52 protein-coding genes and 1 pseudogene (1 of these 53 only partly in view) are annotated in these 55,839 nt (G+C 69.9%); 20 read left to right on the top strand and 33 right to left on the bottom strand.

Translation table 11 applies throughout. From position 1 onward, the window contains the following. The 8 genes from HXX10_RS09695 to HXX10_RS09660 all read right to left on the bottom strand — a co-directional run. Positions 1–472, bottom strand: the 5' portion of a protein-coding gene (locus HXX10_RS09695) for a helix-turn-helix transcriptional regulator (protein WP_296521971.1). The gene continues 158 nt to the left of window position 1, outside the view; 472 of the gene's 630 nt are visible here — the first part of the coding sequence; it begins with the start codon at positions 470–472; its stop codon lies off the left edge, out of view. 160 nt (positions 473–632) lie between these two features. Further along, a complete protein-coding gene (locus HXX10_RS09690; protein ID WP_296522054.1) occupies positions 633–911 on the bottom strand; it encodes a DUF6460 domain-containing protein in 279 nt (92 codons plus the stop codon). A 328-nt stretch (positions 912–1,239) separates the two neighbouring features. After that, entirely contained in the window at positions 1,240–2,340 is a 1,101-nt protein-coding gene (locus tag HXX10_RS09685) for a sialidase family protein (RefSeq protein ID WP_296521970.1), read from the bottom strand. Position 2,341: 1 nt separating this feature from the next. Beyond that, entirely contained in the window at positions 2,342–2,611 is a 270-nt protein-coding gene (locus HXX10_RS09680) for a MoaD/ThiS family protein (protein ID WP_296521969.1), read from the bottom strand. Then, entirely contained in the window at positions 2,611–3,195 is a 585-nt protein-coding gene (locus HXX10_RS09675; RefSeq protein WP_296521968.1) for an SRPBCC family protein, read from the bottom strand. The genes HXX10_RS09680 and HXX10_RS09675 overlap by 1 nt, the downstream gene beginning before the upstream one ends. A gap of 73 nt (positions 3,196–3,268) precedes the next feature. Continuing rightward, positions 3,269–4,579, bottom strand: coding sequence for an RNA polymerase sigma factor (locus tag HXX10_RS09670; protein WP_296521967.1), 1,311 nt, complete (start codon positions 4,577–4,579; stop codon positions 3,269–3,271). Further along, entirely contained in the window at positions 4,576–4,968 is a 393-nt protein-coding gene (locus HXX10_RS09665) for a YciI family protein (protein ID WP_296521966.1), read from the bottom strand. The genes HXX10_RS09670 and HXX10_RS09665 overlap by 4 nt, the downstream gene beginning before the upstream one ends. A gap of 110 nt (positions 4,969–5,078) precedes the next feature. Next, positions 5,079–5,477: a hypothetical protein gene (locus tag HXX10_RS09660; protein ID WP_296521965.1), complete on the bottom strand. Its 399-nt coding sequence runs from the start codon at positions 5,475–5,477 to the stop codon at positions 5,079–5,081. Positions 5,478–5,646: 169 nt separating this feature from the next. Here HXX10_RS09660 and HXX10_RS09655 point away from each other — a divergent pair, with 169 nt between their 5' ends. Next, complete coding sequence (locus HXX10_RS09655; protein ID WP_367141953.1) at positions 5,647–7,275, top strand: AAA family ATPase; 1,629 nt, start codon at positions 5,647–5,649, stop codon at positions 7,273–7,275. Positions 7,276–7,306: 31 nt separating this feature from the next. After that, complete coding sequence (locus HXX10_RS09650) at positions 7,307–8,464, top strand: MFS transporter (RefSeq protein ID WP_296521964.1); 1,158 nt, start codon at positions 7,307–7,309, stop codon at positions 8,462–8,464. Positions 8,465–8,617: 153 nt separating this feature from the next. On the opposite strand, the gene map is transcribed toward HXX10_RS09650, so the two are convergent. After that, a complete protein-coding gene (gene map, locus HXX10_RS09645) occupies positions 8,618–9,451 on the bottom strand; it encodes a type I methionyl aminopeptidase (protein WP_296521963.1) in 834 nt (277 codons plus the stop codon). A 98-nt stretch (positions 9,452–9,549) separates the two neighbouring features. After that, positions 9,550–10,215 carry a TetR/AcrR family transcriptional regulator gene (locus tag HXX10_RS09640; protein WP_296521962.1) on the bottom strand — a complete coding sequence of 222 codons (666 nt, stop codon included), beginning with the start codon at positions 10,213–10,215 and terminating at the stop codon, positions 9,550–9,552. A 149-nt stretch (positions 10,216–10,364) separates the two neighbouring features. Here HXX10_RS09640 and HXX10_RS09635 point away from each other — a divergent pair, with 149 nt between their 5' ends. Next, the gene (locus tag HXX10_RS09635; protein WP_296521961.1) at positions 10,365–10,589 is read left to right on the top strand and encodes a hypothetical protein; all 225 of its coding nucleotides are present in this window, start codon (positions 10,365–10,367) and stop codon (positions 10,587–10,589) included. Here HXX10_RS09635 and sfsA read toward each other — a convergent pair. Both sfsA and denD read right to left on the bottom strand, forming a co-directional pair. Beyond that, a complete protein-coding gene (gene sfsA / locus HXX10_RS09630; protein ID WP_296521960.1) occupies positions 10,561–11,334 on the bottom strand; it encodes a DNA/RNA nuclease SfsA in 774 nt (257 codons plus the stop codon). The two genes, HXX10_RS09635 and sfsA, sit on opposite strands and share 29 nt — an antisense overlap. Positions 11,335–11,364: 30 nt before the next feature. Next, complete coding sequence (gene denD / locus HXX10_RS09625) at positions 11,365–12,348, bottom strand: D-erythronate dehydrogenase (protein WP_296521959.1); 984 nt, start codon at positions 12,346–12,348, stop codon at positions 11,365–11,367. 252 nt (positions 12,349–12,600) lie between these two features. Here denD and HXX10_RS09620 point away from each other — a divergent pair, with 252 nt between their 5' ends. Continuing rightward, positions 12,601–13,395 carry a transporter substrate-binding domain-containing protein gene (locus tag HXX10_RS09620; RefSeq protein ID WP_296521958.1) on the top strand — a complete coding sequence of 265 codons (795 nt, stop codon included), beginning with the start codon at positions 12,601–12,603 and terminating at the stop codon, positions 13,393–13,395. A 16-nt stretch (positions 13,396–13,411) separates the two neighbouring features. On the opposite strand, the gene HXX10_RS09615 is transcribed toward HXX10_RS09620, so the two are convergent. Further along, positions 13,412–14,428 carry a WD40 repeat domain-containing protein gene (locus HXX10_RS09615; RefSeq protein WP_296521957.1) on the bottom strand — a complete coding sequence of 339 codons (1,017 nt, stop codon included), beginning with the start codon at positions 14,426–14,428 and terminating at the stop codon, positions 13,412–13,414. After that, on the bottom strand, positions 14,425–15,504 hold the full coding sequence (locus tag HXX10_RS09610; RefSeq protein ID WP_296521956.1) for a GTP-binding protein: 1,080 nt from the start codon (positions 15,502–15,504) through the stop codon (positions 14,425–14,427). Before HXX10_RS09610 ends, HXX10_RS09615 begins: the two co-directional genes overlap by 4 nt. Before the next feature lie 258 nt (positions 15,505–15,762). On the opposite strand from HXX10_RS09610, the gene HXX10_RS09605 reads away from it, so the two are divergent. The 3 genes from HXX10_RS09605 to HXX10_RS09595 all read left to right on the top strand — a co-directional run bounded on the left by HXX10_RS09605 (position 15,763) and on the right by HXX10_RS09595 (position 20,516). Further along, a complete protein-coding gene (locus tag HXX10_RS09605; RefSeq protein ID WP_296521955.1) occupies positions 15,763–16,341 on the top strand; it encodes a TRAP transporter small permease subunit in 579 nt (192 codons plus the stop codon). A gap of 3 nt (positions 16,342–16,344) precedes the next feature. Then, positions 16,345–17,913, top strand: a complete 1,569-nt coding sequence (locus HXX10_RS09600; RefSeq protein WP_296521954.1) for a TRAP transporter large permease subunit — start codon at positions 16,345–16,347, stop codon at positions 17,911–17,913. A gap of 194 nt (positions 17,914–18,107) precedes the next feature. Further along, a complete protein-coding gene (locus HXX10_RS09595; RefSeq protein WP_296521953.1) occupies positions 18,108–20,516 on the top strand; it encodes a phosphoketolase in 2,409 nt (802 codons plus the stop codon). A 146-nt stretch (positions 20,517–20,662) separates the two neighbouring features. Here the strand turns inward: HXX10_RS09595 and HXX10_RS09590 are convergent, their stop codons facing one another. The 6 genes from HXX10_RS09590 to HXX10_RS09565 form a co-directional block, all read right to left on the bottom strand. Next, entirely contained in the window at positions 20,663–21,364 is a 702-nt protein-coding gene (locus tag HXX10_RS09590; protein ID WP_296521952.1) for a DUF4167 domain-containing protein, read from the bottom strand. Between the two features lie 470 nt (positions 21,365–21,834). Next, positions 21,835–22,722: a peptide chain release factor N(5)-glutamine methyltransferase gene (prmC, locus tag HXX10_RS09585; RefSeq protein ID WP_296521951.1), complete on the bottom strand. Its 888-nt coding sequence runs from the start codon at positions 22,720–22,722 to the stop codon at positions 21,835–21,837. Then, complete coding sequence (locus HXX10_RS09580) at positions 22,710–22,889, bottom strand: hypothetical protein (protein ID WP_296521950.1); 180 nt, start codon at positions 22,887–22,889, stop codon at positions 22,710–22,712. The genes prmC and HXX10_RS09580 overlap by 13 nt, the downstream gene beginning before the upstream one ends. Positions 22,890–22,940: 51 nt before the next feature. Beyond that, positions 22,941–24,020: a peptide chain release factor 1 gene (prfA, locus tag HXX10_RS09575; protein ID WP_296521949.1), complete on the bottom strand. Its 1,080-nt coding sequence runs from the start codon at positions 24,018–24,020 to the stop codon at positions 22,941–22,943. Positions 24,021–24,032: 12 nt separating this feature from the next. After that, positions 24,033–26,300, bottom strand: coding sequence for a phosphoenolpyruvate--protein phosphotransferase (ptsP, locus tag HXX10_RS09570; RefSeq protein WP_296521948.1), 2,268 nt, complete (start codon positions 26,298–26,300; stop codon positions 24,033–24,035). Between the two features lie 279 nt (positions 26,301–26,579). Beyond that, positions 26,580–27,830 (bottom strand): aspartate kinase, encoded by a 1,251-nt coding sequence (locus HXX10_RS09565; RefSeq protein WP_296521947.1) that lies wholly within the window; start codon positions 27,828–27,830, stop codon positions 26,580–26,582. A 160-nt stretch (positions 27,831–27,990) separates the two neighbouring features. Here HXX10_RS09565 and ubiG point away from each other — a divergent pair, with 160 nt between their 5' ends. Then, entirely contained in the window at positions 27,991–28,743 is a 753-nt protein-coding gene (gene ubiG, locus HXX10_RS09560; protein WP_296521946.1) for a bifunctional 2-polyprenyl-6-hydroxyphenol methylase/3-demethylubiquinol 3-O-methyltransferase UbiG, read from the top strand. A 270-nt stretch (positions 28,744–29,013) separates the two neighbouring features. Here ubiG and HXX10_RS09555 read toward each other — a convergent pair whose 3' ends face one another. Together HXX10_RS09555 and petA are read right to left on the bottom strand one after the other, a co-directional pair. Then, positions 29,014–31,125, bottom strand: coding sequence for a cytochrome c1 (locus HXX10_RS09555; RefSeq protein WP_296521945.1), 2,112 nt, complete (start codon positions 31,123–31,125; stop codon positions 29,014–29,016). Positions 31,126–31,167: 42 nt separating this feature from the next. Continuing rightward, complete coding sequence (gene petA / locus HXX10_RS09550; protein WP_296521944.1) at positions 31,168–31,698, bottom strand: ubiquinol-cytochrome c reductase iron-sulfur subunit; 531 nt, start codon at positions 31,696–31,698, stop codon at positions 31,168–31,170. Positions 31,699–32,062: 364 nt separating this feature from the next. Here petA and HXX10_RS09545 point away from each other — a divergent pair, with 364 nt between their 5' ends. From HXX10_RS09545 to HXX10_RS09525, 5 genes and pseudogenes are all read left to right on the top strand, one after another. Next, the gene (locus HXX10_RS09545; RefSeq protein ID WP_296521943.1) at positions 32,063–32,533 is read left to right on the top strand and encodes a tRNA (cytidine(34)-2'-O)-methyltransferase; all 471 of its coding nucleotides are present in this window, start codon (positions 32,063–32,065) and stop codon (positions 32,531–32,533) included. Positions 32,534–32,659: 126 nt separating this feature from the next. Then, positions 32,660–33,583: an oxygen-dependent coproporphyrinogen oxidase gene (gene hemF, locus HXX10_RS09540; protein ID WP_296521942.1), complete on the top strand. Its 924-nt coding sequence runs from the start codon at positions 32,660–32,662 to the stop codon at positions 33,581–33,583. Between the two features lie 34 nt (positions 33,584–33,617). Beyond that, positions 33,618–34,799 (top strand): annotated as a pseudogene (locus tag HXX10_RS09535) (AAA family ATPase). Between the two features lie 91 nt (positions 34,800–34,890). Further along, on the top strand, positions 34,891–35,136 hold the full coding sequence (locus HXX10_RS09530; protein ID WP_296521941.1) for a hypothetical protein: 246 nt from the start codon (positions 34,891–34,893) through the stop codon (positions 35,134–35,136). Continuing rightward, positions 35,133–35,573, top strand: a complete 441-nt coding sequence (locus HXX10_RS09525) for a TA system VapC family ribonuclease toxin (protein WP_296521940.1) — start codon at positions 35,133–35,135, stop codon at positions 35,571–35,573. The genes HXX10_RS09530 and HXX10_RS09525 overlap by 4 nt, the downstream gene beginning before the upstream one ends. A 51-nt stretch (positions 35,574–35,624) precedes the next feature. On the opposite strand, the gene HXX10_RS09520 is transcribed toward HXX10_RS09525, so the two are convergent. The 5 genes from HXX10_RS09520 to HXX10_RS09500 are packed head-to-tail and all read right to left on the bottom strand — an operon-like array spanning position 35,625 to position 39,194. Continuing rightward, a complete protein-coding gene (locus tag HXX10_RS09520) occupies positions 35,625–36,368 on the bottom strand; it encodes a sulfite exporter TauE/SafE family protein (protein WP_296521939.1) in 744 nt (247 codons plus the stop codon). Positions 36,369–36,373: 5 nt separating this feature from the next. Further along, complete coding sequence (locus tag HXX10_RS09515) at positions 36,374–37,633, bottom strand: CCA tRNA nucleotidyltransferase (protein ID WP_296521938.1); 1,260 nt, start codon at positions 37,631–37,633, stop codon at positions 36,374–36,376. Between the two features lie 13 nt (positions 37,634–37,646). After that, positions 37,647–37,910 (bottom strand): DUF6111 family protein, encoded by a 264-nt coding sequence (locus tag HXX10_RS09510; protein WP_296521937.1) that lies wholly within the window; start codon positions 37,908–37,910, stop codon positions 37,647–37,649. A 40-nt stretch (positions 37,911–37,950) separates the two neighbouring features. Then, a complete protein-coding gene (locus HXX10_RS09505) occupies positions 37,951–38,616 on the bottom strand; it encodes a CoA pyrophosphatase (RefSeq protein ID WP_296521936.1) in 666 nt (221 codons plus the stop codon). Beyond that, the gene (locus HXX10_RS09500; RefSeq protein WP_296522052.1) at positions 38,613–39,194 is read right to left on the bottom strand and encodes a DUF1285 domain-containing protein; all 582 of its coding nucleotides are present in this window, start codon (positions 39,192–39,194) and stop codon (positions 38,613–38,615) included. Before HXX10_RS09500 ends, HXX10_RS09505 begins: the two co-directional genes overlap by 4 nt. 281 nt (positions 39,195–39,475) lie before the next feature. On the opposite strand from HXX10_RS09500, the gene HXX10_RS09495 reads away from it, so the two are divergent. From HXX10_RS09495 to HXX10_RS09480, 4 genes are all read left to right on the top strand, one after another. Further along, complete coding sequence (locus tag HXX10_RS09495) at positions 39,476–40,480, top strand: MoxR family ATPase (RefSeq protein WP_296521935.1); 1,005 nt, start codon at positions 39,476–39,478, stop codon at positions 40,478–40,480. A 5-nt stretch (positions 40,481–40,485) separates the two neighbouring features. Further along, a complete protein-coding gene (locus HXX10_RS09490; protein ID WP_296521934.1) occupies positions 40,486–41,508 on the top strand; it encodes a DUF58 domain-containing protein in 1,023 nt (340 codons plus the stop codon). Continuing rightward, complete coding sequence (locus HXX10_RS09485) at positions 41,508–44,333, top strand: DUF4159 domain-containing protein (protein ID WP_296522051.1); 2,826 nt, start codon at positions 41,508–41,510, stop codon at positions 44,331–44,333. Before HXX10_RS09490 ends, HXX10_RS09485 begins: the two co-directional genes overlap by 1 nt. Before the next feature lie 178 nt (positions 44,334–44,511). After that, the gene (locus HXX10_RS09480; RefSeq protein WP_296521933.1) at positions 44,512–46,584 is read left to right on the top strand and encodes a hypothetical protein; all 2,073 of its coding nucleotides are present in this window, start codon (positions 44,512–44,514) and stop codon (positions 46,582–46,584) included. 95 nt (positions 46,585–46,679) lie between these two features. On the opposite strand, the gene HXX10_RS09475 is transcribed toward HXX10_RS09480, so the two are convergent. Then, complete coding sequence (locus HXX10_RS09475) at positions 46,680–47,432, bottom strand: outer membrane protein (RefSeq protein WP_367141951.1); 753 nt, start codon at positions 47,430–47,432, stop codon at positions 46,680–46,682. 315 nt (positions 47,433–47,747) lie between these two features. After that, entirely contained in the window at positions 47,748–48,047 is a 300-nt protein-coding gene (locus tag HXX10_RS09470; RefSeq protein ID WP_296521931.1) for an HdeA/HdeB family chaperone, read from the bottom strand. Between the two features lie 241 nt (positions 48,048–48,288). On the opposite strand from HXX10_RS09470, the gene HXX10_RS09465 reads away from it, so the two are divergent. Beyond that, the gene (locus tag HXX10_RS09465) at positions 48,289–49,506 is read left to right on the top strand and encodes a hypothetical protein (RefSeq protein ID WP_296521930.1); all 1,218 of its coding nucleotides are present in this window, start codon (positions 48,289–48,291) and stop codon (positions 49,504–49,506) included. 144 nt (positions 49,507–49,650) lie between these two features. Here HXX10_RS09465 and HXX10_RS09460 read toward each other — a convergent pair whose 3' ends face one another. Beyond that, positions 49,651–50,631 (bottom strand): tripartite tricarboxylate transporter substrate binding protein, encoded by a 981-nt coding sequence (locus HXX10_RS09460; RefSeq protein WP_296521929.1) that lies wholly within the window; start codon positions 50,629–50,631, stop codon positions 49,651–49,653. 86 nt (positions 50,632–50,717) lie between these two features. Further along, positions 50,718–51,224, bottom strand: a complete 507-nt coding sequence (locus tag HXX10_RS09455) for a GNAT family N-acetyltransferase (protein WP_296521928.1) — start codon at positions 51,222–51,224, stop codon at positions 50,718–50,720. Positions 51,225–51,337: 113 nt separating this feature from the next. Between HXX10_RS09455 and HXX10_RS09450 the strand changes: the two genes are divergently transcribed. Further along, complete coding sequence (locus HXX10_RS09450; RefSeq protein ID WP_296521927.1) at positions 51,338–52,324, top strand: glutathione S-transferase family protein; 987 nt, start codon at positions 51,338–51,340, stop codon at positions 52,322–52,324. Between the two features lie 17 nt (positions 52,325–52,341). On the opposite strand, the gene HXX10_RS09445 is transcribed toward HXX10_RS09450, so the two are convergent. Together HXX10_RS09445 and HXX10_RS09440 are read right to left on the bottom strand one after the other, a co-directional pair. Further along, a complete protein-coding gene (locus HXX10_RS09445; protein ID WP_296521926.1) occupies positions 52,342–52,872 on the bottom strand; it encodes an NUDIX domain-containing protein in 531 nt (176 codons plus the stop codon). 57 nt (positions 52,873–52,929) lie between these two features. Continuing rightward, entirely contained in the window at positions 52,930–54,180 is a 1,251-nt protein-coding gene (locus tag HXX10_RS09440; protein ID WP_296521925.1) for an NAD(P)/FAD-dependent oxidoreductase, read from the bottom strand. Positions 54,181–54,810: 630 nt separating this feature from the next. On the opposite strand from HXX10_RS09440, the gene HXX10_RS09435 reads away from it, so the two are divergent. Further along, positions 54,811–55,626: a response regulator transcription factor gene (locus tag HXX10_RS09435; RefSeq protein ID WP_296521924.1), complete on the top strand. Its 816-nt coding sequence runs from the start codon at positions 54,811–54,813 to the stop codon at positions 55,624–55,626. The last annotated feature ends 213 nt before the right edge of the window (positions 55,627–55,839 follow it).

Genomic DNA, 55,839 nt, shown 5'->3' with positions numbered 1-55,839 from the left:
CGACGCGGTCGCCGCGCCGGATCGGCGCCGACGGCGACACGATGATCACGGTGCCGTCCCGGTAGGCCGGCTGCATCGACTCGCCGGAGATCTCCAGCGCATAGGCGTGCTCGTCGCCGACCGCCGGGAAGGCGATCTCGTCCCAGCCCTTGCCGACCGGAAAGCCGCCGTCGTCGAAATAGCCGCCGGTGCCGGCCTCGGCGAAGCCGATCAGCGGCACGGCCTGCTCGGACGGGGCGCCGTCCTCGGTGATCAGCCGGACGAACTCGTCGATGGTGGTGTTGGTCGCCGCCAGCGATTTGGCTACCGACTCGGTCGACGGCCAGCGGGCCCGCCCGTCCGGCGTGATGCGCTTCGACTTGTTGAAGGTGGTCGGGTCGAGGCCGGCCCGCTTGGCGAGCCCGGACGCCGACAGCTTCGCACGCGCGGCGAGCCGGTCGAGCGCCGTCCAGATTTGGGCATGGGTCAGCATGGGACCTCCTGCGAAGCGCCGGAGCCGTGACGAGCGAGTCGCGCCAGTATAGGAATTTTAGCCTGGAAATGCCAAGCGGATCGCACTCCGCTCCCAGCCGGGTCGGCGGGGGGATCGAGGCTAGCCGGGACGGGTCAGGGCAGGTCGGCCGCCGGGCGGCTCAGCGGCCGCCCTTGGTGAGGCGCACGATCAGCCAGATCGGGATCACCAGCACGGCGCCGAGCAGGAAATACCGCCACAGCCACAGCACGGCGTCGAAGCCCATGTCCCAGACGCTGCGGATCAGCCGCTCGATGCTGTGCCAGATGTTCAGCGGATCGAGGCCGATGGCCGACAGGATGACGCCGACCAGGACCGACAGAAGGACCAGCCGCACCAAGACGGCGCCGGGCGAGCCGCCGAGCAGCCGGTTGAGGTCCATGGTCGATCGCTGCGGCATGCCGTCCCCGTACTGAATCGGCCGCCGCTCCGGATCCTGCATCGTCATCTGTGCCTGTCCCCGGGCTGGTGCCGCGTTGTTCGACGGCATCTTAGCACAGCCGAAAGCGGCGGCGGGAAGGGGCGGTGTCAGGCAAGGGCCGCGAGGCGGAGGGAGGCAAAAGGTGGGAGCCGCGGCGCCGACTCTCCCTCCCCCCCTTGTGGGGGAGAGTTGGGGAGGGGGGTAGCCCCAACCGAAAGCGCGCGCGGCTCACCCCCCTCCCTGTCGCTCCCCCACAAGGGGGGAGGGAACCACGAAGGCTGCTCTGCGTGCCGGGGCTGACCTGGGGTCAGCCGAACCGCACCGCGTAGACGGGCGGCAGCGTGTGGGTGACGCAGGTCCAGGCGTCGCCCTGGTTCTCGCTCACCCACAGGCCGCCCGTGGTGGAGCCGAAGGCGAGGCGCTCGCCGGCCGGGTCGAGCGCCAGCGCGTGGCGGTAGACGACGTCGTAGGCGTGGCGATCCGGCAGGCCACGGGTCAGCACCTCGAAGCTCTTGCCGCCATCGCGCGTGCGGGTGACCACCAGCCGGCCGTCGCAGGGGATGCGCTTCTCGTCCTTGATCTCCGGCACGAACCACGCCGTGTCGGGCTCCTCCGGATGCACGGCGACCGGAAACCCGAAGGTCGACGGGCCGGCGGACGGAATCTCCGTGAAGCTGCGGCCGGCGTCGGAGGAGACGAAGATGCCGTTGTGGTGCTGCACCCACATGCGCTCCGGCGCGGCCTGGCACTGGACGAGACAGTGGACGTCCTGGGCGATCGGATCGTGCGTCAGCTCGGGCGGCACGTGGTCGGCCCGCATGCCCTCGCCGCGCTGGCTCCAGGTCTCGCCGCCGTCGGCGGTGTGCCACACGCCGCCGGTCGACACGGCGATGCTGACATGGCGCGAGTTGCGCGGATCGACGCAGACCGAATGCAGGCCCGGGAGATCGGCACCGCCGCCCATCCACTGCGGCCGCTTGGGATGGTCCCACAGCGCGCGCACGAGCGACCAGCTCTCGCCGTGGTCGGTCGATTTGAACAGGCCACCCGGCAGCGTGCCGCACCAGATGGTGCCGGGCTCCTCGGTGCCGCCCGGCGTGAGCGCCCAGATCCGCACCGTGCTCCACGGCAGCGGCCGGCCCCACATGTCGTTCTCCTCGAGGCCGGCCGGTTTCTCCGGATAGGCCGGCGTCGCGATCTCCTCCCAGCCGGTCGCCGTCGAGCGGTGCAGCTTGACGCCGAAATGGCCGTGGTCGAGCGCGGCGTAGCGCCGGCCGTCGCGCGGGTCCATCACGGTCAGCGTGACGTTGTCGCCGAGGAAGTCGGCCTTGGCGATGTCCCACCGGGTGCCGTCGCGCAGAACCGTGAACAGCCCCTTGCGGGTCGAGACGAGCAGCGTGTCGCTCATGTCATCCTCCGGAGAGTGCCTGGAAAACATGGATGGTGCTGGCCGGCGCCACCGGCTCGGCCAATGTCGTGCGGTCGCGCACCAAAATGCCGTCGACGAACACGGCCATGTGGCGGCGCAGTGCGCCCTGGTCGTCGAGCACATAGCCGCGCGCCTGCGGGTTTTCTGAAAACACCGCCTCCAGCGCCTCGCGCACCGTGCTGCCGGCGACCATGGTCTCCGGGCAGGCGACGTGGCGCTGGATGTTCTGGGTGAAGATGACGCGCGGCATCACGTTCCGCCCGCGGTCCGGCCCGGGCCGAGGGGCGCGGACCCTTCGGCGAGCGCCTTGAGCGAGGCGAGGCCGGCCTCGAAGTCCGGTCCGACCATCGTCTCGCAGTCGAGCACCAGCGACACCAGCTTGCCGACGAATGGCACCGCGCCTTCCATGGCCCAGGTGACGCGTGTCGCGATGCGCGTCGCGTCGCCCTGCGGCTCCAGCGTGAAGGCGATGCGGTTGTCGGCTGCCATCGGCCTGGTCATCAGGAGGCGCATGATTACGGCGGCATCGGGTTTCGTGTCGACCACATCGATGCGTCCGGTGCCGGACTTGGAGCCGTCGAACACGTAGCCGGCGCCGACGCCGTTCGGGGGACCCTCGTAATGGCCCTTGGCGTACGGATCCTTCAGGGCGAAAGGATTCCAAGTGTTGAAGCGGTGCAGGTCGGCGATCAGTGGATAGATGGCGGCCGATGGCGCCGCGATGGTGGTCGAGCGCGCGATCTTGAAGTGATCAGGCCTGGTCGAAGCAAAGGCCGCGACCACGACCATGACGCCTGCCAGCACGGCCGCCGTGATGATGATGCCTTCGAGCATGGGGTTCCTCCTTGCCTCGATCGTCCTGAAGACGGACGGGCAGCGGTGGCTCCGACAGTGACTCGGAAAATTTTCAGCGAGTGGTATCGGAGGCGGCGGGGGCATCGGCCGCAGCGGTGCGCGCGGCCACCTCGGCGCCTGGTCCCGGCGCCGTCAGCCGGTCGATCTGGCGGCGGATATGCGCCGCCTCGGCGGGCGAATGGGCGAGCGCGATGGCGCGGTCGAGCGCCACCTTGGCCTCGCCGGTGCGGCCGAGCTTGTCCAACAGCGCGCCTTCGAGGCCGTGGAAATAGAAATAGCCCGAGAGTGTTTCACGCAATGGTGCGATGAGAGCGAGCGCGGCGGCCGGACCCCGCTGCTTCCACACCGCGACGGCGCGGTTGAGCGTCACCACGGGCGAGGGCGACAGCCGTTCGAGCGCGCCGTACAGAAGCTCGATCTGGGCCCAGTCGGTGTCCTCGGGCTTTTTGGCACGCGCATGCAGGGCCGCGATGGCCGCCTGGAGCTGATAAGGGCCCGGCTGGCGGTGCCGCATTGCCTTGTCGAGCAGCGCCAGCCCCTCGGCGATCAGCCGGCCGTCCCAGCGGCCGCGGTCCTGGTCGTCGAGCAGCACGATGTCGCCGTCGGCGTCGAGTCGTGCCGCGGCGCGCGAATGCTGGAGCAGCAGCAGCGCCGAAAGCCCCATGATCTCCGGCTCGGTCGGGAACAGCCGCAGCAGCAGGCGGGCGAGCCGGATCGCCTCCTCGCACAGCGGCAGGCGCAGATGGGCGTCGCCGCCGCTCGCCGCATAGCCTTCGTTGAACACGAGATAGATCGCCGCCATCACGGTGGCGACGCGGGCGGCGCGCTCCGGCGGGCTCGGCGCCTCGAACGGCACGTCGGCGCTCGCCACCTTGCGCTTGGCGCGGGTGAGGCGCTGCTCCATGGCGCTTTCGCCGACCAGGAACGCGCGGGCGATCTCCTTGACCGAGAGACCCGAGACGATGCGCAGCGCCAGCGCGATCTGCTGGGCATCCGGCAGATCGGGATGGCAGCAGACGAACAGCAGCCTCAAGATGTCGTCGCGATAGTGGCTCTCGTCGAGCTCCTCGGCGAGCGCCGACTCGGCGTCGTCGCGCTCGGACAAGACCTCCTCGTCGGGCAGTGGTGCCTCGCGGCGCCGGCGCCGCACCGTGTCGATCGCCACATTGCGGCCGACCATGATGAGCCAGGCGGCGGCGTCGCGCGGCGGACCATTTTGGGGCCACGTCCTGAGAGCACGGAGGCACGCCTCCTGCAGGGCCTCCTCGGCCATGTCGAGATCCCGGAACGCGCGCAAGAGCGCGGCGAGCGCCTGCGGGCGCGCCGCCGTCAGGGTGGCGCCGATCCAGTCGACATCCATCATGCGCCCGCGGATGCGGGTGTGGCCGGCGCACCGGCGGGGTTGAACAGCGCCACCGGCCGCAGCTCGTAGGAGCCGCCCGGATTGGCCTGGCCGAGCTCCTTGGCGATGGCCAGCGCCTCGTCGAGCGAGCCGCAGTCGACGATGTAGAAGCCGAGAAGCTGTTCCTTGGTCTCGGCGAACGGGCCGTCGATGACCAGCGGCGGCTCGCGGTCCTTGCGCAGCGTGGTCGCCGCCGTGGTCGGCATCAGGCGCGCCACCGGCCCGAGCCGGCCCTCGCGGGCGAGCCGCTCCTGGATGACGGCGAGCTTCTGCATGACGGCGTCGTCCTCCTCCTTGCTCCAGGAGCAGACGACGTCCTCTTGGTGGTAGCACAGGATGGCGTAGAGCATTTTTCGGTTCCTTTGGCGGACCAAGGACGGCTGAGCCTAGCCGAACCCGACAAAGGGCCGAAAACTTGAACCGCCGTCACGCCGCGTCGGCGCGCGGCGGCCGAGCCGCCTCAGGTCGCCGGCTCGACCGTGACGACCTGGAAGGTGCGCATCTCGCCGTCCTCGTCGCGGATCGAGACGTATTCACCCGGCAGGAAGGCGTGGGCGCCGAACCGGTAGCCGGCCTCGTCGTCGTCCTCGGCGGTCTCGTCGTAGTCGAACACCCAGCGGGCGTGCTCCGGACCGCCCGGCTTGTGCACGAGGCGGCCGATCTCGTCGTCCTCGGCGCCCCAGAAGCGGCGCACCCGGCAGTGCTCGCGCTGCTTGCGCCACAGCTCGGGATCGATATGGCCGTCGGGGCGCAGCGGGGCGACGAACTCGTAACCGTGGGTGGCCGACCCGAGCGGATAGTCTTTCGAGCGTGCGAGGTTCAACCGGATGCGCTTGAGCGCGTGCGGCAACTGGGTCATGACGGCCCTCCTCTTCCTTCCGCTCGGCGACACCACTGCGTCGCCGAATTTATCGTATGATGATTCTGGACCGTGTCGAGCGCACGACTTTGATCTGGATCGATTTTGGAGCCGCGAACGATCGGCCGGTGCGGGCATTGCCCCGGCCCTGGGCTCGCGAACGCCGGGCATGATGGTTTCACCTTCCGACAGGACGCAGAACGAGGCCGCGGCGGCGACGCCCGGCGCCGGACAGGATGCCGTGCTGGCATTCCTGGGCGATCCCGCGACCCATGGCGGCGCACCGGTGACGCGGATCGACACCCATGCGGCCGCGGTGTTTCTGGCCGGATCCCGCGCCCTCAAGATCAAGCGCCCGGTGCGCTTTCCGTTCCTCGATTTCTCGACGCTGGAGAAGCGTCACGCCGTCTGCGAGGCGGAGCTCGTGGCCAACCGGCCGTTCGCACCGGACCTCTACGACGGGGTGGTCGCGATCACGCGCGAGGCCGATGGCCGGCTGGCGCTCGGCGGCGCCGGGCCGCCGGTCGAATGGGCCGTGAGAATGCGCCGCTTCGACGAGACCCGCACGCTCGACCGCCTCGCCGATGCGGGTGCGATCGACGCGGGCCTCGCCGATGAGCTCGGCCGCGTGGTGGCGGCCGCGCATGCCCGCGCGCCGGTGGTCGAGGCAGCGCCGTGGATCGACGCGCTCGGCCTCTATGTGGCGCAGAACGCCGACGCCTTCTTCGAGCGGCCGGACCTGTTCGCCGCACAGGTCGTGGCGGAGCTCACGGCGCGGTCGCGGGCGGCGCTGGTGCGGCTGAAGCCCCTCCTGATCGCGCGCGGAAAAGCCGGGCTGGTGCGGCGCGGGCACGGCGACCTCCATCTCGGCAACATCGCCCTGATCGACGGAAGACCGGTGCCGTTCGACGCGCTGGAGTTCGACCCGCTGGTCGCCTCCGGCGACGTGCTCTACGACCTCGCCTTCCTGCTGATGGATCTGTGGGAACGCGACCTGCGTCCGCAGGCCAACATCGTGCTCGACCGCTGGCTCGCCGACACCGGCCGGCAGCAGGATTTTTACGCGTCGGACCTCGACGCGCTCGCGGCGCTGCCGCTGTTCCTGTCGCTGCGTGCCGCCATCCGGGCCAAGGTGACGGCGGCCCGGCCGGCGCCCGTGGGCGGGCGCGCCGCCCGCGACGCCGCGGCCGAAAAGTACTTTTGGCTCGCCTGTGCCCTGATGGCGCCGCCGCGGCCCGTGCTGATCGCGATCGGCGGCCTGTCGGGCACCGGCAAGTCGGCGGCGGCGCGCGCGCTCGCCCCCGACCTCGGGCCGGCGCCCGGCGCCGTGTTGCTGCGCACCGACGTGCTGCGCAAGGCGCTGTCCGGGGTCGACGAGCACACGCGGCTGCCGGCCGAGGCTTACAGCGAGGCCGAAACGGCGCGCGTCTATGCCGAGCTTTTCGCGCGCACGCGACGGGCGCTCGCGGCCGGGCACAGCGTGATCGCCGATGCGGTGTTCGCCCGTCCCGAGGAGCGCGCCGCGATCGCCGCGGCGGCGCGGGCCGCCGGCGTGCCGTTCGCCGGCGCGTTCCTCGGCGCCGATCTCGCCACGAGGCTCGCCCGGGTCGGCGGCCGCACGGCGGATGCGTCCGACGCCGACGCCGCCGTCGTCCGCCGCCAGGAGGCCTACGATCTCGGCACGCTCGACTGGAGCCCGGTCGACGCCTCCGGCACGCCGGCCGATACGCTCGTGCGGCTGCGCGCTGCGCTGCCCTGCTTACAGCGGCAGGACCGCGGCCCGCCGGCTCTGGTATAGTCCGCACGATCCATCACGAAACGAACTCGGAATGACCATCGACTCCCGCCGCGTCGGCATCGCCCTCGCGGGATATTGCGCCTTCCTCAATCTCTACTCGCCGCAGGCGCTGCTGCCCGCGCTGGCGCACGAATTCGGCGTCACGGCCGCCGAAATCAGCGCCGTGATGACGGCCGGCACCCTCTCGATCGCGATCTCGGCGCCGTTCACCGGTGTCGTCACCGACATGCTCGGCCGCAAGCGGGTGATCGTCATCGCCATGCTGGCCGTGGCGCTGCCGACCGTGATGGTCGCGCTCGCCACCGACGTGCACCAGATCGTCGTCTGGCGCTTCATCCAGGGGTTGGCGCTGCCGCCCGTGTTCGCCACCGCGCTCGCCTATGTGGGCGACGAGTTTCCGCCCGCAGAGGTGGCCGGCGTCGCCGGCATCTACATGATGGGGTCGAGCCTCGGCGGCTTCTCGGGCCGCCTGATCCCGGGCCTGCTGACCGATCTGGTCGGCTGGCGGCCGGCCATCGCCTCGCTGGCCGTGATCACCGTCGCGTGCGCGCTCCTGTTCGGTCTGGCACTCGACAAGGAGCGGCATTTCGTGCGCTCCGAGGGCCTGGGCGCCTCGCTGCGGCAGATGCTCCGTCACCTCGTCGACCGGCGCCTGATTCCGATCTACGCGGTCGGCTTCGGCGTGCTGTTCAATTTCATGGCGGTGTTCACCTATGTGAACTTCCACCTCGCCGGTGCGCCGTATTTCTTCTCGCCCTCGATGCTGGGCCTCATCTTCCTGACCTATCTGGTCGGCTCGGCGACCGTGCCGTCGATCGGCCGGGCCGTCACGCTGTTCGGCCGGCGGCGCTTCGTGCTCGGCGTGCTGGCCGGCTGGGCGGTGGGTGCGGCGCTGCTGCTCACGCCGGCCGTGTGGAGCATCCTGATCGGCCTCACCTTGTGCGCCACCTGCGGCATGATGTGCCAGGGCGTGTCGACCGGTGCTGTGACGGCCACGGCCAAGGAGGGGCGCTCCTCGGCCGTCGGTCTCTACATGACGGTGTTCTATGTCGGCGGCAGCGCCGGCGCCTCGCTGCCGGGCCTCGCCTGGGCGCTCGGCGGCTGGCCCGCGACGGTCGGCATGGTGCTGACCATCATCGCCCTGATGGCCGCCGTCGTCGCGGCGTTCTGGCGCGACGCGACGGCGTGAGGCTGCTTCGATCGCGGGTCATTCCGGGACGGCGCAACGCGCCGGACCCGGAATCCAGCCACATGCTCGGAATATCTCGCTGGATTCCGGGTTCGCTGCTTCGCAGCGCCCCGGAATGACAGCGTCAGCATACGCGTGACGTGAGCGCCGCCCTCAATGCCGGCCGCTGGTCACCGGCGGCTTGTCGAGGCCTTGGGGCGAGTAGGTGAACACCTCGACGCCCGTCTCGGTGACGCCGACCGTGTGCTCGAATTGCGCCGACAGCGAGCGGTCGCGGGTCACCGCGGTCCAGCCGTCGGACAGCACCTTCACGTGCGGGCGGCCGAGATTGATCATCGGCTCCACCGTGAACAGCATGCCGGGCCGCAGCACGATGCCCTCGCCGCGCCGGCCGACATGCACGATGTTGGGCTCGTCGTGGAACAGGCGGCCCAGCCCGTGGCCGCAGAAGTCGCGAACCACGCTCATGTTCTGGGGCTCGACGAAGGCCTCGATGGCGGCGCCGATGTCGCCCGCCGTGGCGCCCGGCTTGATCACCGCGATGCCGCGGTTCATCGACTCGTAGGTGACGTCGATCAGCCGCTCGGCGCGGCGCGGAATCTCGCCGACCCCGAACATGCGGCTCGAATCGCCGTGCCAGCCGTCGAGGATCAGGGTGACGTCGACATTGACGATGTCACCCTCCTTGAGCGGCTTGTCGTTGGGGATGCCGTGGCAGACCACGTGGTTGAGCGACGTGCAGGTCGAGCGCGTATAGCCGCGATACATCAGGGTCGCCGGATAGGCGCCGTGATCCATGGCGAACTCGAACACCAGCCGGTCGATGCGGTCGGTCGGAACGCCGGGCTTCACCTCGGGGACCAGCATGTCGAGGCAGCGGGCGACGAGCTGGCCCGCCTGCCGCATGCCGGCGAACGCGTCCGGTCCGTAAATCTTGATCTGTCCGTTCTTGCGCAGCGGCGCGGCCGCCGCATCGATATACGTCATGAATGATCAGGCCTCGTCGATGATGTTCCGAATGTAGGCGTTTGGAGCCCCGAATCAATCATCCCGGCGGGCGGGTCTGGGTCCTGCCGACGCGTTTGTCAGGCGGGCCGGCCGCTGCGGCCGGCCCGTACGATCAGACCGACCATGCGGGCGATCAGGGCCGGATCCTCGTCGATGCGGCCGGTCAGCAGTTGGAACCAGTGGAAGCCGATATAGAGCCGCAGCAGGCCCTCGACGTCGTCGGCCGCGATCTCGCCGCGCGCGGCGGCGTGGGTGAACAGGCTCTCGAGGTCGCACAGGCGCGCCGGCAGGAATTTCTCGCGCAGCACCTCGAGGGCGGAGCCAGTCGCCTGGGCCTCGGCAATCAGTGCCCGGAACGCCGCTCCCGGCACGCTCTCGCGCCAGAATCGCCAGACATTGGTCGTGTAGGCGACGAGGTCGTCGGCGAGGTCGCCGGTGTCCGGCACCGCGATGGCGGCCGCCTTGTCGGCCGCGTACACGGCGATGAACAGGTCGGCCTTGGACGGCCACCAGCGATAGATGGTCGGCTTGCCGGCGCCGGCGCGGCGCGCCACCTCGTCGATCGAGAAGCCGGCATAGCCCTTCTCGGCCAGGAGGCCGCGGGCCGCCTCCAGGATCGCGGCCTCGGTCGCCGGGTTGCGGCGGGCCCCGATCGAGGCGCGCCGCGCCGCGTGCTCGCACTCGGGCGATCCTGCCGAAGCAGGGCCGGGGCCGGGGAGATCGCCGTTGCTCGGCTCGTCCATGGCAGGCTCCTCGGCGCGGCGTCCGGTTTTGATGCGATTCTGCGCCGCGCGGCCCTCTTGACTTAACGAAACGGTCCGTATAGATCAAGGCCCATGAACGAAACGGGTCGTTCCGTATCGATCCGTTTCATGGTCGTCAGGAGAGCCTCATGGTCGCCGCCCAAAACTCCACCCAAAACCCTGTTCGCCGCGCCCCGATCCGCTTCGCCGCCACCGCGATGATCGGGGCATACCTGACCATCAACCTGCTGCTGGCCCTGGTGACGCCGCTGACGTCCGGGTGGCCGCTGCCGGCCCTCACGGCCGTCGTCGTGCCGCCGATGGTGCTGGCGATGATCCATCTGGTCATCCCGCTCGCCCGGCGGGTCGGGTGATTTTCTGGCCGGGGGCGGCCGCGGCTGCCCCCGGCTCCGCCAGGGGGACGGGGTCGCCGACCAAAATCCCCTCGCGCGTGACCGTACAGCGGTGTGCCAAAACCTCGACCCCGGCGGCCCGGGCCCGATCGAAGGCGATGCCGTAGGCCGGGTCGATGTCGCGGGCGAGCGAGAACCGCGCGGCCGAGCCGATCTGGATCAGGAACAGCATCACGGCCCGGTGTTCCGCCGCCACCTGGGCCGCGAGATCGTCGAGATGGCGGGCGCCGCGGGCCGTGACGGCGTCCGGGAACTCGGCCAGTCCCGGCTGCCGCATCAGCGTGACGCTCTTGATCTCCACCCAGCAGGGCGGCCGCGACGAATCCTCGAGCAGCAGGTCGACCCGGGAGCGGGTGCCGTATCTCACCTCGCGGCGCAGCCCGGCATAGCCGGCGAGCGCCGGAATGGCGTCGGCCGCGATCGCCTCGGCCGCCAGAGCATTCGGATGCGCCGTGTTGACGCCGACCAGCTCCGGCCCGGCGCCGATATCGACCTCCACCAGCTCCCACGAATGCGCGAGCTTCCGCGCCGGATTGTTCGAGCGCGACAGCCATACCCGCAGGCCCGGCATGGCCAGCCCCAGCATGCTGCCCGGATTGGCGACATGCGCGGTCACCACCGCGCCGTCGGCGAGCGCCACGTCGGCGAGGAAACGCTTGTAGCGGCGCAGCAGGGTGGCCGGGATCAGCGGGGTGGCGAAGCGCATGCGCCTGTCTACCGCCTCGATCGCGGCGCGTCAGGCCGGGATTGTTCCGCCGAGATCGTCCTCGATGTGGATGCGCACGATCTCGTCGAACGATGACTCCGCGACGAAGCCGAGCGCGCGGGCGCGCGCCGGATCGAAGCGGTGTGGCCAACCGGCGACGATTCGTTCCACCAGCGGATCGGGAGCGCGCCTGATCAGCGACACCGCGGCGTCGCCGGCGACCCGTCGCAGCGCCTCGATCTGCTCGCCCACCGTGCAGCACACGCCCGGCATGGTGAGGGCGATGCGCGGTCCCAGTGTGTCGCGCGAAAGGCCGGCGGCGTGGATCAGAAAGCCGACGGTGGCGCGCGGGCTGGCATGGGTGTGCAGCACGTCGTCGCCGACCGGCAGGATCGCCTCGCGGCCGGCGAGCGGCTCGCGGATGATGGCCGAGAAGAAACCCGAGGCGGCCTTGTTGGGCGGTCCCGGCCGCACGCAGACAGCCGGCAGCCGCAGGGCGACGCCATCGAGGAAGCCGCGCCGGCTGTAGTCGGCGAGCAGCAGCTCGCACATCGCCTTCTGGGTGCCGTAGGAGGTCAGCGGCGTGAGATGGAAATCGTCGCCGATGGTCTCGGGGAACGGCGCGCCGAACACCGCGCAGGACGACGTGAAGACGAATCGCGGCGCATAGCCGCCGTCGACGGCCCGGATCGCATCGAGCAGGGCGCGGGTGCCGTCGAGATTGCTGCGATAGCCCTTGTCGAAATCGGTTTCCGCCTCGGCCGAGACGACACCGGCGACATGGAACACGACGTCCGGTCGCGCCGAGATCAGGCTGGCGGCGACGCCCGGAGCGGCGAGATCGGCGGTGATCCGGCGGATCGAGCCGGAAAAGCCGGCCGGCACCGGCGGCTCGACCACGTCGGTGAGCGTCAGCACCGTGATGGCGGCGCCGCCGAGCACGTCCTCGCGGCCGAGTCGTTCTGCGAGCTTGCGGCCGATCATGCCGGCGGCGCCGGTCACGAGCACATGCATGCTGATCCTTTCCACGCCGGTCCGGGAGCGCGGCGCGCGCCTGCTGCAATCCTAGCAGCCTGCCCGCCCTGCGCGAGAAGGGAGCGGCGGCGCGCCGCGTCGTCTCGGCCGGGCTAGGATGACCCGCATAGGCGTGCCGTCCGGCGTTCTTCCCGCGCCGATTGTCCCGGGGGTAAGTCGCGAGAGCAATGGCGAAAAGCGATTTCTTCTGAGATGATTCGCGCCCTGGGGATCGGCCCCAAGGAGAGCCGCATGCCCATGCCGGACCGGATCGTGACGAGCGCAGCGGCCGAGGACATCCCGATCAGCCCGGCCGTCCTGGAGGAGCTGGCGCCGACCAGGCGCCTGCGCGTTGCCGTCCCGATCAGCTTGACGCCGTCGGCCGTCTACGCGGTCCGCGACTATCCGACCGGGCCGTTGCGCGGCGTCACCGTCGCGCTGGCCGAGGCGCTGGCCGCGGCGACCGGCCTGCCGCTGGATCTGGTGGCGTTCCGCGGCACCGGCGAGATCCAGATGACGGCCGAGAGCGGCCGCTGGGACGTAGCCTTCCTGCCCGCCGACGAGGAGCGCCGCGCCCTGGTCGACTTCGGCAGCGCCTACCACATCCTGCAGAGCACCTACCTGGTGCCTGTCGGATCGCGCATCAAATGCGTGGCCGACGCCGACGCGCCCGGCGTGCGCATCACGGCGGTGCGCGACAGCGCGACCCTGCGGGCCTCGATGCGGGCCGCGCCGCGCGCCACCCATCTCGCCGTCGATTCGCCGGACGACGCCGTCGCCATGATGCACGGCGGCAATGCCGACGCGATCGCGATGGGGCGCGAATCGTTGCTGGGCATGGCCCCGGAGATCGCCGGATCGCGGATCCTCGACGAGTATTTCCTGACGACGACGACGGCCGTGGCGGTGCCGAAGGGGCGGCCACGGGCCAGGGCCCTGGTGGCCGCCTTCGTCGAGGAGGCGAAGGCCTCCGGCCTGGTGCGGCGTGTCTTCGATCGGTTCGGCCTGGTCAGCGCCCTGGTGGCGCCACCCGGGGCGGCGCCGTGACGCCACGCTCCGTGGACTAAAGTGCCAGCAGGCCGGCGGCGCCGTCCTCGGTGCCGAAGCCGAGCCGGGTGCCGGCCGCGTTCCAGCCGAGTGCCGAGACGGCGCTGCCGCCCGGATGCCGCACCACGATCTCGGCCGCATCCTCGAGCCGCACCAAGAGCACCATGCCGTTGTCGTAGCCGACCGCGGCGACCGGCTGGCCCGGATGGCACGCCACCGCCACCACCAGGTTGGCGGTCGGGGCGAGCAGGCGGGGCTGCTGGCCCATCGGGCCGTCCTTGCCGTGGAACGGCCAGATCACCAGCGTGTCGGCGCCCGAGGTGGCGAGCTCGCGGCCATCCGCGGTCCACGACATCGCCCGCACCTTGGCGGCGTAGCCCATCATCCGCATGTGCTTGCTGTCGGCGAGCCGCCAGCCGTGCAGGGCCGGCTCCTGCATGGAGGTGACCAGGAAGCGGCCGTCCGGGCTGAAGCTGACGCCGATATGCGAGCCCTTCCACTCCAGGCTCTCGGGCGGCGTCTGCGCATTGGGGAACCACAGCGAGGCGCCGTTGTAGTGGGCGATGGCGAGCCTGAGCCCCTTGGGCGCGAAGGCGAGCCCGCCGACCGACGAGCCGACCTCGGTCGCGCGCACCTCGCCCTTGCTGGTCCGGGCAAACACCTGCTTGCCGGCCGACCAGGCGACGACGCCGTCGCGCCCGGCCGCGACCCTGTCGATCCAGCGCCGCTTGGCGTCGACGGCGATCTCGGTGACGGTACCGTCCGGCGCCGTCGCCATCACGCGGCCGTCGTCGCCGCCGGTGATCAGCCGCGCGCCGTCGCTCATGGCGCACAGGATGCCGCCGCCGTGGACGGCGACGTGCCGCTCGGTGCCGTCGTCCCCGACCAGCAGCACCGTCTCCTCGCCGAGCGCGAAGGCCGCGGTGTCGCGTCCCTTCGGGCCGACGAAGCCGACCGCCACCACGGGAGCGCCCGCATCGATGGCGCGGGTGCGCTCGACCAGCGAGTTGGACGGGACCGAGGTGTCGCTCATGTCAGGCACGTCGCAAACCCGTCGCGGATGAGCTGCTCGGGCAGCTCGCGGCCGATGAAGACGAGCCGGCTGTCGCGCGTCTCGTCGTCGCGCCAGGCGCGCTGATGGTCGCCGTCCAGGATCATGTGGACGCCCTGGAAGACGAACCGGTCGGGATCGTCCTTGAAGGACAGGATCCCCTTGCAGCGCAGGATCTTCGGGCCTTCCTCGGCGACCAGTTTCTGGATCCAGGGAAAGAACTTGTCGGGATCGAGCGGTTGTGTCGTCTTGATCGCCACCGACTGGATGTGCTCGTCGTGATAGTGCTTCAGGCCGCCGCCATGGGGCTCGTCGTGGTGGTGATGATCGTGATCATGGCCGTTCCCGTGGTCATGATCATGATGGTGGTGATCATGATCATGATCATGATCATGGTCGTGGTCGTGGTCGTCCTTGTCCAGGAAGGCGGGCTCGATCTCCAGGATGCGGTCGAGATCGAAGGCGTTGCGTCCCAGGACCTCGGCGATCGGAATGCTGCAGCGCTCGGTGCTGTGCAGCGTCGCGTAGGGGTTGATGGCGCGGATGTGGCCCTCGACGTCCAGCAGCTCGTCGGCGCTGACCAGATCCGTCTTGTTGAGCAGAATCACGTCGGCGAAGGCGATCTGGTTCTTCGCCTCGGGGGCATCCTTCAGGCGGTCGCGCAGCCATTTGGCGTCGGCGACCGTCACCACGGCGTCGAGCTTGGCGGCCTTCCCGACATCGGCATCGACGAAGAAGGTCTGCGCTACCGGCGCCGGGTCGGCGAGCCCGGTGGTCTCCACCAGGATGGCGTCGAACTTGCCGCGCCGCCGCATCAAGCCTTCGATGATCCGGATGAGGTCGCCCCGCACCGTGCAGCACAGGCAGCCATTGTTCATCTCGAACACCTCCTCGTCGGCCGAGACGACGAGGTCGTTGTCGATGCCGATCTCGCCGAACTCGTTGACGATGACGGCGAACCGGTAGCCGTGTGGCTCCGACAGGATGCGGTTGAGGAGGGTGGTCTTGCCCGCACCGAGATAGCCGGTGAGGACCGTGACGGGGATCTTTTCGGTCATGGAGGGCTCCGTTCGGCCTCTATATAGGCGAGCGGGTGGGCGAGGGGAAAGCCCGGGGCAATTCGTCACCTCTCCCCGCGTGCGGGGAGAGGTCGGATCGCGAAGCGATCCGGGTGAGGGGGCGTTTCCGTGTCCACGAGGCGCCCCCTCACCCCGACCCTCTCCCCGCACGCGGGGAGAGGGAGACGCGACGCTGTGCCCATTCGGCAATGCACGACAGTTCTTATTCCCCCGCCCCGGCCGTCGTATAAGGCGCCGATGTCCGCCCCTGCCGCCCCCCGCCCCGAGATGCTCCCGCCGCGCGCCCGTCTGGCGCGGCTCGCCGCCGTGGCGGACGGGATCGACCGCCTCACCGGGGCGGTGTTCCGCGTCGCGGCCTGGGGGGCGCTGGTGGTCGTCCTGGTGCAGCTCGCCGTGGTGCTCTGCCGCTACGCGCTCGGCGCCGGCTCGCTGTGGCTGCAGGAGACCGCCGTCTACGCCCACGCCGCCCTGTTCATGCTGGCCGCCGCCGGCACGCTTTCACGCGGCGGACATGTGCGGGTCGACCTTTTCTACGCCGACGCGGCGCCGCGCAAAATAGCGATCGTCGATGCGCTCGGCACGGTGATGTTCCTCCTCCCCTTCGCCGGCGTGCTTCTGTGGCTGTCCTGGCCCTATGTGGGGCGCTCCTGGGCGATCCTCGAACGCTCGCGCGAGGCGAGCGGCCTGCCGCTGGTGTTCCTGCTCAAAAGCCTGATCCCGGCCTTCGCCGTGCTGATGTTTCTTCAGGGCCTCGCCCAGCTTTTCCGCGCCGTCCTGGTGCTGGCCGGGCGCGCGCCGGCGGCGGGGCACGGATAGTCCATGGGCGGTCCCGACCTTCTCGCGATCCTGATGGTGGTGTCCGCCGTCACGCTGCTGATGGCCGGCTATCCGGTGGCGCTGACGCTCGCCGGCGTCGCGCTCGCCTTCGTGGCGATCGGCGACCTCGCCGGCGTAATGGGCACGGCGCTGCTCGGCGCCCTGCCGCAGCGCATTTTCGGGGTGATGACCAACGAGGTGCTGCTCGCCATCCCGCTGTTTGTGTTCATGGGCGTGATGCTCGAACGCTCACGTATCGCCGAGGAGCTGTTGGAGGCGATGGGCCGCCTGTTCGGCACCTTGCGCGGCGGCCTGGCGGTCGCGGTGGTCCTGGTCGGCGTGCTTCTCGCCGCGGCAAAAGGCATCGTCGGCGCCACCACGGTGACGATGGGGCTGATCGTGCTGCCGACCATGCTGCGGCACGGCTACGACAAGCGGCTCGCCGCCGGAACGGTCGTGGCCACGGCGACGCTCGCGCAGATCTTCCCGCCCGCCACCGTGCTGGTGCTGCTCGGCGACCAGATGAGCAACGCCTACCAGGCGGCGCAGCTCGCGCAGGGCAACTTCGCGCCCCAGTCCGTGACGGTGAGCGACCTGTTCGCCGGCGCCATGCTGCCGGCCTTCGGGCTGGTCGCGCTCTATCTGGTGTTCCTGATCGGCGTGGCGATCGTGGTTCCGAAATCCTCGCCGGCGATCCCGCCCGATCCGGATGCGCCACACGGGCTCGCGCTGCTGCGGCAGGTGCTCGCCGTGCTGGTCGCGCCGATCCTGCTGATCGTCGCCGTGCTGGGCTCGATCCTGGGCGGCCTGGCGACGCCGACCGAGGCGGCCGCGGTCGGCGCCTTCGGCGCGACGCTCTTGGCCGCGCGCTCCGACCCGCGCGCCTGGGGCTTTTGGGTCGCTGCGATGGCGGCCGTGCTGGTCGCCCTGCGGGCGCTGTCCGCCCAGGGCCCGGCGCCGCGCGAAATCTTCGACGGCGAGATCGCCGCGGCGCTGCCGGCGGCCCTGCTGGCCGTGGCCGCCGTGCTGGTGATCATGCCGGTCGCAAAGGTCTATCGCGCCGGCGTGCTGACGGCGGTGCTGGCCCGCACCGCCGAGGTCACCAGCATGATCTTCCTGATCCTGATCGGGGCGACGCTGTTCAGCCTGGTGTTTCGCGGGCTCGGCGGCGACGACCTGGTGCACCGCGCGCTGTCGGATCTGCCGGGCGGCACGGCCGGCGCCGTGCTCACCGTGATGCTGGCGATCTTCCTGCTCGGCTTCGTCATGGACGCCTTCGAGATCATCTTCGTCGTCGTGCCGATCGTCGCGCCGGCGCTGCTGCAGCTTCCCGGAGTCGATCCGGTGTGGCTCGCCGTGATGATCGCGCTCAACCTGCAGACATCCTACATCCATCCGCCGCTCGGGCCGACCTTGTTCTTCCTGCGCGGCGTCGCGCCCAAGGAGATCACCACGGCGCACATCTATGTCGGTGCCATCCCGTTCGTGCTGATCCAGCTCTTCGCGCTGGTTCTCCTGTGGTTCGTGCCGCAGCTCGCCACCTGGTTGCCGGGCGTGCTGGCCGGGCCATGACGGGAACGGAGTAGCGTGTCGGATCGTTGCAGACAGGATGTGGCCGCAGTCGTCATCGAGACGTTGTGCTCGGGGCGTTCCCTGTTCCGCTCGTCCCCGCGAAAGCGGGGACCCAGGACCGCGCACCTGGATGCCTGCTTTCGCGGGCATGAGCGGAGAAGACGGCGACGCCAACCAGCGGCGAGGAGACAGACATGGACCAGACCACAGCCGCAGCCGCGAGCGGCCTCGACGAGACGCTTCTCGCCCGCATGGACGCCTGGTGGCGCGCCGCGAACTATCTCACGGTCGGGCAGATTTATCTCCTCGACAATCCGCTGCTGCGCGAGCCGCTCCGGCGCGAGCACATCAAGCCGCGACTGCTCGGCCATTGGGGCACGTCGCCGGGCCTGAGCTTCGTCTATGTGCATCTCGACCGCGTTATCGTGGCGCGCGACCTCGACATGATTTTTGTGTGCGGCCCTGGTCATGGCGGCCCCGCCATGGTGGCGAACACGTATCTCGAGGGCAGCTATTCGGAGATCTATCCCGACATCGGCCGCGACGCGGAGGGCCTGCAAAAGCTTTTTCGCCAGTTCTCGTTCCCGGGCGGCATTCCGAGCCATGCGGCGCCGGAGGCGCCGGGCTCGATCCACGAGGGCGGCGAGCTCGGCTATTCGCTCGCTCACGCCTTCGGGGCGGCGTTCGACAATCCGGCTCTCGTGGTCGCCTGCGTAGTCGGCGACGGCGAGGCGGAGACCGGCCCGCTCGCCGGCGCGTGGCAGTCGATAAAATTCCTCGATCCGGTGCACGACGGCGCCGTGCTGCCGATCCTGCATCTCAACGGCTACAAGATCGCCAATCCGACCGTGCTGGGCCGCATGGCGGACGACGAGATTGCCGCCATGTTCCGCGGGCTCGGCTGGGAGCCGCTGTTCGTCGTCGGCGACGAGCCGATGGCGATGCACCGCCTGATGGCGGCGACGCTCGACCGCGCGCTCGACCAGATCGCGGCGATCCAGTCGTCGGCACGACGCGACGCGCAACGGGACGAGCCCCCGCCGCGCTGGCCCGTGATTGTGCTGCGCAGCCCGAAAGGCTGGACCGGCCCGAAGGAGGTCGACGGCAAGAGGGTCGAGGGGTTCTGGCGCGCCCACCAGGTCCCGATCACGGACCCGCGCGAAAACCCGGCGCATCTGAAGCTGCTCGAGGACTGGATGCACGGCTACCGGCCCGCCGAGCTGTTCGACGAGGCGGGGCGCCTGCGCGACGACATCGCGACGCTCGCGCCGTCAGGCCCGCGCCGCATGGGTGCCAACCCGCACGCCAATGCCGGGCTGCGCGGCGCGCTGGCGCTGCCGGATCTGCGTATCCATGCGGTCGCGGTGGAGGCGCCGGGCGCCACCACGGGCGAGGCGACGCGCGTGATGGGCACCTATCTGCGCGATGTGATCCGCCTCAACGAGGCGGCACGAAACTTTCGCCTGATGGGGCCGGACGAGACGTCCTCCAATCGGCTCGACGCCGTGTTCGAGGCGACCGAGCGGGTCTGGCAGGAGACGATCGAGCCCTACGACGTGCATCTCGCCCGCCAGGGCCGCGTCATGGAGGTGCTGAGCGAGCATCTCTGCCAGGGCTGGCTCGAAGGCTATCTGCTCACCGGCCGCCACGGCCTGTTCTCCTGCTATGAGGCCTTCGTCCACATCGTCGACTCGATGTTCAACCAGCACGCCAAGTGGCTCAAGGTGGCGCGCGGCCTGCCGTGGCGCGGCGCGATCGCCTCGTTCAACTATCTGCTCACCTCGCATGTCTGGCGGCAGGACCACAACGGCTTCACGCATCAGGATCCTGGCTTCATCGACGTGGTGATCAACAAGAAGGCGGACGTGGTGCGGGTCTATCTGCCGCCCGACGCCAACACGCTGCTGGCCGTCACGGACCATGTCCTGCGCACCTGGGACCGCATCAACGTCATCGTCGCCGGCAAGCAGCCGGCGCCGCAGTGGCTCGACATCGAGGCGGCGATCCGCCACGTCGCCGCCGGCATCGGCATCTTCGACTTTGCCTCCAACGACCAGGGCGAAACGCCCGACGTGGTGATGGCCTGCGCCGGCGACGTGCCGACGCTGGAGACGCTCGCCGCCGTCGCCCTGCTGCGCGAGCATCTGCCCGCCTTGAAGATCCGCGTCGTCAACGTGGTCGACCTGATGACGCTGCAGCCGGAGAGCGAGCATCCGCACGGTCTGAGCGATCGGGACTTCGATTCACTGTTCACTCGCGACCGGCCCGTGATCTTCGCCTTCCACGGCTATCCGTACCTGATCCACCGCCTCGCCTATCGTCGTACCAACCACGACAACATCCATGTGCGCGGCTACAAGGAGGAGGGCACCACGACGACGCCGTTCGACATGATGGTGATCAACGATCTCGACCGCTTCCGCCTCGCCATGGACGTGATCGACCGCGTCCCCGGCCTCGCCGTCACGGCCGCGCACGTGAAGCAGCTTTTGCGCGACAAGAGGACCGAGCACCGTGCCTATGTGATCCGCCACGGCGAGGACATGCCGGAGATTACGGGCTGGACCTGGCCCGGCGGCACGACGGTGAAGGGCGGGGACTAGAGCTTGTGCCGCTGTCGCGCCGACGGGCGCCGGCGCCGGCCATCCTGTCGGACTAATCCTTCGGCGTTCGCCCACAAGCAAAATCGCCGTCACCACGCGTGACGGCGTTTTGATTGTGCGATGGCACTCGTTTGGATTGGGAGGCTTCAGTCCTGCGACGGACCCGACGAGGATCCCTCGTCGCCGCTCTCGCCGGCCGAGCCCGGCTCGCCGCGCACGCCGCGATGACGGCGGCGGCGGCGATGCAGCGGGAAGCGGTCGCTGTTCTGGCCGCTCTGGCCCTCGAAGCCGCCGTTGGGGGGGGTGAAATTCTGCGCCGACTGCTGCTGCGGCGCTGCGCCGCCGGTGACGAACGAGGGCAGGCGGTCGATGCCTTCGTCGCCACCGCCCTGGGCAGGCTGCGGCTGGCGCACATAAGGCTGTTCGCGCGGCACGAAGAACTGCGCATCGCGCGGCAGATAGGGCTGCGGGTCGCGGGTTCCGAACGCGGGCTGATCGGCGGCGCCCTGCGTCGGGCCCTGATCGTCACCGTCGTCGTCGTCCATGTCGTCGCGGGGATCACCCGGGCCGCCCTCGCCGCGATAGAACGGCGTGGTCTGGCGGAACTGCTCCTGGGCCGTCGCGATCAGCCGAAAATAGTGCTCGGCATGCTGAAAATAGTTCTCTGCCGAAACGGGATCGCTGGACGATTGCGAGTCGCGGGCCAACTGCATGTACTTTTCGGCGATGTGCGATGCGGTGCCGCGGATTTTGACGTCAGGGCCGTTCGACTCGTAGACCCGGGTGAGCGGATTGTGGCTCTTGCGGTTGCGCCCCCGCATGCGCTTGTTGTTCTGACCGTTTCTCATGGTTTGGCTTTCGGCCACCTCTGATTGCGGCGGTTCATCCACCGGTTACATCAATGGTTGCATGGACCGGCCCACGACCGATCGCCACCGGCTGCAACCGCGCACAGCCGATACCCTGCGGGCGTCCGCAGACGCACCACAATTTGCCTTCTGATGGCTCAGCTTGGACCGCAGCACATCTGCGGCGCTGCCAACCTCTCACGATGCTCACGCCGCTCGCAGTCCACCGAACCGAAGCGCACGCCGAAGCCGTTGAAGTAACTCGATCCTGGGTGGTGCAGCACCAATCCTGTTCATCGGATTTTGCTGACCGCGTCGACGCTGCTTGCCTCGCCGAGCCTTGCTCCGGGCTTCCTATGCAGCGTCTCAACCCCAACCCAGGTCGATTCCGTAAGCGGAAACTAGTCGCTCTCGCTGGATAATCAAGTTCTTTTTTGTCGGAGGTTGGGAAAGACTTTCGAATTTGTATATCAGGTCTGCTGTTGCGCCATGACGGCTCGAAGAACTCCGGAAAAGTCCGGATGCGGCGACCGGTTCGTGTCGAGTCCGGACGTATCGAACAAAGCGACAACCGCGGCGGCCTGACCGGCGCCGACCTCGACCACCAGGGTGCCGCCCGGTGCGAGCAGGCGCGGCGCGTCCGCCGCGATCGCCCGATAGGCGTCGAGCCCGTCCGGCCCGCCGTCGAGCGCGAGATGCGGATCGTGGTCGCGCACCTCCGGCGCCAAGGTGGCGATGTCGGTGCTGCGGATATAGGGCGGGTTGGAGACGACGAGGTCGAGGCCGCCCGCGAGTGCCGAGCCGTAGTCGCAGGCGACGAACGCGGCGCGTGTGACGAGGCCGAGACGTCGCGCATTCTCACCTGCCACGGCGAGGGCTGCGAGGCTGCGATCGGTGCCGATGCCGTGCGCCTGCGGCAGCTCGGACAACAGCGCCAGCAGCAGCGCGCCGGAGCCGGTGCCGAGATCGGCGATGCGGCGCACCGCGCCGCGGCCATGGCGCGCGTCAATGGCGGCGAGCGCCGCCGTCACCACGGTCTCGGTGTCGGGACGCGGATCGAGCACGGCGGGCGTCACCGCGAGCGGCAGGCTCCAGAACTCGCGCGAACCAAGAATCCGTGAGACCGGCTCGTGAGCGCGCCGGCGCTGCGCCAGCGCGTCGATGCGCCTCGCCTCGTCGGCGGACAGCGGGCGCTCGGCGGCGACGGCGAGGCCGGCGTGATCGAGCCCGAGCGCGTGGCCGATCAGCAGGCGCGCATCGAGCTCCGGCGTGTCGCATCCTGCCCCGCGCAGAGCCGCGGCAAGCGCGCGGCGCGCGGCGCCGATCGGCAGGCCGGGCGCGACGATCAGCCGGTCCATCGCGACCACAGCGCCGCGATCACTGCGAAATGGCCGGTCCAGTAGAGCGCCGCGATCAGCACCGCGGTCGCGAGCACGAGCTGGATGAAGCGTCCCTGCCAGGTGCGCGGCGCCAGCACCCTGAGAAACCGGTGCCGCCAGCGGAGAGGAAATCGCGGCTTGTGCATGGGGTCACGTCCGAATCGCGTCGGGTCGACATGCGTCAGGGATGCGGGGCGTCATACCGCGCCGCTTTCGGCGGCGAGCAGCGCGGCATTGTGCTCGGTCACCAGCGCGTCGACGAACTCGCCGAGCGCCTCGCCTTCCATCACTTGCGGCAGCTTGTAGAGAGTCAGGTTGATGCGGTGGTCGGTGACGCGACCCTGCGGGAAATTATAAGTTCGGATGCGCTCGGAGCGGTCGCCGGAGCCGACCTGGCCGCGCCGCTCGGCGGCGCGCGCCGCATCGCGCTTCTGCTGCTCCTGGTCGTAGAGGCGCGCCCGCAACATCGCCATCGCCTTGGCGCGGTTGCGGTGCTGCGAGCGCTCCTCCTGGACGAACACGACGATGCCGCTCGGCATATGCGTCACCCGGATCGCCGACTCGGTCTTGTTGACGTGCTGTCCGCCGGCGCCGCTCGACCGCATGGTGTCGATCTTGAGGTCCGCCTCGTTGATGGCGATGTCGACCTCCTCGACCTCGGGCAGCACCGCGACGGTGGCGGCCGAGGTGTGGATGCGGCCGGACCCTTCGGTGTCGGGCACCCGCTGGACGCGGTGCACGCCCGACTCGAACTTCAGCCGTGCGAAGGCGCCGGCGCCGCGGATCTCGGCGACGATCTCCTTGTAGCCGCCCATGGTGCCTTCGCTGGCCGACATGATCTCGGTCTTCCAGCCGCGCTGCGCGGCGTAGCGCTCGTACATGCGGAACAGATCGCCGGCGAACAGCGCCGCCTCGTCGCCGCCCGTGCCGGCGCGGATCTCGAGGATCACGTTGCGCTCGTCCATGGCGTCCTTGGGGATGAGCGCGAGCTTGATGTCCTGCTCGAGGCTCTCGCGGGTCTCCTCCAGGGTCGCCTTCTCGGCGGCCGCGATGTCGCGCAACTCGCTGTCGCTCGCCGGATCGGCGGCGATCGCCGCGACGTCGTCGATCTCGCGCAGCAGATCCGTGTAGCGCGTCACCTTCTCGACGATCGGGGTGAGCTCGGCGAGCTCACGCGACAGCCGCACGAAGCTCTCGGGCGGCAGCTTGCCGGCAAGCTCCGCCTGGAGCGCGGCATGGCGCGTCACCAGCGCATCGAGCTTCACGTGCGGCAGCATGGCGGCATCGCCTCACAGGGTCAGGCCTTCGGCCTCGGCGAAGGCGGTGAGCTCGGCACGGATCGAGGCGCTGCCGAGCGGCATCGCCATCAGCGAGGCGATCAGTCGCTCCGCCTTGCCGGCGTCGAGGTCGAGCAGCATCGCCTTCACGGGACCGACCGCCGAAGGCAGCACCGAGAAGGCGCGGAAGCCGATGGCGATCAGCGCGAGCGCGCCGATCGGCTTCGAGGCGAGCTCGCCGCACAGCGTCACCGACTTGCTGTGCGCATGGCCGCGCTCGACGATCAGCTTGAGGGCGCGCAGCACCGGCACCGACAACGGGTCGAACCGGTTGGCGACGCGCGAATTGCCGCGGTCGGCGGCGTAGAAGAACTGCAGGAGGTCGTTCGACCCGACGGAGAGGAAATCGACGCGGTCCAGCAGCTCGTCGAGCTGGAACAGCAGCGACGGCACCTCCAGCATGGTGCCGACCTCGACGCGCTCGGGCAGGCGGTGGCCGTGCCGGCGCAGATGGGTCAGCTCGCGCTCGACCAGGCCCTTGGCCTCGTCGAACTCCTGCACGGCGGCGACCATCGGGAACATGATGCGCAGCTCGCGTCCCGAGGCGGCGCGCAGCATGGCGCGCACCTGGCTGCGCAACAGGCCGGGCCGGTCGAGGCCGAGGCGGATCGCGCGCCAGCCGAGCGCCGGGTTCTCCTCCTCGTAGTTGCGCATGTAGGGCAGCACCTTGTCGCCGCCGATGTCGAGCGTGCGGAACACCACCGGCTGGCCGCCGGCGGCATCGAGCACGTTACGATACAGCGAGAGCTGCTCGCTGGTGCGCGGGAACTGCGCCGCCACCATGAACTGCAGCTCGGTGCGGAACAGGCCGATGCCGGCCGCGCCGGTCTCGGTGAGATGCGGCAGGTCGACCGGCAGGCCGGCATTGATCATCAGCGTGATCGGCTGGCCGTCCTTGGTGACGCACGGCCGGTCGCGCAGGCTGAGATACTGGAGCTGGCGGCGGGCGCGCAGCCGCACTCGTTCCACATAGGCCGCTTCCATGTCGGGGGACGGCCGGATGTGCACGTCGCCGGTGACGCCGTCGACGATGATGCCGTCGCCGGGATCGGCCAGGCCGGTGGCGTTCGGCACCTCGCCGACCGCGGCGATGCCGAGCGCGCGGGCGACGATCGCCACATGCGAGTTGGCGCCGCCCTCCTCGAGCACCAGGCCGCGCAGCCGGTTGCGGTCGTAGTCGAGCAGTGCGGCGGGGCCCATCGAGCGGGCCACGATGATGGCATGCTCGGGCAGCTTGTCGCGGGTCGGCGCGTGGTCGTAGCCGAGGAGCTGGCGCTGCAGCCGATGGGCGAGATCGTCGAAGTCGTGCAGGCGCTCGCGCAGATACGGGTCGGTCTGGCGCAGCATGCGGGCGCGGGTGTCCGACTGCACGCGCTCGACGGCGGCCTCCGCCGTCAGGCCGGTGAGCACCGCCTCCTCGAGCTTGTGCACCCAGCCGCGGTCATGGGCGAACATGCGGTAGGCCTCGAGCACGTCGCGGTGCTCGCCGCCCTCCGCCACCTCGCCGCTCTCCAACATCAGGTCGAGCTCGGCGCGCAGCGTCTCGATGGCGATGCCGAGCCGGTGCAGCTCCTTCTGGATGTCGTCGGCGATGAAATTGGTGATGACGACGCGTGGCTCGTGCAGCACCACGTGGCCGAGCGCGATCGAGTCGGTCAGGGCCGCCCCGTTGACGTGGACGGGCCGCCGCACCGCGGGCTCGGCCCCGGGCTGGGCCAGCGAGGTGAGCTCGCCCGAGGCGATCATCTCGGCCAGCACCATCGCGGTGGTCTGCAGCGCCTCGACCTCTTCCTCGGAATAGGTCCTGCGCGCGCGATTCTGGACGACCAGGACGCCGAGCGTGTTGCCGGCCCGCAGGATCGGCACGCCCAGGAACGAGCGGTAGATTTCCTCGCCGGTCTCGGGCCGGTACGAGAAGGCCGGATGCGCCTGCGCGTCGGAGAGGTTGATGGCGCTCGCCTCGGTGGCGACCAGGCCGACCAGGCCCTCGTCGGAGCGCATCACGGTCAGGTGGACGGCCTGCCGGTTGAGGCCCTCGGTGGCATACAGCTCAAGTGTGCCGTCCACGCGCAGCACGTAGACGGAGCACACCTCCGCGACCATGTTCGCGGCGATCAGAACCACGATCTTGTCGAGGCGTTCCTGCGCGCTGACCGGCTCCGCCATCACCTCGCGGAGGCGCCGTAACAGCACGCGCGGACCGCCCAGCGCACCGCGCATCGCGTGAGGTCCTTCCGGGTCGCATCACCAGGGGCCGGCCCGGACGAGAGGTTTCGGGTCCGGTTCGGAGAATCGCGCCGGGGCGGGCCTGTCGCGCGACTCCAAGACGGCTATAGCGAATGCGCCGTGTGCGCTGCAAGCGAAAGGACGTGCTGCGACGCAGCTCTTTTCCTTATTGTCCAACACTTTGCGACTGAACGGCTTTGTCGGTCGTCTGGCGCCCCCCGGTGGCCTGCCGGGGCGTTCGGCCGGCCGGGACGACCGGCCGCGCAATCCCGCTCAGGCCTTGTCGAGGCCGTAGAGCGTGTGCAGCGTGCGTACCGCCAGCTCCGTGAAGGCGGCGTCGATCAGCAGCGAGAACTTGATTTCCGAGGTCGTGATGGCGCGGATGTTGACGCCGCGGTCGGCCAGCGCCCGGAACGCCGAGGCGGCGACGCCGGCATGGCTGCGCATGCCCACCCCGATGACCGAGATCTTGGACACCTCGGCGGCCGTGTCGAGACGGGCGAAGCCGATGGCGGAGCGGGCCTTTTCGATCGTGTCCTTGGCCCGCTCGAAGTCGGCCGCCGTCACCGTGAAGGTGAGGTCGGTGGTCTTGCCGTCGGCCGACACGTTCTGGACGATCATGTCCACATTGATGTTGGCGTCCGACAGCGGGCCGAAGATGGCGGCCGCCACCCCCGGCTTGTCCTCGACGCTGCGGATCGAGATCTGCGCCTCGTCCCTGGAGAAGGCGATGCCGGTGACGACCTCGTGTTCCATGATCTCGGTCTCGTCGCAAATCAGGGTTCCGGGAGGGGGCCGGTGCGGATCGATGTCCTCCGGCTTGTCGAAGCTCGACCGCACGAAGATGCGGACATTGTGGATCATGCCGAGCTCGATCGAGCGCACCTGCATGACCTTGGCCCCGAGCGAGGCCATCTCCAGCATCTCCTCGAAGGCGATCTTGTCGAGCCGCCGCGCCTTCGGCACCAGGCGCGGGTCGGTCGTGTAGACGCCGTCGACGTCGGTGTAGATGTCGCAGCGGTCGGCCTTGATGGCGGCCGCGAGCGCCACGGCCGAGGTGTCGGAGCCGCCGCGCCCCAGCGTGGCGATGCGTCCGCTCTCCGCGTGGATGCCCTGGAAGCCGGCCACCACGGCGACCTGGCCGGCCTCGAAGCCGTCGAGCAGCGGGCCGCCCTCGATGCCCAGGATGCGGGCCGAGCCGTGCTGGTCCGAGGTGGTGACCGGAATCTGCCAGCCCTGCCAGGAGCGGGCCGCAATCCCCATGGCCTGCAGCGTGATGGCCAGCAGCCCCGATGTCACCTGCTCGCCCGAGGCGACGACGGCGTCGTATTCGCGCTGATCGTGCAGCACCGAGGCGGCGCGGCAGAGCTCGACCAGCTTGTTGGTCGCCCCCGCCATGGCGGACACGACGACGGCGACCTCGTGGCCGGCGTCGACCTCGCGCTTGACGTGGCGGGCCACGTTGCGGATGCGGTCGATATCGGCGACGGAGCTGCCGCCGAATTTCATCACGAGGCGGGCCATGGCGGCGTGGTCGTCCTTCGGATACGGGCGCGCGGGAAAGCTTGCATGGCGCTGATCCCGGCGCGAAAAAGGCGCGTATACATAACGGCGGGGGCCCGCGATGGCAACGGCCCCGCCCGCATCGCCGCGTCCCGCCGGACGCCAGCATCGGACAGTTTTCATGAGCATCGATTTCGACAGGTCCACCACGGTCGACGCGGCCGAAATCGCCCGTTTCGAGGCGATCGCCGAGACCTGGTGGGATCCGCGCGGCAAGATGGCGACGCTGCACAAGTTCAACCCGGTCCGGCTCGCCTGGGTCCGTGACGCGGCCTGCGCGCGATTCGGGCGCGACCCGCGGCGGATCGACTGCCTGTCGGGCCTGCGCTTTCTCGATATCGGCTGCGGCGGCGGCATCCTCTCGGAGCCGCTGGCGCGGCTCGGCGCCAGCGTGGTCGGAGCCGACCCGGCGGTCACCAATATCGAGGTCGCCAGGCTGCATGCCGCCAAGAGCGGCCTCGCCATCGACTACCGCAACACCACGGCCGAGACGCTGGCCGAGGCCGGGGAGCGATTCGACGTGGTGCTGGCCATGGAGGTGGTGGAGCACGTCACCGACGTGCCGCTGTTCGTCTCGGTCTGTGCCGGCATGGCCAAGCCCGGCGGCCTGATGGTGGCGGCGACCCTCAACCGCACCCTCAAGAGCTGGGCGCTGGCCATCGTCGGCGCCGAATATGTGCTGCGCTGGCTGCCGGTCGGCACCCACCAGTGGGACAAGTTCGTCACCCCGAAGGAGCTCGAGGCCGCCATGGAGCAGGCCGGGCTGAGCGTCGCCGACGAGAGCGGCGTGATCTACAATCCGCTCGCCGACCGCTGGTCGCTCGCCCGCGACATGGACGTCAACTACATGATCGCGGCCGAGAAGGCGGCGTAGGTCGAGGAGCTCTGGCTTTTACCCTCCCCTGGAGGGGGAGGGTCGGGCGTCCGCGTCAGCGGACGTCCGGGGTGGGGTGAAGCCACAAACACCGGCTTCGCCGATCACCCTCTCCCGGCGGACTTCGTCCACCGACCTCCCCCCTCCAGGGGGAGGCGAAGACCCCCGCGCGCTTCGCCTCGGCCCCATTCGCCAAAACACACCCCCCAAAAACGAAACCGGCCCGCTTGCGCGGGCCGGTCCGTGACGCCTCCGTTATCGGAGGTAGGCTCAGATCTTCGTCGCCTTGGGATCCTGGCCGGGCGCCGCCTCGGTCGGATGCTCGACGTCGTGCCAGATCTTCTTCTTGGTGAAGTAGAGCAGACCGGTGAGGACGAGCAGGAAGATCATGGTCTGGAAGCCGAGGCGCTTGCGCGCCTCGAGATGCGGTTCTGCCGTCCACATCAGGAATGCCGCGACGTCCTTGGCGTACTGATTCAGCGTCTGGGGCGAACCGTCCGTGTAGGCGACCACCCCGTCCGCCAGCGGCGGCGGCATCGCCACCGCATGGCCCGGGAAGTACTTGTTGTAGTTGCTCCCGTCCGGCAGCTTGAAGTCCGCCGGCGGATCCTCGTAGCCGCCGAGCAGCGCCACCATGTAGTCGACGCCGTTCTCCTGGTACTGGGTCAGGATGTCGAACAGGAAGGTCGGGAAGCCGCGCTCGTAGGTGCGGGCCTTGGCCATCACCGACAGGTCGGGCGGCGCCGCCCCGTTGAAGGCCGCCGCGGCAGCCTGCGGGTTCGGATAGGGCGACTGGAAGCGGTCGGCCAGCCGGCCGGGCCGCTCGAACATCTCGCCCTGGTCGTTCGGGCCGTCCTTGACCTTGGCCTCGGCGGCAACCGCGGCCGCCTGCGCCGTGGTGAAGCCGGGTCCGCCCGGCTCCGCCAGGTTGCGGAAGGACATGAGCGAGAGCCCGTGGCAGGCCGAGCAGACCTCGCGATAGACCTGGAAGCCGCGTTGGAGCTGGGCGCGGTCGAAGGTCCCGAACGGACCGGCGAACGTCCAGGTCTGCTGGGGCGGCTTCGGCTGCTCGGACGACGCCCGGGCCGGCTCGCTCGACACCGACAGGCCGACCAGGGCGGCGAGCGCCACCAGGGCCGCGACGGCGCCCGCCTTCTTCTTGTGACCGCCGATATGGTCCTCGGTGATCGAGTCCGGCACCGGCAGCGGCTTCTCGATCATGCCGATGACCGGCAGCACGACGATGAAGTGCAGGAAGTACCAGGCCGTCAGGATCCGCGACGCGATCACGTAGCCGCCTTCCGCCGGCATCGCACCGAGCCATCCGAGCACGATGCAGGTGGCGATCCAGATCCAGAAGAAGATCTTGAACAGCGGCCGATAGCGTCCCGACTTGACCTTCGAGGTGTCGAGCCAGGGCAGGAAGGCGAGGATGAGGATCGAGGCGAACAGGGCGATGACGCCCGCGAGCTTGTTCGGGATGGCCCGCAGGATCGCGTAGAACGGCAGATAGTACCATTCGGGCACGATGTGGGCGGGCGTCACGCTCGGATTGGCCGGGATGTAGTTGTCGGCGTGCCCGAGATAGTTCGGCAGGTAGAACAGGAACCAGCAGAACAGCAGCATGAACGCCGAGAAGAAGAACAGATCCTTGAACGTGGCATAGGGCGTGAACGGCACCGTGTCCTCGTCGGACTTGGGCTCGACGCCGGCCGGATTGTTCTGACCCACCACATGCAGGGCCCAGACGTGCAGCACCACGAAGGCGACGATCACGAAGGGCAGCAGGTAGTGCAGCGAGAAGAAGCGCGTCAGCGTCGGATTGCCGACCGAGTAGCCGCCCCACAGCCAGGTCACCAAGGTCTCGCCGACGATCGGAACGGCCGAGAACAGGTTGGTGATGACGGTGGCGGCCCAGTAGCTCATCTGGCCCCAGGGCAGCACGTAGCCGAGGAAGCCGGTCGCCATCATCAGCAGATAGATGATCACGCCGATGATCCACAGCACCTCGCGGGGCTCCTTGTAGGAGCCGTAATACATGCCGCGGAACATGTGGATGTAGACGGCGAAGAAGAACAGCGCCGAGCCGTTGGCGTGCGCATAGCGGAGCAGCCAGCCGTAGTTCACGTCGCGCATCATCTGCTCGATCGATGCGAAGGCGAGGTCGGCGTTCGCCGTGTAATGCATCACCAGGATGATGCCGGTGACGATCTGGATCATCAGCAGGAACGACAGGATCGCGCCGAACGTCCACAGGAAGTTCAGGTTCCGTGGCGTCGGGTAGGAGACGAACGAATCGTACAGCAGGCTGAGGATGGGAAGCCGCGCCTCGAACCACTTGAGCACGGGATGCGTCGGCTGAAACTTGGAAGGTCCACTCATGGTGTGTCTCTGTCCGGAGGGCGCTGCGGTCCGGAGGCCGCGTCAGCCGATCTCGATCTTGGAATCGGATACGAAGCGGTACGGCGGAATGGGCAGGTTCGCCGGCGCCGGTCCCTGACGGATGCGGCCGGAGTCGTCGTACTGCGACCCGTGGCAGGGGCAGAACCATCCGCCGTAATCACCCGACTTGGCGATCGGGATGCAGCCCAGATGGGTGCAGATGCCGACAACGACGAGCCACTGCTCGTGCCCGGGCTTGGTCCGGTCCTGGTCGGTCTGCGGATCGGGGAGCTGGCTCATCTTGACGGACTGGGCCTGCTCGACCTCCTGCTTGGTCCGGTGCGAGATGAAGATCGGCTTGCCGCGCCAGGTCACCTTGATGACCTGCCCCTCCGCGATCGGCGCGAGGTCGACCTCGATCGGCGCACCCGCCGCGATGGTCGAGGCGTTGGGGTTCATCTGGGCGATCAGCGGCACGAGAACAAATGCGCCTCCGATCGCGCCGACCGCGCCGGTGGCGATGTAAAGGAAATCGCGCCGGGTCGGCTCGGCTGGCAATGACGGATTGGTCACAGTCTTCGGTCCCTTTCAATCGATGGGCGGGCAACCCCGGGAGGGCGGGCCCGAGCAAAGCCGGCGGCGGGAACAATCGCGGCGCCGGGCTCGCGGGAGGCGCACTCCACGCCACCTTAATCTCCTATTGGCATCCTTTCCCCGGGAAGCGCAAGCCCGTCCAGTTGCCGAGAGCCGCATATGGCAAATAGGATGAGGCGACGGCGTCCCGGTCCCCGTAGCGGTGTGGCCGGCCGGCTGCCGGGAGGTGAGACGGTGCGGTCGAGCGGTGTCGATTGTTCGTCATGTCCGCGACCGGCGGACGGCGCGTGGCGATGCGTTCGCGGAGCTGACATCGGCCGTGTCCGGACAAGCCGCTGAGGCCATGCGGATCGCCCTCTACGAACCCGACATCCCGCAGAACACCGGGACGATCCTCCGCCTCGCGGCCTGCCTCGGCCTCGACGCCGATCTGATCGAGCCGGCCGGATTTCCCACCACGGACCGTGCGTTTCGCCGCGCCGGCATGGACTATCTCGACCATGTGCGGCTGACCCGCCACGCCTCGTTCGATGCCTTCGAGGCGTTCCGGCGGGCGCGCGGCCTGCGCCTGGTGCTGCTCACCACGGCGGCCGCGACACCTTATCTGGAGCATCGCTTCTCGGCCGACGATGTGCTGCTTCTCGGCCGCGAATCCGGCGGCGTGCCGGAGCGCGTCCACGCCACCGCCGATGCCCGGCTGCTGATCCCGATGCGGCCCGGCCTGCGCTCGCTCAATGTCGCGATGGCCTGCGCCATGACGGTCGGCGAGGCCTTGCGCCAGACCGGCGACAACCATCTAGTCTCCCGAGATTAGTCGCGGAGGATCGTATGGGCGCGAGCGAGACGAGCAACGCGACCGATCTGATCAGGTGGCCCCTCACCGGGCCGCATCCTTGACCCTCTAAACATTATCGCAAAGCCAAACCCGGACGCCCCCGACATGCCCCCCCTCACCCCCGCTGCCTCCTCGCCGCTGCCCGAGCCCGCCGTGCTCGAAACCCGCAAGGGCGAGGCCAGAGCCTGGTTCGAAGGGCTGCGCGACCGCATCTGCGCCGCCTTCGAGGCGATCGAGGACGACGCTCCGGCGACACTCTATGTCGGTGCGCCGGGTCGCTTCGTGCGCACGCCATGGAGCCGCACCGACCATTCGGGCGCGGCCGGCGGCGGCGGCGTGATGTCGATGATGCACGGCCGCGTCTTCGAGAAGGTCGGCGTCCACGTCTCGACCGTGCACGGCGAGTTCGCCCCCGAGTTCCGCAAGGACATCCCGGGCGCCGCCGAGGATCCGCGCTTCTGGGCCTCGGGCATCTCGCTGATCGCCCATCCATTGAATCCGCATGCGCCGACCGCGCACATGAACACCCGCTTCGTGGTGACGAGCCGCGCCTGGTTCGGCGGCGGCGGCGACCTCACCCCGGTGCTGGCGCGCCGCCGCACCCAGGACGATCCCGACACGGTGGCGTTCCATGCGGCGATGCGACGGGCCTGCGAGGCGCATGCCGCGGTCGCCTCTCACGACCGGCTGAAGGCGTGGTGCGACGAGTACTTCTTCCTCCCACACCGCAAGGAGCCGCGTGGCGTCGGCGGCATTTTCTACGACTGGCTCGATTCCGGCGACTGGGCCGCCGACCTCGCCTTCACGCGCGACGTCGGCGAGGCATTTCTCGGCGCCTATCCGGCCATCATTCGCAGCAATGTCGCAACGCCCTGGAATGACGCCGAGCGCGACGAGCAGCTCGTTCGCCGCGGCCGCTATGTCGAGTACAATCTGCTCTACGACCGCGGCACCGTGTTCGGCCTCAAGACCGGCGGTAATGTCGAGTCGATCCTCTCGTCGATGCCGCCGCTGGTGAAATGGCCGTGACGGGATCGCCGTGACGGGACTGTGGTGAGGGGGCATGGTCATCCGCGAGGTCGGCGTCGCCGGCTATCGATCGCTCCGCGCGATCCGCTTCCCGGTCGGCCGGCTGACCGTCTTCGTCGGCGCCAACGGGGTCGGAAAGAGCAATCTCTACCGCAGCCTGCAGCTCCTGCAGGCGGCCGCTGCCGGCACCCTGGCGCGCGAGCTCGCCGCCGAGGGCGGGATGGAGTCGGCCCTGTGGGCCGGCCCGCGACGGGTCGGCCAGCCGGCCCGCATCAAGCTGTCGGTCGACCTCGCCGCCGGCAACGACGACCGGGAGCAGGGCGAGCTCGCCTACGACGTCCACGCCGGGCTGACGTTTTCATACGAGCACGAGATCGGGTTGCCCAAGGTGACGGACGCGGCGTTCCAGCTCGAGCCGCAGATCAAGCAGGAGACGCTGGTCTCCCAGAGCGGCCGCCGGCCGCTCAGGCTGCTGGAACGCGCCGGCCCGCGCGCCACGGCGCTCGACGACAAGGGACGCAAGCAGCCCTTTGCCCTGCATCTGCTCGCCTCGGAAACCGCGCTCGCCGCCATGCAGGATGCGGCGCGCTTTCCCGAGGTCGACGCCGTCCGACGCGCCATGCTGGATTGGCGGTTCTATCACGACCTCCGCTCCGACCGCGCCGCGCCGCTGCGCCAGCCCTGCCTCGCCGTGACGACCCCGACGCTGTCCTCCGACGGCGCCGACCTCGCCGCCGTATTCGCCACGCTCGTCCATATCCGCGAGGATACGTCGGAGCTCGACCGGGCGATCGACGATGCCTTTCCGGGGGCCCGCCTGGTCGTCCCGCCGCCCGGCCGCACGGCATCGTTCGGGCTGATGTTTCCCGATTACCCCAAGCGGGTGTTCGAGGCGGGCGAGCTGTCGGATGGAACGTTGCGCTATCTCGCACTCGCCGGCGCGCTGCTCGGCTATCGCCTGCCGGGATTCATCGCCCTCAACGAGCCGGAGGCGAGCCTGCATCCGGAGCTGCTGGCGCCGCTCGCCCGTATGATCATCCGGGCCGCGACGCGCAGTCAGATCTGGGTGGTCACCCATTCGGAAACGCTGGCGCAGGCTTTCGCGGACCACGGCGGCATCACGTCGCGGACCGTGATCTAGCGCAACGGCGAGACCTGGATCGACGGCCTCCGCCTCGCCGGCGATTTCGCCGACGAGGAGGAGGACGAGGAGTGATGCTGCCAGCGTGTCGCCGGCGGCACGGCGTTGCCCGCAGCCCGTCTCGGCGATAAGCTGTGGCGTTGGTCGATTGAGATCATAAGCCCGCATGAAAACGACGCTCGACATCGCCGACGCCCTGCTTCGCGAAGCCCGCGACGTGGCGGCGCGCGAAGCCACGACGGTCGATGCGCTGGTCGAGCAGGGGCTTCGGCACATCCTGGCCGACCGGGGTGCTGCGCCGGTCTTCCGTTTGCGCAAGGCGAGTTTCAAGGGTCGGGGGCTGGCGCCGGCGGCCCGCGACGCGGGCTGGGATCGGCTGCGGGAGATCGCACAGGAGGGTCGAGGCGGGTGATCGCCGTCGACACCAATATTCTCGTCTATGCGCATCGCGAGGATTCGCCGTTCCATGGGCCGGCCGAACGCTGCCTACGTTCGCTCGCCGAAGGCAGCCAAAGGTGGGCGATCCCGTGGCCGTGCCTGCACGAGTTCCTTGCGATCGTCACACATCCCCGCATCTACGATCCGCCGACACCGATCACGGCCGCTGTCGATCAGGTCGACGCTTGGTTTGAATCGCCGACGCTCGTCGTTCTGGGCGAGACCGAGCGACATTGGTTCGCGCTTCGAGCCTTGGTCACGGAGCGTCGGATCGTCGGTGCGCGCGTCCACGACGCCCGGATCCTGGCACTGTGTCGGCAGCATGCGGTCCGCGAGCTGTGGTCCGCCGATCGCGACTTCAAGCAGTTCTCCGGCGGCGAAACTGTCGTGGTCAATCCGCTTTTCTCTTGATGTCCGGACCCCTGTCGGGTGGCAAATCTCGAAAATGTATGGTGGTCCGCCTCAGTAGGCCACTGCCCGGATCAGCATCGCGGCGCCGCCGAGGATCACCATGGCGTCCAGGATCGCGGTGTGGACCTTGATCGGCAGGTGCTCGACCAGGCGCTTGGCCAGCCAGGCGCCCGGGATCGCGATGATGCCCATCATCAGCCCGATGGCGAGCACCTGCGCCGTGACGACGCCGGAGGCGCCGAACACCGAGAATTTCAGCAGGCCCGTCACGGTCGAGATGGCGGCGTCGGTGGCGATCACGGCGGCGCCTTCGAGGCCGGCCGCCATCAGCATCGAGATCAGGATGATGCCGGCGCCCGAGGTGCCGCCGACCAGCACGCCCCACCCGGTCGCGCTCGCCGCCAGCCCGGCCGGGCCGAGCCGCACGCCGCGCGTCTTCAGCACGCGCCGCAGCGGCACGCTCGCCACCAGCATGGTGCCGATGACGATCAGGGCGCCGCGGCCGTCGAGCCTCGTGTAGAGAAAGGCGCCCAGCACGCAGGTCGGCAGCGCCGGCAGCAGCACCAGCGGCACGCGCCGCCAGTCGACCTGGTTCCTGAACACGGTGGCGCGCGAAAAATTGTTGAAGATCGCCGCGATGGCGATGATCGGCACTACCGGCTCGGCCCCGACGATCGGCACCAGCACGAGCGGCATCAGCGCACCGGTGCCATAGCCGGCGACGCCGCCGATCACGGCCGTGGTCAGGCCGGCGACGCCGATCAGGAGAAGCTGCAGCAGCGAGACGTCGTACACGGGGCTCAGTCCGGCCGGCGGTCGGCGCGGGCCGCGATGGCGTGAACCAGCCGGTCGAGCGCGGCGCGGTCGGCCGGGAAGCCGGCCTCTATCCAGGCCGCCTCGGCCTCCTTCATGGCGGCGCCGAGCGCCGGGCCGGCGAGGCCGTACGCCATGAAGGCGCTGGCGCGCAGCGGGAAACGCGGCGCGTGCCAGCGCACCGGCAGGGTGGCGAGCAGGCGCCAGGCCGGATCGTCCGCCGCCGCGGAGCCGGCCCGGCTCCAGGCGAGCAGCACGCGATCGACATAAGCGTCCGGGCCGAGCCCGTAGAGCAGGGCACGCGCCGCCGCCTCGCTGGTCGTCGTGCCGAGGCGCCGCCACTGACGCGCCATCGCGGCGAGGCGGCGGTGCTCCGCATTGGTGAGCCGCAGCCGCTCGTGCAGCCGCTCGGCGTCCTCCTCGACCAGCACCGCGAGGGCCGCGAGACGCCGCGTCGTGTCGGGAGGCTGGTCGAGTGCCGCCTCGCGCGACACCATGGCGGCAAAATCCCACGGCCGGCCGATGCCGCCGAGCACGAGCTGGAGGATGCCGGTCTCGGCCATCACCTGAAGCGTCGTGGCGGCGGCCGGCGCGATCAGCAGCTTGAGCGTCTCCATGCGGACTCGCTCGCGCGACAGGCCGCGCAGGCTTTCGCGGGCGACGATGCAGGCTTTGAGGCTCGGCGGGTCGAAGGCGCCGTTGCCGTAGAAGGCATGGAAGCGGAAGAAGCGCAGGATGCGCAGATGGTCCTCGGCGATCCGTCTGGCCGGCTCGCCGATGAAGCGCACCCGCCGCGCGGCGATGTCGGGCAGGCCGCCGACCGGATCGTGCAGGGTGCCGTCGGGCGACACCGAGAGGGCGTTCATGGTGAAGTCGCGCCGCCAGGCGTCGGTCGTCCAGTCGCGCCCGAAGGCGACCGTCGCCTTGCGGCCGAAGGTCTCGACGTCCTCGCGCAGCGTCGTCACCTCGAAGGGCCGGCTGGCCGCCACGATCGTCACGGTGCCGTGGTCGATACCGGTCGGTACCGCCTTGAAACCAGCCGCGACCGCCCGGCGCATCACCTCCTCGGGCGTCGCCGTGGTGGCGATGTCGATGTCGCCGGGCGGCTCGCCCAGCAGCGTGTTGCGCACGGCGCCGCCGACGACGCGGGCCTCCTCGCCGTCGCGGTCGAGCGCCGCCAGCACGCCGGCCAGCGGTTCGGCGTCGAGCCAGCCGGCCGCCGGCAGCCGCGGCGGAGCGGTCGTCATGGCCGCCCCGGTGTCATTCGGTACTGCCCGGCACGAACCGGCCGTTCTCCATATGGGCCGGCACATAGGTCGAGTTCGGCGGCACCCCGCCGAACTGCGCCATCACGACGAAGCTCAAGATCAGCAGGCCGAGCGCGGCGAGCGTCAGCCAGCCGACCACCGGCGGCCGCCAGGCGCTGGCGTCGAGCAGGCCCGTGCGCGTCGCCACCAGGAACAGCGCGTACAGCACGAACGGGGTGAGGAAGAGGGCGATCTCGGTGAAGACAGGGCGGATCATGGCACGACGGTACAGCCTTGCGGCTCCGGCGGGGAGCCCGTCATCTCTCGTACACCCGTTCGTAGAGATTGCGGAGGATTCCCGCGGTGACGCCCCAGATGTACCGCTCCTGGTAGGGCATCACGTAGAACCGGCGCTTCAGGCCCTTCCAGTCGCGGCTGTGCAAGGCGTGGTTCTGGGCGTCCATCAGGAAGGCGAGCGGCACCTCGAAGGCGTCCTCCACCTCGCCCGCATTGAGGGTGAGGGCATAGCCGGGGCGGACCCGCGACACCACCGGCAGGATGCGGAAGCCCGAGAACGTGCAGTAGAGGTCGAGATAGCCGATCGGATCGACGAGATGCCGGTCGAGCCCGATCTCCTCCTCGGCCTCGCGCAGTGCGGCGGCGAGCGGGGTTTCGTCCTCCGGCTCGATCTTGCCGCCCGGAAAGGCGATCTGCCCGGCATGGTTGGGCAGGCTGGTGGTGCGCTGGGTGAGGATGACGCCGGGCTCGGGCCGGTCGACCACGCCGATCAGCACGGCGGCGGGCCGCGCCGGGATCGCCTCGGCCCTCGCCCACAGCTCGGGGTCGAGGTCGATGTCGCCGCGGGTCGCCGGCTGGCTCGGGTCGGTCAGGGCCGTCGGCACCGCCATGTCGAGCTTTTCGCGCGCCCGCGCGAAGAACGCCTCGCTCAGCGTCAGCGGGTCGGCCGGCTCGATCGCCGTCATGGCGGGCTGTCCTTTGCGGCGTGATCTTTCAGCGTGTCGGCCGGCGTCATCGGAAAGAAGGCGTCGCCAGACGCCACCCCGAACATGCGATGGCCGTCGACCTCACGCTCCTCGCCGAGCTCGACCAGGTCGTAATACAGCGGCCGCACCACCTTGGCCCACAGTCCGCGCCGGACATGCAGGTAGGGTTTCAGCCCGCCCGTGCCGGCCTCCGGCTCGAAGCGCAGCGCATGCTCGGCGTCGCACGTCACCCAGTCGTCGACATTGGTGCGGAAGCGCAGCACCGGGGCGGTCGCCTCGCCGGCGGGCTCGCGCGCCATCTCGACCGCCAGGAAGGGGGCGTCGTCGACCGTGATGCCGCATTTCTCGACCGGGGTGACCAGCACGTAGCGGTCGCCGTCCCGCCGCAGCACCGAGGCGAACAGCTTGACCAAAGCGAGCCGCCCGATCGGGCTACGCTGATAGAACCAGGTGCCGTCGGCGGCGATGCGCAGGTCGATGTCGCCGCAGTCGGGCGGATTCCACAGGTGCACGGGCGGTGGGCCGCGCTCGGCCGCAGCCCGCACCGTGCCGGCCAGCGCCTCGAATCGGCCGCCGGTCTGTCCTTCGCCGGTCCGCCCTTCCTTCGCCACGGTTCGACTTACCCTGTGAGACGCACCCGCGACGGCGGGATCGTGCGACCCGGAGGGGTCGCGGGATCGTGATGGGCCGTTGCCGGGCCCCGACTCATCCCGATAGCCTATGGTGCATAGGTGTGAGAGGGAACGGCCGGGCGCAACAGCCGGCTGGCGTGGTTGATGCATGGCAGGCCGGCGACCGCCGGTGTGAACCCCGACGGATCGGGATCGAGGAGTACCGAATGGTGCCGAGCGGCGAAAGCCTGGACAAGCTGGAAGACATGATCGTCCGTGCCGCCGAGACCACGGCCGCGCATGTGCGCGCCGCCCGCGCGGCGGTCGGCACCGTCATCTTCGGGCAGGACCGCGTCGTCGAGAGCGCCATCGTCACCATCCTGTCGGGCGGCCATGCGCTGCTGGTCGGCGTGCCCGGCCTCGCCAAGACCAAGCTGGTCGACACCATGGGCACGGTGCTCGGCCTCGACGCCAAGCGCATCCAGTTCACCCCCGACCTGATGCCGTCCGACATTCTCGGCAGCGAGGTTCTGGAGGAGAGCCCCGGCGGCCGGCGCAGTTTCCGCTTCATCCCGGGGCCGGTGTTCGGCCAGCTCCTGATGGCCGACGAGATCAACCGCGCCAGCCCGCGCACCCAGTCGGCGCTCTTGCAGGCCATGCAGGAGCAGCACGTGACCGTCGCCGGCGTCCGCCACGACCTGCCGAAACCCTTCCACGTGCTGGCGACCCAGAACCCGCTGGAGCAGGAGGGCACCTATCCGCTGCCCGAGGCGCAGCTCGACCGTTTTCTCATGGAGATCGATGTCGACTATCCCGACCTCGAAGCCGAGCGAAAGATCTTGTTCGACACCACCGGCACCGAGGAAGGCCGCGCCAAGCCGGCCATGTCGGCCGACGACCTGATGTCGGCGCAGCGCCTGGTCCGGCGCCTGCCGGTCGGCGAGTCGGTGCTGGAGGCGATCCTGCGGCTGGTGCGCTCGGCGCGTCCGGGCGCCGAGGGGACGGAGGGCAAGCTGATCGCCTGGGGCCCGAGCCCGCGCGCCTCGCAGGCCCTGATGCTGGCGGTGCGCGCCCGCGCGCTGCTCGAGGGCCGCTACGCACCGTCGGTCGACGACGTGCTGGCGCTCGCCGAGCCGATCCTCAAGCACCGCATGGCCCTGACCTTCGCGGCACGGGCGGACGGCGAGACCATTCCGGGCGTGATCGGCCGGCTGAAGAGCCGGATCGGATAGGCCCGATGGCGGCACCCCCCTCCGCCTCGCCGTCGCCCGAACGTCTCGCGCTCGACCGCGCCGGCGCGTCGAGTCGCAGCCTTGCGGCCGTGATGCCGCGGCTGGTGCTGGAGGCGCGCCGCGTCGCCGCGACCGTCATCCACGGGCTGCACGGCCGCCGCCGGGCTGGGCCCGGCGAGAATTTCTGGCAGTACCGCCGCTTCGTCTCGGGAGAATCCTCCGGGCGGGTCGACTGGCGCCGTTCGGCGCGCGACGAGCATCTCTATGTGCGCGAGCGCGAATGGGAGGCGGCCCACACGGTATGGATCTGGCCGGACCGCTCGCCCTCGATGGCGTTCCGCTCGAAGCTCGCCACCGACAGCAAGCTGGAGCGCGGCCTGGTGATGGCGCTGGCGCTCGGCGAGGTGCTGGTGCAGGGCGGCGAGCGCGTCGGCATTCCGGGCCTGATGACCGTGACGGCGAACCGCAACGTGATCGACCGGATGGTGCAGGCGATTCTGCACGATCCGATGGATCGCACCAGCCTGCCGCCGGCCTTCTCGCCGTCGCCGCTCTCCGAGGTGCTGGTGCTGTCCGACCTGTGGAGCCCGATCGCCGAGATCCGCCAGACCCTGGCGCAGCTCAGTGCCGCCGGCGCGCACGGCCATGTGGTGCAGATCGTCGATCCGGCCGAGGAGACGTTCCCGTATTCGGGCCGGGTCGAGTTCGTCGAGCCGGAAGGTTTCGGTTCCGTCACGGCCGGCCGCGCCGAGGCTTGGCGCGAGGACTACGCCGCGCGCGTCGCGCTCCACCGCAGCCAGATCCGCGCCGAGACCGACCGCATCGGCTGGAGCTTCGTGGTCCACCGCACCGACCGGCCGGCGACCGACCTGATGCTGCAACTCCATGCCCGCTTGTCGGTCGGCCGCAGCGGTGCGGCCCCGCTCCGCGCCGAGCCGGCGCCCGACGCCGCCGCGATCGCCGACGCCCAGGCGGATGACGACGCCGGTGCGGGCGTCGACGTGCTCGCGCAAGCGAGGTCCGCATGATCCCCGGGCTGCCGCTCGCCTTCGCCCAGCCGTTGATCCTGATCGGCCTCGTCAGCCTGCCGATCCTGTGGTGGCTCCTGCGGCTGGTGCCGCCGCGGCCGCGCCGGGTCGACTTTCCGCCGACGCGCCTCCTGTTCGACATCGCCCCCAAGGAAGAGACGCCGGCCCGCACGCCGTGGTGGCTGACATTGCTGCGGCTCACGCTTGCGGCGCTGGTGATCCTCGCGGCCGCCGGGCCGATGTGGAATCCGCCGGTGTCGACCGCCACGGCCCGCGCGCCGCTGGTCGTGCTGATCGACGACGGCTGGTCGTCCGCCTCCACGTTCGATGCGCGGCTGCGGACCGCGACCGATCTGGTCGCCCGCGCCCAGGCCGACAGCCGCGGCGTCGCCCTGGTGCCGCTGTCCGACCCGACCCGCGACCTCTCCATCGAGACGCCCGATGCCGCCGCCGCGCGGCTGCGCCTGATCAAGCCGAAGCCGCATGCGGTCGAGCGCGCCGACGCGCTGCCCGCCATCGGCCGCCTGCTCGCCGGTGCGCCGGAGGCCGAGATCGTGTGGCTCTCCGACGGCGTCGATCTCGGCCGCGGCGACGAGTTCGTCTCCGGCCTCGCCAAGCTGACGCAAGGCCGTGCCGTCACGGTGGTGAACGGCGGCGTGCACGCCGCGCTGGCGCTGGCCGGCGTCGACAACGCGGCCGGCGGCCTCGCCGTGAAAGTCCTGCGTGCCGACGCCGACGGAAGCACGGCCGGCACCGTGCGGGCGCTCGATCTGCGCGGCCTGCCGCTCGGGGAGACCGCCTATGCGTTCGGGTCCGGCGGCCGCGAGACCGAGGCCAAGCTCGACCTGCCGGTCGAGATCCGCAACGACATTGCCCGGCTCGAGATCGCCGGCGAGCACTCGGCCGGTGCCGTGCAGCTTCTCGACAAGCGCTGGCGCCGCCGCACCGTCGGCGTCGTCACCGGCTCGACCAGCGAGACGGCGCAGCCGCTGCTCGCCTCGACGTTCTATCTCGCTCGCGCGCTCGGGCCCTTCGCCGACGCCCGCATGGCCGAGCGCGGCTCGCCCGCCGAGGCCGTCACCCAGTTCGCCGACCAGCGCTTGCCCATGATGGTGCTGGCCGATGTCGGCAACGTCGCCGGAGAGGCGCGCGAAAGGCTGTCGCGCTGGGTCGAGGAGGGCGGTGTGCTGGTGCGCTTCGCCGGCCCGCGGCTGGCGGCCGCCGACGACGATCTCGTGCCGGTGCGGCTGCGCCGCGGCGGCCGCGTGCTCGGCGGCAGTCTCAGTTGGGAGCAGCCGCAGCGGCTCGCCAGCTTCTCGCACGAGGGTCCGTTCGCCGGCCTGATGGTGCCCGACGACGTCACGGTCAGCCGCCAGGTGCTGGCCGAGCCGGATTCGAGCCTCGCCGATCACACCTGGGCGGCGCTCGCCGACGGCACCCCGCTCGTCACCGCCGCCAAGCGCGGCAAGGGGATCGTGGTGCTGTTCCACGTCACGGCCGACACCCGCTGGTCCGATCTGCCGCTGTCCGGCGCCTTCGTCGACATGCTCCGCCGCATCGTCGGCCTGTCCGGCGCGACGGTCGGTCCCGACGTCGCCCCGCAGCCCGCCGGCGGCCAGGAGACCGTGGCGCCGACCCGCCTGCTCGACGGTTACGGTGTGTTCGGGGCGCCGCCGCCGACCGCCCGGCCGGTCGCGGCAGGCTTCGCGGGCCGCGCTACCGCCGACAATCCGCCCGGCTTCTATGGGCCGCCCGAGGGCCTGGTCGCGGTCAACACGCTGTTGGGAACCGACCGGCCGAAGCCGCTCGACGTCGCGCCGCTGTCGGCCCGGCTGGAGCCGTATCGCGCCACCGAGCCGCAGGACCTGCGTGGGCCGATCTTCCTCGGCGCCGTCGCGCTGGCGCTGCTCGATGCGCTCGTCGTGTTCTGGCTCGCCGGCGGTCTCGCCCGCCTGACCGGCTGGCGCCGCGCGCCCGCCGCGATTCTTCTGGGCGTCGCGATCGCGCTGGCGGCGGCGCCGCAGATCGCCCGCGCCGAAGATCCGAAGCGCCCCGATCCGGCCGCCGACGCCTTCGCCGCCAAGGCCACCTCGGGCACGCGGCTCGCCTATGTGGCGACCGGCAATGCCGAGGTCGACGCGATCAGCAAGGCCGGCCTGCAGAGCCTCACGGTGTTCCTGGCCCAGCGCACCGCGCTGGAGGGCGGCGAGCCGCTCGGCCTCGATCTCGGCCGGGACGAGCTCGCCTTCTTCCCGCTGATCTACTGGCCGATCGTGCCCGATGCGCCGAAGCCGTCGGCGCAGGCGCTCGCCCGCGTCGACGCCTACATGAAGCAGGGCGGCACCATCCTGTTCGACACCCGCGACGCCGTCGAGGCGTCGCCGGGTGCCGAGACGCAGAGCCCCGGCATGGTGGCGCTGCGCGGCATCCTCGCCTCGCTCGACATTCCCGAGCTGGAGCCGATCCCGCGCGAGCACGTGCTGACCAAGACGTTCTTCCTGCTGCGCGACTTTCCGGGCCGCTTCACGGCCGGGCGGCTGTGGGTCGAGGCGATGCCGGCCGCCGATCCGGACGGGCCGGAGGATCGCCGGCCGGCGCGCGCCGGCGACGGCGTCTCGTCGATCCTGATCACGTCCAACGATCTCGCCGGCGCCTGGGCGACGCGGCCCGACGGGCAGGCGCTGCTGCCGCTGGTGCCGGGCGAGCCGCGCCAGCGCGAGCACGCCTTCCGGGCCGGCGTCAACATCGTGATGTACGCCCTGACCGGCAACTACAAGGCCGACCAGGTTCACGTCCCGGCGCTGCTCGAGCGGCTGGGACAATGATGGATTGCGCCCCGTATAACCGAAGAGCCGGTCATTCCGGGGCGCCGCGTAGCGGCGAGCCCGGAATCCATACTCACAGACAGGGGTTATGGATTCCGGACAGCCGACCTTCGGTCGGCTTCCGGAATGACGGAGAATATTTAGTCGCCGGCGCGCGAAGGAACCGTCAGGACTCAGTATGACCTTCGGGATCTCGTTCGCGCCGCTTGTTCCTGATTACGTGCTGTGGGCCGTGCTGGCCGCGGCCGTCGCGGTGGTGCTGCTGCTCGTGGTGGCGCGCAGCCGCGGCGCGGTCGTGCGAGGCATCGCGCTCGCGCTGCTGGTCGCGGCGCTCGCCAATCCGTCGCTCACCCGCGAGGACCGCGAGCCCCTGTCGTCGGTCGCCGTCATGGTGGTCGACAAGAGCGCCAGCCAGGGATTTGGCGACCGCGCCGCGCAGGCCGAGGCGGCGCGCGTGGCGCTGACCGAGCGGCTGCAGCGCATTCCGGGTCTCGAGCTGCGCACCGTCGAGGCCGGTCAGGCCGACGGCGAGACCGACGGCACAAGGCTGTTTTCGGCGCTCGGCGCAGCCCTTGCCGACGTGCCGCCCGAACGGGTCGCCGGCGCCATCATGCTGACCGACGGCCGCGTCCACGACGTGCCGGCCGACACCGGGGCGCTCGGCTTCTCGGCGCCCGTGCATGCGCTGATCACCGGCCATCCGGGCGAGCGCGACCGCCGCGTCGTGCTGCTCTCGGCGCCACGCTTCGGCATCGTCGGCCAGCAGCAGGTGGTGGTGTTCCGGGTCGAGGATTCCGGCGCGCCGCGCGGGCCGGCCCAAATCCGCATCAGCCGCGACGGCGAGACGGTCGAGCGCCGTACCGTGATGTCCGGCGATCAGGTGCGCGTGCAGGTGCCGATCCCGCATCCCGGCCAGAACATCGTCGAGATCGAGGCCTCGCCGATCGAGGGGGAGCTCACCGCCCTCAACAATCGCGCCGTCGTCTCGATCGACGGCGTGCGCGACAAGCTGCGCGTGCTGCTGGTGTCGGGCGAGCCGCATGCCGGCGAGCGCACCTGGCGCAATCTCCTCAAGTCCGACGCCAATGTCGACCTCGTTCACTTCACCATCCTGAGGCCGCCTGAAAAACAGGACGGCACGCCGATCAACGAGCTGTCGCTGATCGCGTTTCCGACCCGCGAGCTGTTCCAGCAGAAGATCAACGAGTTTCAGCTCATCATCTTCGACCGCTACGCCCGCCAGGGCGTGCTGCCGATCATCTATTTCGACAACATCGCCCGCTATGTGCGCGACGGCGGCGCCGTGCTGGTGGCCGCCGGCCCCGACTATGCGAGCCCGACCAGCCTGTGGCGCACGCCGCTCGAATCGATCCTGCCGGCGGAGCCGAGCGGCAACGTCACCGAGCAGGCGTTCCGCGCGGCGCTGACGGATGTGGGCAAGCGCCACCCGGTCACCCGCACGCTCGAAGGCGCCAATGCCGAGCCGCCGCACTGGAGCCGCTGGTTCCGCATCGTCGACGCCCGCTCGACCGAGGGCATGACGGTGATGAAGGGCCCCGACGACAAGCCGCTCTTGGTGCTGTCCCGCGAGGGCGAGGGGCGTGTCGCGCTGCTCTTGTCGGATCACATCTGGTTGTGGGCGCGCGGCTACGAAGGCGGCGGCCCGCATATCGACCTGTTGCGCCGGCTGTCGCACTGGCTGATGAAGCAGCCAGACCTCGAGGAGGAGGCGCTGCGTCTCTTTGCGCGCGGCCGCGAGATCGTCGTCCAGCGCCAGACCATGGCCGAGACGGCGGCCCCCGTGACCCTGACGGCGCCGTCGGGCGCCACCCGCACGATCGAGCTCGATCCGGCCGATGCCGGCGTCTGGCGCAAGAGCGTCGAGGCGAACGAGCTCGGCCTGTGGCGCGCCGCCGACGGCAAGCTGACCGCGCTCGTCAATGTCGGGCCGCCCAACCCGCGCGAGTTCTCCGAGGTGACGTCGACGCCCGACGTGCTCTCCCCGCTGCTCGAGGCGACCGGCGGCTCGGCGCGTCGCCTGTCGTCGCGTCCCGGCGCCGAGATCGATCTGCCGCGCGTCCTGCCGGTGCGCTCGTCCGAGACCTTCAAGGGCGACAACTGGATCGGCCTCAAGATGCGCGAGGCCAGCGTGGTGCGCGGCGTCGGCGTGCTGCCGATGTTCGCCGGGCTCCTGGGCCTGCTGCTGCTGGTCGGCAGCCTCGCCCTGACGTGGGCCAGGGAGGGACGGTAACGCAGGCAACGGGCCACGCGTCACGAGGATCGGGACACGAGGATCGGCGCGAGCCTGCGCGCCGCTCTTGGAAAGCAAGCGGCGCCGGCTGCTGATCAGTACTTCGCCACCACCGGCGCGCCCCAGTCGAACCGGTAGTTGATGCCGGCGCGGGCGGTGTGGAGCGTGAGCTTGCTCGAGCTGTCGACCGTGAGGCCGAATCCGGGCGCCGTGTCGACGTCGGCGAAAAAGCCGATCGAGCCGAGGTCGACATAGAGATACTCGGCCTTCACGGACCAGTTTCGCGTCAGCGCGTATTCGAGGCCGCCACCGACGGTCCAGCCGGTCTTCGTCTGCGTGACCGAGCCGCGGATGTTGTTGAAGTTGAGCGCCGGGTCCGTGAGGATGGACTGCGAATAGTCGCGATGCCCGAGGGCGAGGCCGCCGGTTGCATAGACGAGCAGGCTCTGCACCGAATAGCCGAGCCGACCGCGGAACGTGGCGAGCCAGTCGAGGTGGTCGCTCTCGGCGAAGGAGCGGTTCGCCAGTGCCAGCGCCGGCGGGGGAGTCAGAAGTCCGGTGCTGCGGCTGCCATTGATGTCGGCGAAGGAGAAATCGGCTTCGACGCCGAGCACCCAGTTGCCGATCTGAGAGTTGTAGCCGGCCTGGAAACCGCCGAGCGCGCCGCTGGTGTTCAGCGTCGGCGAGCCGTTGGCTGTCAGCCACGCCGGCTGTCCGGGAAACCAGGGCCCGGGACGCAGCGTCACCTCGGCATCGCCCCATCCGTAGCCGACATGGGCGCCGAGATAGAAGCCGGTCCAGCTCGGCGGCGCCACGATCGGCGCGGGAGGCGGTGCCTTCAGTGCCATGTCGGCTGCGAAAGACGACGTTGCCGCGACGCAAGTTGCCGCGACGCAAAGGGCGGCGGCGACCGCTGCTTTGACCACTGGACTCGTCATGGTGCCCCCCGGCAGTAAATCGTTACCGAGTCTTAGGAGAGCTGCGGGCCACCGCTAGTGCACGCAAGACACACAGTCGAAGAATCTGCAACCCGTCCGGGACGGTCGGACGATCGACTGCCGGGTTGGCCTTCTTGGCTCGACCGGGAGGAGCCTGCGCTCGCCCCGGTCGGACAATCCCGCGTGCCGTCGGCGAGCTGGTTTCCGGGAGGGGAGACGATAGCTCTACTCCATCACCTTGTCGGCGGCCGTGATCAGGCCGAGGGTCGGATTGGCGGCGCAATAGGCGCCGAGCTTGCCGGCGCGGTCCTTCAGCTTGTCGAAGTCGAGCACCGGCGGGTCGTCCTCGCCCGTGTAGTAGCCGAGCATCCAAGCGATCACGAAGTCGAGCCGGTCCTTGCTGCCCTCGAAGAAGTCCTTGCAGGTGATGGTCGAGAGATCGAGCTTCTGGGCGGCGACCGGCGTCGGCGCGGTCGCGATCGTCGCGGCGGCGAGCAGGGCGAATGCGGCGGCGGGCAGCGTCATGGGCGGGGGCCTTTCAGAGGTTGCGTCGGCTTGCAGTCTCGCTTGTCGTGACATGCGCCGTGGCGGTGGTTCAATGCACGAGGTCGAGATCGGCCGTCGTCGAGGGTCGTCGCGCGGCGTGTTTCTACTTCCGAAACGCGGCCCCCGCATGCGGGCGCCCGGATGGACGGCGCCGGGCTTCCGGGGCTAAGAGGGGCTCCCCTGCAAGAACCCGGGCAATCCACGCCAATAGGTGATCGACATGAGCGAGCCCCATATCCGCGACAACGAATGGTGGGTCTGCCCCTACAACAACGCGCCCGAGGTGGCGGCGGCGCGGCAGCTTCCGCCGAAGGTGGAGATCCACGACGCGACGCTGCGCGACGGCGAGCAGACGCCCGGCATCGTCATGGACGTCGCCGACAAGGTGGCGATCGCCGAAAAGCTCGCCGAGGTCGGGGTCGAGCGCATCGAGGCCGGCATGCCGGCCGTCTCCGACATGGATTTCACCGCCATCAAGGAGATCTCCCGGCTCGGCCTGAAGTCCAAGATCTTCTCGTTCGCGCGCGCCGTCACGGGCGACATCGACAAGGCGCTCGAATGCGGCTGCCACGGCGTCATCGTCGAGGTGCCGATCGGCTGGCCGAAGCTCAAGTACCAGTTCAAGTGGACCTGGGAGGACGTGCTCAGGAAGAGCGTCGAGGTGGTCAACTACGCCAGGAAGCGCGGCCTCTACGTCGTCTACTTCCCCTACGACACGACGCGGGCCCGCGAGGAGGATCTGACCAACCTGCTCACCCGCCTGATGCAGGAGGCGCCGCCCGACTCGATCGGCGTCGTCGACACCATGGGCTGCGCCCTGCCGGAGGCGATCAAGTACATGGTGCGGTGGGTGAAGCGCATCACCGATCTGCCGGTCGAGGTGCACACCCACAACGACTTCGGCATGGCGGTGGCGACCGAGCTGGCCGGCGTCGAGGCGGGCGCGAGCTGCGTGCACTCCTGCGCCAACGGGCTCGGCGAGCGCACCGGCAACGCGGCGCTCGAGGAGCTGATGGTCGCGCTGCACGTGCTGTACGGCTACGACAAGCAGTACCGGCTCGACAAGCTGCCCGAGCTCGGCGCCCTGGTGAGCCGCATCAGCGGCGTGCCGATCGCCGCCAACAAGCCGATCCTCGGCTCGAAGAATTTTACCCGCGAATCGGGAATCGGGGTGGATCTCGTCGTGAAGGAGCCGCTCGCCATGTTCGGCACCCATCCGGCGCTGACCGGGCGGGCCGGCGACGTGGTGCTCGGCAAGAAGAGCGGCAAGGCGTCGATCACCTACACGCTGGAGAAGCTCGGCCTGCCGGTCCCGGACGACGCCGCCGTCAACGAGATGCTCAGGCAGGTCAAGGACCAGGGCATCGCCAAGCGCGGCCTCGTCACCGACGAGGAGTTCCGTGCCATCGCCGAGAGCGTCGTCGCCGTGAAGGCGTGACGCGGTTGCTGGTCATTCCGGGGCGCCGCGCAGCGGCGAACCCGGAATCCAGCCACAATCACCAGGCTTGCCGCTGGATTCCGGGTTCGCGAGCCTTCGGCTCGCGCCCCGGAATGACGGCGATCTGATCAAGCTCAATCGCGATCAGTCGATCTTCAGCCCGATGCGGTCGACGACCTCGCTCCACTTGGCGATCTCGGCCTTGACGTAGCGCTCGGCGTCGGCCTGCGAGCCGCCCATGGCCGAGAAGCCGATGCGGGCGAACTGCTCCTTCACGTCCGGATCCTTGATCACCGTGTTGAGGTCGGCGTTGAGCTTGGCGATCACCTCGGGTGGCGTCTTGGCCGGCACGAACAGCGCCACCCAGGTGGCGTCGTCGACCTCGTCGAGCCCCGCCTCGCCGACCGTGGGTACGTCGGGCAGCGCCTCGACCCGCTTCGGGCTGGTCACGGCGAGCGGCACCACCTTGCCGGCCTTGACCAGCTCGGTCGCCGCCGGCATCGCCACGCTGGCGAGCGCCACATGGCCGCCCATCGCGGCGTTGAGCGCGGGGCCGGCGCCCGTGAACGGCGCGTGCGGAATGTCGACCTTGGCGAGGAAGCGGAACACGCGCTCGGCCGAGAGATGCGGCGTCGTGCCGGTGCCGGCCGAGCCGAAGGTGAGGCTCTTGGTCCTCGACAGCGCGATCACGTCCTTCAGCGTCTTCACGCCGAGGTCCGGGGCGGCGACGATCAGGTTCGGCGTGGTGGCGGCGAGCCCGACGACCTTGAAGTCCGTCTCGCCCGCATAGCCGGGATTCTTGTAGAGGCTCGGATTGACCGCGAAGGCGCTGGTCGTCACCAGCACCGTGTAGCCGTCCGGCTGGCCGCGCGCGACCTGCACGGCCGCGATGTTGCCGCCGGCGCCGGCGCGGTTCTCGATCACCACGGACTGGCCCCAGAGCTGCTGCAGCTTGAGGCCGACGATGCGTCCGATGATGTCGGCCGGACCGGCGGGGGCGAAAGCGACCAGGAAGCGCACCGGTTGGGCCGGATAGGGAGCCTGGGCGGTGGCGGCCGTCGTCACGGCGAGGGCCGCGGCGAGGGCCAGCATGGCGGCCGCGAGCGAGCGCATCGGACGGGACATGGGTTCTCCTCGTTGAATCGGCGCGGATGCGTCGGGCGGGTCTTGCAGCGGGGCAGCGGAATCGAGCAGGCGCAAGGTCGGGCGGCTCAGGCGTCCCAATCCGGGCGGATCGGGCCGCTTATTCCCTCGAACGCGTTCGGCTCGAGCTCGGCGATCAGCAGGCGGGCGGGGTCGACCGGTCCGGGCATCACGGCGCGTCCGTGCGGGATGCGCTTGAAGCCGGCCCGGGCGTAATAGGGCTCGTCGCCGACCAGGACGACCAGCCGGTGGCCGCGGCGCCGCGCCTCGTCGAGCGAGCGAACGATCAGCTTGAGGCCGATGCCGCGGTCGCGGAACGGCGGCTCCACGGTCAGCGGACCGAGCAACAGCGCCTTGGCGTCGCCGATCCGGATCGCGGTGAGACGGACCGAGCCGACCAGCAGGGTGCCGATGCGGGCCAGGAACGACAGCGCGCTGTCGTGCGCCGCCTTCTCGCGGATCCGGTAGGCCGTGCGGGCATAGCGGCCGGGTCCGAAGGTGCGCTCGTGCAGCCGCTCGATCGCCACGGCGTCGGCGGGAGTCTCCGGCAGGATGGCGAGCGACAGATCGGTCATGACGCGGTAGATGTGCGCTGGAGTCGGGACTGCGACGGTGAGGCGCGCACCGGAAAGGTGTCCGGTGCGGCCACCGTGACTAGATAGCAGTGATCGGCCGGCCGGAGAAGCGCATGGGTCTGCTCGTCGAGGGGGTCTGGCACGACCAGTGGTACGACACCGGCTCGACCGGCGGTCGCTTCGTGCGCACCGAGTCGCAGTTCCGCAACTGGGTGACGCCGGACGGCGCGCCGGGACCGACCGGGCAGGGGGGATTCCCGGCCGCGGCGGGGCGCTACCATCTCTACGTGTCGCTCGCCTGCCCGTGGGCGCACCGCACCCTGATCCTGCGGGCGCTGAAGCGGCTCGAGGCCGTCGTCTCGGTCTCGGTCGTGTCGCCCCATATGGGCCGCTTCGGCTGGACCTTCGACACCGCCGAGGGCTCGACCGGCGACGCGCTCGGCGGCGCTCGCACGCTCGCCGAGATCTACGTGGCGGCGGAGCCGCACTACACCGGCCGCGTCACCGTGCCGGTGCTTTGGGATCGCCAGCGGCGCACCATCGTCAGCAACGAGTCGGCCGAGATTCTGCGCATGCTCAACGGCGCCTTCGCGGTCTTCACGGACGTCGCGACCGACTACAGCCCGCCGGAGCTGCGGGCGCAGATCGACGAGATCAACGCGTTCGTCTACGCCAACGTCAACAACGGCGTGTACCGCGCCGGCTTCGCCACCACGCAATCCGCTTACGAGGAGGCGTTCCGGGCACTGTTCGCGGCGCTCGACGAGATCGAGGCGCGGCTTTCCGCGCGACGGTTTCTTCTGGGCACGCAGATCACCGAGGCCGACTGGCGGCTGTTCACGACGCTGATCCGGTTCGACGCCGTCTATAACGGGCACTTCAAGTGCAACCTGCGGCGGATCGTCGACTATCCCAACCTGTCGAACTATCTGCGCGACCTCTATCAGGTGCCGGGCGTCGCCGGCACGGTCGATCTCGACCACATCAAGCGCCACTATTACGGCAGCCACCTCACCATCAATCCGACCGGCATCGTCCCGGTCGGCCCGGCGCTCGACTTCGACGCGCCGCATGACCGCGGCCGCTTCGGCCCGCCCTGAGCTTTTCGCGCGAACGCTCACCAGCGATCGGTCGCCGGCGCGCCATGAAACACCTCGGCGATGCGGGCGCGGGTGCCGCGGGTGGTGCCGGCCGGCAGCGCGTCGAGGGCGAAGAAGCCGGTGGCGACGATCTCGCGGTTCGGCACCGGCGGCGCCGGCTGCTCGAAGGCCCGCACCACGAACAGCGCGACATGGTCGCGTCGCGACACCCTGGCATTGAGATAGATGCCGTGCAGCACCGGCGCCGCCGTGAGATGCACGTTGCCCTCCTCGCGCAGCTCGCGGTCGAGGGCCTCGTGCATGCTCTCGCCGACCTCGACGCCGCCGCCCGGCAGGTACCAGCCCGAGACGTAGCTGTGGCGGACCAGGAGGACACGATCCTGCCCGTCGACCACCAGGCCGCGAACGCCGAGCGTGTGCCCGCGGCTCACGCGCCAATAGACATGCAGCACGCCGCGCAACGCCCGTTCGCCGGCTCGCCGCAGCCGTGCCACGGCGGCGGGATCGTGGGTCGTCGAATCGGGTCGGGGGCCGGTCTGGTCCGCCATGCGGGGCTCGTCGCCTTGTTGATCCCGGCCGACGCTACCCTGCTTCGCGCCGGGCCGCTAATCCGCGCGCTGCCCGACCGTTCTCGGCACGAGGGCAGCCGTGACGGCGGCGGCTGCCGCGCGTCCGCTGCGTAGCGCGCCATGCGCGGTCGAGAAGCCGCGGACCGAGCAGGCTTCGCCGGCGAAGAACACCCGATCGTCGAGCGGTCTCGCCAGGATCTCGCGCGCCTGTGTGGAGCCGACCCGCGCATGGGAGTAGGCACCGAGCGCCCAGGGGTCGCGGCCCCAGGCGGTCGCCGCGACCAGATGCACGCGGTCGCGGATCCTGCCCCCGAACGCGGCCGCCAGCTCCTCGCGCGCGAAGGACAGGAACGCCGCGTCGCCGCCGGCCTCGAGGTCGCGGGCGAGCGCGCCGCCGAAATAGCCCTCGATCAGCGGACGGCCGAACGGCCGCAGATGATAGTTGCCGGTGGCGCGCCGGTCGGGGGCACCGATCAGCCGGGTCTCCGCCGGGAGATCCTCCGGCGCGTCGAGCCGCAGGAACAGCTTGTCGGCGAGGCCGAGCGGCAGCGCCGCGGCGGCCGCGAGCGTCTCGGCCGGCTCCGGCGAGAGCCGCAGGCGTCCGGCGGTCAGCACGGTAGGTGGCACCGCGACGATGACGGCGCGCGCCGTCAGCTCGCCCTGCGCGGTCGCCACCCGGACGGTCGCGCCGTGGTAATCGATCGACTGCACCGGGCAGTTCACGACGATGTCGAGGCCGGTCGCCTGCGCAGCGACGAGCCTGCCGTATCCGGCGGCGACCCGCCAGTTCTCGCCGGTGTCGCGATAGCGGTCGAGATCGTGCGCCGACAGATGCGCGAGCTCGACGCCGTTCGCCCAGGTGCTGACCGCGTCGATCAGCGGCGCGAAGCGATCGCCCGGCGTCAGAAGGTCGGCGGCCGGGCGGTCCGGCCCGGAGGCGGCGGCCGCGATCCGGTCGTAGAACGTGTCGATGGTGCGGGCGAAGGCCTCCTGGGCGCCGGACGGAAAGGTCGCCGTCGCGGCCGGCCGCTGCCAGGGAGCCGGCGACCGGTCGACCGCGAAGCCGCGGGCGAGCGCCAGCGCGACCCATTCGTTCTCGCTGGCCGAGTGCAGCCAGCCGCAGCCGAGGTCGATGGGCAGTCCGTCGATCACTCGGGTGAAGGCGCGTCCGCCCACCCGGTCGCGCGCCTCGAGAACCCGGACCACGAGCCCGGCAGCGGCGAGCTCGCAGGCGGCCGTCAGGCCGGCCGCGCCGGCGCCGACCACGACGACGTCGATCCCGCTCATGCGCCTCCTTTCGCCCGCCCCCCTGTCGGGGCGGGGCAGAAACCCGCGTCCGAATCCGGAGCCCGGCTCGCGGCCGGTGCAGACCATCCGGATGGCTCATCCGTTTTGCATCGATGAGCAGTGCAATCGATTTCGGTCTGCGGTTCGTTCGTCGCAGGGCGATCACAATTTAGTGATGAACGAGGCGGTGGCACCCGGAAGTGGCGCTTTGTGACAACGGAGCCACGGAGTAGCCAAGAACCGCAGCTAATTGCTCGATCGTTTTAAGGGATAATCTGGGTCGGATTGAACGTAGGTTGTAGACTGGCTGGTATTGATTCGGGTTCGGAATTAGGATTGTGTGTTCCCGAAAGCAATTAAAGTGGTACACAAGGTACCTCGGGAGGCTCTCATCAAATGATCGGCCGCGCGCAATCTTGTTTATGATTGTGAATAGACGGCTATAGGCGGGTTAATGCTATGGTCACTCTATAATACGTCTTTAGTATTAATCCGAATATGCTCGCAGCACCTCGCCATTACGTCGAAGAACGATTGGGATGCAACTCCATTGCGATCTCGATTTGATACCTCATCTGACTGCGATCGCGTGGCGCGGGTCGTGCGTCCCGGCCGCCGTGAGGATCTCGCGTGACCACCTCTGACGCCTTGTTTCAGGATTTGCGGGTCTATGCGGCATTGCTGGACCGCTTCGGCTTCATCCTGTCCGTCAACAGCCAATGGAAGACGCTGGTCGATGCGGGGGGGATGGTTCTCCCTTACGAGGACCGGCCGGCCGTCAACTACGGTGTCGGCGAGAACTATTTGCGCTTCTGCGCCTTTGCCGACCCGCTGTCGCCGCGCCTCATCACCGGCATCTCGCAGCTCCTGGCCGGCCAGATCGACTGCGTCTCGATCATCTATCCGCGCCGCTCGGCCATGCAAAACACGTCGTTCATGCTGTTCGGCTTTCCCTATGCGGTGGACGGCAGCCGCGCCGCCCTGCTGCATATCGACATCACGTCGGTCTTTTCGGCGTTGATCCAGAACAGAAGCCGCCATGCCGGCCCCGGGGCCGCTCCGGAAGGCGGCCACTTCGCGGAGGCGCCGGGGCCGCGCGATCTCGCCATGGTGGCCACCACCCTCGAATCCTCGGTGCTGGCGGCGATCGCCGCCACCCGCGAACCCGACCGTCTGCCCCTGGCGCGGCTTGCCGCCTCCGCCGAGGCCGGCGACGAGCGCCAGCCGCCGCTGAGCAAGCGGCAGTGGCAGGTGCTGTCGCTGATGACCAACGGCCTCACCAATGTGGAGATCGCCCGCCAGCTTGGGCTGTCGCCCAACACGGTCAAGATCCACGTGTCGGGCATCCTGGCCCGGCTCGGCTTGCCGTCGCGCACCCAGGCCGTGCACTGGGCCCTCACGCAGGGCCGCCCGGACAAGGTGGGCGACGGGCCGGAGCGAAGCTGAGGCGCACAGACCCGGTCCGTCCCGGCGTCGTCGCCGGGATCGACCCGGCGACCAGGCGATCCATCGTCTTACGGACAAAGGATTTTTCACGCGTCCGAGGGAGTCGCGGGCGCGATGCCCGCGCATGACGCGTCGACGCGTGGAGACGCGCTCCCTTATCATACGGTTTCCGGGTGATTGACTCGGAGGATTCCGAGACTGTTGCGAAGCAGT

This window comes from Rhodoplanes sp., from assembly GCF_013377085.1.
Classification (GTDB): domain Bacteria; phylum Pseudomonadota; class Alphaproteobacteria; order Rhizobiales; family Xanthobacteraceae; genus Rhodoplanes.
Note: the sequence above shows the minus strand (reverse complement) of the source record. Positions and strands in the feature narration are given on the sequence as shown.

Bases quoted from the DNA above. Each gene is read 5' to 3' on its own strand.
- HXX10_RS09460 (WP_296521929.1), bottom strand. From the start codon at position 50,631: ATGTCCCGTCCGATGCGCTCGCTCGCGGCCGCCATGCTGGCCCTCGCC.
- HXX10_RS09635 (WP_296521961.1), top strand. From the start codon at position 10,365: ATGGTCGCCGCCCAAAACTCCACCCAAAACCCTGTTCGCCGCGCCCCG.
- HXX10_RS09615 (WP_296521957.1), bottom strand. From the start codon at position 14,428: ATGAGCGACACCTCGGTCCCGTCCAACTCGCTGGTCGAGCGCACCCGC.
- HXX10_RS09665 (WP_296521966.1), bottom strand. From the start codon at position 4,968: ATGCTCTACGCCATCCTGTGCTACCACCAAGAGGACGTCGTCTGCTCC.
- HXX10_RS09650 (WP_296521964.1), top strand. From the start codon at position 7,307: ATGACCATCGACTCCCGCCGCGTCGGCATCGCCCTCGCGGGATATTGC.
- HXX10_RS09510 (WP_296521937.1), bottom strand. From the start codon at position 37,910: ATGATCCGCCCTGTCTTCACCGAGATCGCCCTCTTCCTCACCCCGTTC.
- HXX10_RS09490 (WP_296521934.1), top strand. From the start codon at position 40,486: ATGGCGGCACCCCCCTCCGCCTCGCCGTCGCCCGAACGTCTCGCGCTC.
- HXX10_RS09450 (WP_296521927.1), top strand. From the start codon at position 51,338: ATGGGTCTGCTCGTCGAGGGGGTCTGGCACGACCAGTGGTACGACACC.
- HXX10_RS09515 (WP_296521938.1), bottom strand. From the start codon at position 37,633: ATGACGACCGCTCCGCCGCGGCTGCCGGCGGCCGGCTGGCTCGACGCC.
- prmC (WP_296521951.1), bottom strand. From the start codon at position 22,722: ATGGACCGGCTGATCGTCGCGCCCGGCCTGCCGATCGGCGCCGCGCGC.
- HXX10_RS09660 (WP_296521965.1), bottom strand. From the start codon at position 5,477: ATGACCCAGTTGCCGCACGCGCTCAAGCGCATCCGGTTGAACCTCGCA.
- HXX10_RS09680 (WP_296521969.1), bottom strand. From the start codon at position 2,611: ATGCCGCGCGTCATCTTCACCCAGAACATCCAGCGCCACGTCGCCTGC.
- HXX10_RS09455 (WP_296521928.1), bottom strand. From the start codon at position 51,224: ATGACCGATCTGTCGCTCGCCATCCTGCCGGAGACTCCCGCCGACGCC.
- map (WP_296521963.1), bottom strand. From the start codon at position 9,451: ATGACGTATATCGATGCGGCGGCCGCGCCGCTGCGCAAGAACGGACAG.
- HXX10_RS09465 (WP_296521930.1), top strand. From the start codon at position 48,289: ATGAGCGAGCCCCATATCCGCGACAACGAATGGTGGGTCTGCCCCTAC.
- HXX10_RS09580 (WP_296521950.1), bottom strand. From the start codon at position 22,889: ATGCACAAGCCGCGATTTCCTCTCCGCTGGCGGCACCGGTTTCTCAGG.
- HXX10_RS09530 (WP_296521941.1), top strand. From the start codon at position 34,891: ATGAAAACGACGCTCGACATCGCCGACGCCCTGCTTCGCGAAGCCCGC.
- denD (WP_296521959.1), bottom strand. From the start codon at position 12,348: ATGCATGTGCTCGTGACCGGCGCCGCCGGCATGATCGGCCGCAAGCTC.
- HXX10_RS09670 (WP_296521967.1), bottom strand. From the start codon at position 4,579: ATGATGGATGTCGACTGGATCGGCGCCACCCTGACGGCGGCGCGCCCG.
- HXX10_RS09595 (WP_296521953.1), top strand. From the start codon at position 18,108: ATGGACCAGACCACAGCCGCAGCCGCGAGCGGCCTCGACGAGACGCTT.
- HXX10_RS09555 (WP_296521945.1), bottom strand. From the start codon at position 31,125: ATGAGTGGACCTTCCAAGTTTCAGCCGACGCATCCCGTGCTCAAGTGG.
- HXX10_RS09470 (WP_296521931.1), bottom strand. From the start codon at position 48,047: ATGACGCTGCCCGCCGCCGCATTCGCCCTGCTCGCCGCCGCGACGATC.
- HXX10_RS09445 (WP_296521926.1), bottom strand. From the start codon at position 52,872: ATGGCGGACCAGACCGGCCCCCGACCCGATTCGACGACCCACGATCCC.
- HXX10_RS09690 (WP_296522054.1), bottom strand. From the start codon at position 911: ATGCCGCAGCGATCGACCATGGACCTCAACCGGCTGCTCGGCGGCTCG.
- HXX10_RS09475 (WP_367141951.1), bottom strand. From the start codon at position 47,432: ATGGCACTGAAGGCACCGCCTCCCGCGCCGATCGTGGCGCCGCCGAGC.
- HXX10_RS09605 (WP_296521955.1), top strand. From the start codon at position 15,763: ATGTCCGCCCCTGCCGCCCCCCGCCCCGAGATGCTCCCGCCGCGCGCC.
- HXX10_RS09480 (WP_296521933.1), top strand. From the start codon at position 44,512: ATGACCTTCGGGATCTCGTTCGCGCCGCTTGTTCCTGATTACGTGCTG.
- hemF (WP_296521942.1), top strand. From the start codon at position 32,660: ATGCCCCCCCTCACCCCCGCTGCCTCCTCGCCGCTGCCCGAGCCCGCC.
- HXX10_RS09440 (WP_296521925.1), bottom strand. From the start codon at position 54,180: ATGAGCGGGATCGACGTCGTCGTGGTCGGCGCCGGCGCGGCCGGCCTG.
- HXX10_RS09685 (WP_296521970.1), bottom strand. From the start codon at position 2,340: ATGAGCGACACGCTGCTCGTCTCGACCCGCAAGGGGCTGTTCACGGTT.
- prfA (WP_296521949.1), bottom strand. From the start codon at position 24,020: ATGCTGCCGCACGTGAAGCTCGATGCGCTGGTGACGCGCCATGCCGCG.
- HXX10_RS09610 (WP_296521956.1), bottom strand. From the start codon at position 15,504: ATGACCGAAAAGATCCCCGTCACGGTCCTCACCGGCTATCTCGGTGCG.
- ptsP (WP_296521948.1), bottom strand. From the start codon at position 26,300: ATGCGCGGTGCGCTGGGCGGTCCGCGCGTGCTGTTACGGCGCCTCCGC.
- HXX10_RS09505 (WP_296521936.1), bottom strand. From the start codon at position 38,616: ATGACGGCGATCGAGCCGGCCGACCCGCTGACGCTGAGCGAGGCGTTC.
- ubiG (WP_296521946.1), top strand. From the start codon at position 27,991: ATGAGCATCGATTTCGACAGGTCCACCACGGTCGACGCGGCCGAAATC.
- HXX10_RS09655 (WP_367141953.1), top strand. From the start codon at position 5,647: ATGATGGTTTCACCTTCCGACAGGACGCAGAACGAGGCCGCGGCGGCG.
- HXX10_RS09675 (WP_296521968.1), bottom strand. From the start codon at position 3,195: ATGCTCGAAGGCATCATCATCACGGCGGCCGTGCTGGCAGGCGTCATG.
- HXX10_RS09565 (WP_296521947.1), bottom strand. From the start codon at position 27,830: ATGGCCCGCCTCGTGATGAAATTCGGCGGCAGCTCCGTCGCCGATATC.
- sfsA (WP_296521960.1), bottom strand. From the start codon at position 11,334: ATGCGCTTCGCCACCCCGCTGATCCCGGCCACCCTGCTGCGCCGCTAC.
- HXX10_RS09640 (WP_296521962.1), bottom strand. From the start codon at position 10,215: ATGGACGAGCCGAGCAACGGCGATCTCCCCGGCCCCGGCCCTGCTTCG.
- HXX10_RS09545 (WP_296521943.1), top strand. From the start codon at position 32,063: ATGCGGATCGCCCTCTACGAACCCGACATCCCGCAGAACACCGGGACG.
- HXX10_RS09600 (WP_296521954.1), top strand. From the start codon at position 16,345: ATGGGCGGTCCCGACCTTCTCGCGATCCTGATGGTGGTGTCCGCCGTC.
- HXX10_RS09620 (WP_296521958.1), top strand. From the start codon at position 12,601: ATGCCCATGCCGGACCGGATCGTGACGAGCGCAGCGGCCGAGGACATC.
- HXX10_RS09495 (WP_296521935.1), top strand. From the start codon at position 39,476: ATGGTGCCGAGCGGCGAAAGCCTGGACAAGCTGGAAGACATGATCGTC.
- HXX10_RS09590 (WP_296521952.1), bottom strand. From the start codon at position 21,364: ATGAGAAACGGTCAGAACAACAAGCGCATGCGGGGGCGCAACCGCAAG.